Source organism: Halomonas sp. AOP22-C1-8, assembly GCF_052378905.1.
Classification (GTDB): domain Bacteria; phylum Pseudomonadota; class Gammaproteobacteria; order Pseudomonadales; family Halomonadaceae; genus Vreelandella; species Vreelandella citrativorans.
Map to the genome: position 1 here is coordinate 1 of NZ_JBQSYD010000015.1, position 56,664 is coordinate 56,664.

At 56.5% G+C, this 56,664-nt stretch carries 53 protein-coding genes and 1 pseudogene (1 of these 54 only partly in view); 16 read left to right on the forward strand and 38 right to left on the reverse strand.

Features of this window, described 5'->3' with window-relative positions:
* The first annotated feature begins 264 nt into the window (after positions 1-264).
* The 3 genes from ACT3TY_RS09755 to ACT3TY_RS09765 all read left to right on the forward strand — a co-directional run bounded on the left by ACT3TY_RS09755 (position 265) and on the right by ACT3TY_RS09765 (position 4,362).
* A complete protein-coding gene (locus tag ACT3TY_RS09755; RefSeq protein ID WP_441678937.1) occupies positions 265-1,080 on the forward strand; it encodes a hypothetical protein in 816 nt (271 codons plus the stop codon).
* Positions 1,081-1,355: 275 nt separating this feature from the next.
* Positions 1,356-2,264, forward strand: coding sequence for an MBL fold metallo-hydrolase (locus tag ACT3TY_RS09760; RefSeq protein ID WP_441678939.1), 909 nt, complete (start codon positions 1,356-1,358; stop codon positions 2,262-2,264).
* 97 nt (positions 2,265-2,361) lie between these two features.
* Positions 2,362-4,362: a RecQ family ATP-dependent DNA helicase gene (locus ACT3TY_RS09765; RefSeq protein ID WP_441678941.1), complete on the forward strand. Its 2,001-nt coding sequence runs from the start codon at positions 2,362-2,364 to the stop codon at positions 4,360-4,362.
* Here the strand turns inward: ACT3TY_RS09765 and ACT3TY_RS09770 are convergent.
* Entirely contained in the window at positions 4,343-5,458 is a 1,116-nt protein-coding gene (locus ACT3TY_RS09770) for a metallophosphoesterase (RefSeq protein WP_441678943.1), read from the reverse strand. The genes ACT3TY_RS09765 and ACT3TY_RS09770 overlap by 20 nt on opposite strands.
* Positions 5,459-5,605: 147 nt before the next feature.
* Positions 5,606-6,556 (reverse strand): LysR substrate-binding domain-containing protein, encoded by a 951-nt coding sequence (locus ACT3TY_RS09775; protein ID WP_441678945.1) that lies wholly within the window; start codon positions 6,554-6,556, stop codon positions 5,606-5,608.
* Between the two features lie 185 nt (positions 6,557-6,741).
* Here ACT3TY_RS09775 and ACT3TY_RS09780 point away from each other — a divergent pair, with 185 nt between their 5' ends.
* Positions 6,742-7,800, forward strand: a complete 1,059-nt coding sequence (locus tag ACT3TY_RS09780; RefSeq protein WP_441678947.1) for an SDR family oxidoreductase — start codon at positions 6,742-6,744, stop codon at positions 7,798-7,800.
* A gap of 264 nt (positions 7,801-8,064) precedes the next feature.
* Here the strand turns inward: ACT3TY_RS09780 and ACT3TY_RS09785 are convergent, their stop codons facing one another.
* Complete coding sequence (locus ACT3TY_RS09785) at positions 8,065-8,631, reverse strand: DUF2946 domain-containing protein (protein WP_441678949.1); 567 nt, start codon at positions 8,629-8,631, stop codon at positions 8,065-8,067.
* A gap of 256 nt (positions 8,632-8,887) precedes the next feature.
* Between ACT3TY_RS09785 and ACT3TY_RS09790 the strand changes: the two genes are divergently transcribed.
* Positions 8,888-10,282 carry a PepSY-associated TM helix domain-containing protein gene (locus ACT3TY_RS09790; protein ID WP_441678951.1) on the forward strand — a complete coding sequence of 465 codons (1,395 nt, stop codon included), beginning with the start codon at positions 8,888-8,890 and terminating at the stop codon, positions 10,280-10,282.
* A gap of 71 nt (positions 10,283-10,353) precedes the next feature.
* Here the strand turns inward: ACT3TY_RS09790 and zigA are convergent, their stop codons facing one another.
* Positions 10,354-11,580, reverse strand: coding sequence for a zinc metallochaperone GTPase ZigA (gene zigA, locus ACT3TY_RS09795; RefSeq protein ID WP_441678953.1), 1,227 nt, complete (start codon positions 11,578-11,580; stop codon positions 10,354-10,356).
* A gap of 274 nt (positions 11,581-11,854) precedes the next feature.
* Here zigA and ACT3TY_RS09800 point away from each other — a divergent pair.
* From ACT3TY_RS09800 to ACT3TY_RS09815, 4 genes and pseudogenes are all read left to right on the forward strand, one after another.
* Positions 11,855-13,269: pseudogene (locus ACT3TY_RS09800) on the forward strand (ethanolamine ammonia-lyase subunit EutB).
* On the forward strand, positions 13,259-14,125 hold the full coding sequence (gene eutC, locus ACT3TY_RS09805; protein WP_441678955.1) for an ethanolamine ammonia-lyase subunit EutC: 867 nt from the start codon (positions 13,259-13,261) through the stop codon (positions 14,123-14,125). The pseudogene ACT3TY_RS09800 and the gene eutC overlap by 11 nt, the downstream one beginning before the upstream one ends.
* Before the next feature lie 116 nt (positions 14,126-14,241).
* Entirely contained in the window at positions 14,242-15,996 is a 1,755-nt protein-coding gene (gene aceK, locus ACT3TY_RS09810; RefSeq protein WP_444628045.1) for a bifunctional isocitrate dehydrogenase kinase/phosphatase, read from the forward strand.
* Between the two features lie 24 nt (positions 15,997-16,020).
* Entirely contained in the window at positions 16,021-16,734 is a 714-nt protein-coding gene (locus ACT3TY_RS09815) for an SIR2 family NAD-dependent protein deacylase (RefSeq protein WP_441678959.1), read from the forward strand.
* 4 nt (positions 16,735-16,738) lie between these two features.
* On the opposite strand, the gene bioA is transcribed toward ACT3TY_RS09815, so the two are convergent.
* Genes bioA through bioB form a run of 6 tightly spaced genes read right to left on the reverse strand, consistent with a single transcriptional unit; the run spans position 16,739 to position 22,396 of the window.
* Complete coding sequence (bioA, locus tag ACT3TY_RS09820) at positions 16,739-18,028, reverse strand: adenosylmethionine--8-amino-7-oxononanoate transaminase (RefSeq protein ID WP_441678961.1); 1,290 nt, start codon at positions 18,026-18,028, stop codon at positions 16,739-16,741.
* Positions 18,025-18,714: a dethiobiotin synthase gene (gene bioD / locus ACT3TY_RS09825; protein ID WP_444628046.1), complete on the reverse strand. Its 690-nt coding sequence runs from the start codon at positions 18,712-18,714 to the stop codon at positions 18,025-18,027. The genes bioA and bioD overlap by 4 nt, the downstream gene beginning before the upstream one ends.
* Positions 18,711-19,502: a methyltransferase domain-containing protein gene (locus ACT3TY_RS09830; RefSeq protein ID WP_444628047.1), complete on the reverse strand. Its 792-nt coding sequence runs from the start codon at positions 19,500-19,502 to the stop codon at positions 18,711-18,713. The genes bioD and ACT3TY_RS09830 overlap by 4 nt, the downstream gene beginning before the upstream one ends.
* Positions 19,499-20,215 carry an alpha/beta fold hydrolase gene (locus ACT3TY_RS09835; protein WP_444628048.1) on the reverse strand — a complete coding sequence of 239 codons (717 nt, stop codon included), beginning with the start codon at positions 20,213-20,215 and terminating at the stop codon, positions 19,499-19,501. The genes ACT3TY_RS09830 and ACT3TY_RS09835 overlap by 4 nt, the downstream gene beginning before the upstream one ends.
* Positions 20,212-21,357 (reverse strand): 8-amino-7-oxononanoate synthase, encoded by a 1,146-nt coding sequence (bioF, locus tag ACT3TY_RS09840; protein WP_444628049.1) that lies wholly within the window; start codon positions 21,355-21,357, stop codon positions 20,212-20,214. The genes ACT3TY_RS09835 and bioF overlap by 4 nt, the downstream gene beginning before the upstream one ends.
* Entirely contained in the window at positions 21,344-22,396 is a 1,053-nt protein-coding gene (bioB, locus tag ACT3TY_RS09845) for a biotin synthase BioB (RefSeq protein ID WP_444628050.1), read from the reverse strand. The genes bioF and bioB overlap by 14 nt, the downstream gene beginning before the upstream one ends.
* A gap of 169 nt (positions 22,397-22,565) precedes the next feature.
* Here bioB and ACT3TY_RS09850 point away from each other — a divergent pair, with 169 nt between their 5' ends.
* Entirely contained in the window at positions 22,566-23,324 is a 759-nt protein-coding gene (locus ACT3TY_RS09850; RefSeq protein ID WP_444628051.1) for a tRNA-uridine aminocarboxypropyltransferase, read from the forward strand.
* Here ACT3TY_RS09850 and ACT3TY_RS09855 read toward each other — a convergent pair.
* The 8 genes from ACT3TY_RS09855 to def form a co-directional block, all read right to left on the reverse strand.
* Entirely contained in the window at positions 23,321-24,226 is a 906-nt protein-coding gene (locus tag ACT3TY_RS09855; RefSeq protein ID WP_087106509.1) for a DMT family transporter, read from the reverse strand. The genes ACT3TY_RS09850 and ACT3TY_RS09855 overlap by 4 nt on opposite strands.
* Positions 24,223-25,476 (reverse strand): TraB/GumN family protein, encoded by a 1,254-nt coding sequence (locus ACT3TY_RS09860; RefSeq protein ID WP_444628052.1) that lies wholly within the window; start codon positions 25,474-25,476, stop codon positions 24,223-24,225. Before ACT3TY_RS09860 ends, ACT3TY_RS09855 begins: the two co-directional genes overlap by 4 nt.
* Before the next feature lie 40 nt (positions 25,477-25,516).
* A complete protein-coding gene (locus ACT3TY_RS09865) occupies positions 25,517-26,965 on the reverse strand; it encodes a TrkH family potassium uptake protein (protein WP_087106513.1) in 1,449 nt (482 codons plus the stop codon).
* Positions 26,966-26,980: 15 nt separating this feature from the next.
* Positions 26,981-28,354: a Trk system potassium transporter TrkA gene (gene trkA / locus ACT3TY_RS09870; RefSeq protein ID WP_172118600.1), complete on the reverse strand. Its 1,374-nt coding sequence runs from the start codon at positions 28,352-28,354 to the stop codon at positions 26,981-26,983.
* 122 nt (positions 28,355-28,476) lie between these two features.
* Complete coding sequence (locus ACT3TY_RS09875; RefSeq protein ID WP_172118637.1) at positions 28,477-28,683, reverse strand: dodecin; 207 nt, start codon at positions 28,681-28,683, stop codon at positions 28,477-28,479.
* 50 nt (positions 28,684-28,733) lie between these two features.
* The gene (rsmB, locus tag ACT3TY_RS09880; RefSeq protein ID WP_444628053.1) at positions 28,734-30,083 is read right to left on the reverse strand and encodes a 16S rRNA (cytosine(967)-C(5))-methyltransferase RsmB; all 1,350 of its coding nucleotides are present in this window, start codon (positions 30,081-30,083) and stop codon (positions 28,734-28,736) included.
* Complete coding sequence (gene fmt, locus ACT3TY_RS09885; protein WP_444628054.1) at positions 30,080-31,066, reverse strand: methionyl-tRNA formyltransferase; 987 nt, start codon at positions 31,064-31,066, stop codon at positions 30,080-30,082. The genes rsmB and fmt overlap by 4 nt, the downstream gene beginning before the upstream one ends.
* 190 nt (positions 31,067-31,256) lie before the next feature.
* Positions 31,257-31,772 (reverse strand): peptide deformylase, encoded by a 516-nt coding sequence (def, locus tag ACT3TY_RS09890; protein ID WP_172118603.1) that lies wholly within the window; start codon positions 31,770-31,772, stop codon positions 31,257-31,259.
* A 129-nt stretch (positions 31,773-31,901) separates the two neighbouring features.
* On the opposite strand from def, the gene ACT3TY_RS09895 reads away from it, so the two are divergent.
* From ACT3TY_RS09895 to aroE, 5 genes are all read left to right on the forward strand, one after another.
* Positions 31,902-32,882, forward strand: coding sequence for a peptidoglycan-binding protein (locus ACT3TY_RS09895; RefSeq protein WP_444628055.1), 981 nt, complete (start codon positions 31,902-31,904; stop codon positions 32,880-32,882).
* 39 nt (positions 32,883-32,921) lie between these two features.
* Positions 32,922-34,037 carry a DNA-processing protein DprA gene (gene dprA / locus ACT3TY_RS09900; protein WP_444628056.1) on the forward strand — a complete coding sequence of 372 codons (1,116 nt, stop codon included), beginning with the start codon at positions 32,922-32,924 and terminating at the stop codon, positions 34,035-34,037.
* Positions 34,038-34,088: 51 nt separating this feature from the next.
* Positions 34,089-34,646, forward strand: coding sequence for an L-threonylcarbamoyladenylate synthase (locus ACT3TY_RS09905; RefSeq protein ID WP_444628057.1), 558 nt, complete (start codon positions 34,089-34,091; stop codon positions 34,644-34,646).
* Positions 34,647-34,734: 88 nt separating this feature from the next.
* Entirely contained in the window at positions 34,735-35,658 is a 924-nt protein-coding gene (gene hemF, locus ACT3TY_RS09910; protein WP_444628058.1) for an oxygen-dependent coproporphyrinogen oxidase, read from the forward strand.
* 46 nt (positions 35,659-35,704) lie between these two features.
* Positions 35,705-36,526, forward strand: a complete 822-nt coding sequence (gene aroE, locus ACT3TY_RS09915) for a shikimate dehydrogenase (RefSeq protein ID WP_441678985.1) — start codon at positions 35,705-35,707, stop codon at positions 36,524-36,526.
* 73 nt (positions 36,527-36,599) lie between these two features.
* Here aroE and ACT3TY_RS09920 read toward each other — a convergent pair whose 3' ends face one another.
* The 16 genes from ACT3TY_RS09920 to trmJ form a co-directional block, all read right to left on the reverse strand.
* Positions 36,600-37,403 (reverse strand): M48 family metallopeptidase, encoded by an 804-nt coding sequence (locus ACT3TY_RS09920; RefSeq protein WP_444628059.1) that lies wholly within the window; start codon positions 37,401-37,403, stop codon positions 36,600-36,602.
* 219 nt (positions 37,404-37,622) lie between these two features.
* Positions 37,623-38,237: a hypothetical protein gene (locus ACT3TY_RS09925; protein ID WP_441678989.1), complete on the reverse strand. Its 615-nt coding sequence runs from the start codon at positions 38,235-38,237 to the stop codon at positions 37,623-37,625.
* A 177-nt stretch (positions 38,238-38,414) separates the two neighbouring features.
* On the reverse strand, positions 38,415-39,818 hold the full coding sequence (der, locus tag ACT3TY_RS09930) for a ribosome biogenesis GTPase Der (RefSeq protein ID WP_087106539.1): 1,404 nt from the start codon (positions 39,816-39,818) through the stop codon (positions 38,415-38,417).
* Positions 39,815-40,984 carry an outer membrane protein assembly factor BamB gene (bamB, locus tag ACT3TY_RS09935; RefSeq protein ID WP_172118612.1) on the reverse strand — a complete coding sequence of 390 codons (1,170 nt, stop codon included), beginning with the start codon at positions 40,982-40,984 and terminating at the stop codon, positions 39,815-39,817. The genes der and bamB overlap by 4 nt, the downstream gene beginning before the upstream one ends.
* Positions 40,981-41,637 carry a YfgM family protein gene (locus ACT3TY_RS09940; RefSeq protein ID WP_444628060.1) on the reverse strand — a complete coding sequence of 219 codons (657 nt, stop codon included), beginning with the start codon at positions 41,635-41,637 and terminating at the stop codon, positions 40,981-40,983. The genes bamB and ACT3TY_RS09940 overlap by 4 nt, the downstream gene beginning before the upstream one ends.
* A gap of 81 nt (positions 41,638-41,718) precedes the next feature.
* Positions 41,719-43,014, reverse strand: coding sequence for a histidine--tRNA ligase (gene hisS, locus ACT3TY_RS09945; RefSeq protein ID WP_087106546.1), 1,296 nt, complete (start codon positions 43,012-43,014; stop codon positions 41,719-41,721).
* A gap of 45 nt (positions 43,015-43,059) precedes the next feature.
* Complete coding sequence (ispG, locus tag ACT3TY_RS09950; protein WP_444628061.1) at positions 43,060-44,175, reverse strand: flavodoxin-dependent (E)-4-hydroxy-3-methylbut-2-enyl-diphosphate synthase; 1,116 nt, start codon at positions 44,173-44,175, stop codon at positions 43,060-43,062.
* Between the two features lie 8 nt (positions 44,176-44,183).
* Positions 44,184-45,167: a RodZ domain-containing protein gene (locus ACT3TY_RS09955; protein ID WP_444628062.1), complete on the reverse strand. Its 984-nt coding sequence runs from the start codon at positions 45,165-45,167 to the stop codon at positions 44,184-44,186.
* A 35-nt stretch (positions 45,168-45,202) separates the two neighbouring features.
* Complete coding sequence (gene pilW / locus ACT3TY_RS09960; protein WP_172118617.1) at positions 45,203-45,940, reverse strand: type IV pilus biogenesis/stability protein PilW; 738 nt, start codon at positions 45,938-45,940, stop codon at positions 45,203-45,205.
* A 100-nt stretch (positions 45,941-46,040) separates the two neighbouring features.
* Positions 46,041-47,225 (reverse strand): 23S rRNA (adenine(2503)-C(2))-methyltransferase RlmN, encoded by a 1,185-nt coding sequence (gene rlmN / locus ACT3TY_RS09965; protein ID WP_193055282.1) that lies wholly within the window; start codon positions 47,223-47,225, stop codon positions 46,041-46,043.
* An 83-nt stretch (positions 47,226-47,308) separates the two neighbouring features.
* Positions 47,309-47,734, reverse strand: a complete 426-nt coding sequence (ndk, locus tag ACT3TY_RS09970) for a nucleoside-diphosphate kinase (RefSeq protein WP_087106555.1) — start codon at positions 47,732-47,734, stop codon at positions 47,309-47,311.
* A gap of 184 nt (positions 47,735-47,918) precedes the next feature.
* On the reverse strand, positions 47,919-48,245 hold the full coding sequence (locus ACT3TY_RS09975; protein ID WP_441678997.1) for a HesB/IscA family protein: 327 nt from the start codon (positions 48,243-48,245) through the stop codon (positions 47,919-47,921).
* A gap of 31 nt (positions 48,246-48,276) precedes the next feature.
* A complete protein-coding gene (locus ACT3TY_RS09980; RefSeq protein ID WP_444628063.1) occupies positions 48,277-49,452 on the reverse strand; it encodes an aminotransferase class V-fold PLP-dependent enzyme in 1,176 nt (391 codons plus the stop codon).
* A gap of 54 nt (positions 49,453-49,506) precedes the next feature.
* Positions 49,507-49,974, reverse strand: coding sequence for a Fe-S cluster assembly transcription factor (locus tag ACT3TY_RS09985; RefSeq protein WP_193055284.1), 468 nt, complete (start codon positions 49,972-49,974; stop codon positions 49,507-49,509).
* Between the two features lie 78 nt (positions 49,975-50,052).
* On the reverse strand, positions 50,053-50,892 hold the full coding sequence (gene cysE / locus ACT3TY_RS09990; protein ID WP_193055285.1) for a serine O-acetyltransferase: 840 nt from the start codon (positions 50,890-50,892) through the stop codon (positions 50,053-50,055).
* A 145-nt stretch (positions 50,893-51,037) separates the two neighbouring features.
* Entirely contained in the window at positions 51,038-51,775 is a 738-nt protein-coding gene (trmJ, locus tag ACT3TY_RS09995) for a tRNA (cytosine(32)/uridine(32)-2'-O)-methyltransferase TrmJ (protein WP_444628064.1), read from the reverse strand.
* Between the two features lie 197 nt (positions 51,776-51,972).
* Here trmJ and ACT3TY_RS10000 point away from each other — a divergent pair, with 197 nt between their 5' ends.
* Positions 51,973-52,767 carry an inositol monophosphatase family protein gene (locus ACT3TY_RS10000; RefSeq protein WP_441679005.1) on the forward strand — a complete coding sequence of 265 codons (795 nt, stop codon included), beginning with the start codon at positions 51,973-51,975 and terminating at the stop codon, positions 52,765-52,767.
* Positions 52,768-52,944: 177 nt separating this feature from the next.
* Here ACT3TY_RS10000 and secF read toward each other — a convergent pair whose 3' ends face one another.
* The 4 genes from secF to tgt form a co-directional block, all read right to left on the reverse strand.
* The gene (gene secF / locus ACT3TY_RS10005; RefSeq protein ID WP_441679007.1) at positions 52,945-53,871 is read right to left on the reverse strand and encodes a protein translocase subunit SecF; all 927 of its coding nucleotides are present in this window, start codon (positions 53,869-53,871) and stop codon (positions 52,945-52,947) included.
* Positions 53,872-53,935: 64 nt separating this feature from the next.
* Entirely contained in the window at positions 53,936-55,789 is a 1,854-nt protein-coding gene (gene secD / locus ACT3TY_RS10010) for a protein translocase subunit SecD (protein ID WP_087106568.1), read from the reverse strand.
* Positions 55,790-55,921: 132 nt separating this feature from the next.
* Positions 55,922-56,248 (reverse strand): preprotein translocase subunit YajC, encoded by a 327-nt coding sequence (gene yajC / locus ACT3TY_RS10015; protein WP_193055290.1) that lies wholly within the window; start codon positions 56,246-56,248, stop codon positions 55,922-55,924.
* A 112-nt stretch (positions 56,249-56,360) separates the two neighbouring features.
* On the reverse strand, positions 56,361-56,664 hold the 3' end of the coding sequence (gene tgt / locus ACT3TY_RS10020; protein ID WP_441679024.1) for a tRNA guanosine(34) transglycosylase Tgt. The gene runs 815 nt beyond the window's last position; the window shows 304 of its 1,119 coding nt (coding positions 816-1,119); the start codon falls outside the window, past its right edge — the gene reads right to left on this strand; the stop codon is at positions 56,361-56,363.

Here is a 56,664-nt window from a genome sequence, read left to right on the forward strand (position 1 = left end):
CTAGGTGTCTTGATGGGGAGTGTATTCGGTTTTGTGGGGCTGATGTTAGTACGGATGTCCTTGGTAAAAGGCTAAATAAAGTCAGCGGCAGCATTGCACAACCATAACGATAGCTCAACGGCCTTCAAAAAACACTTGGTCAGTTATGGTGATGATAATTATTCCAAGGCATAATTAGCTTTCAGGCGAATCAGATTGCGAAAAGAGTTTCCTCTGGAAAAGTAACGTTACTGTCCCTTTTTACTTAATTTGAAGGAGTTAGTTTTGAATATTTCACGCTGTATTGCTTTCTCGTCTGTTCTGTTGCTTGCTGCATGCGGTGATAGTGTTCCTGAGGCGACTGATGAGCAGCTAGTTTCATTGTTGGGTGAGCACGAAGAAGCCTATGGTCAGCCGATGCCACCCAGTATTTTGCGCAATACTGAAGAGTGTGTGCGCCTGCTTGCTGGGTTGGAAGATGAAATCGTACAAGATATTCCTGACGAGTATCTTGGAAGAATTAAAGCTGACTGTCGCACTGATCTGCGTGACAAGCTTCAGGAGAGCGAACTGAACCCTATAGGTATAGAGCTCTCACACTTTGAAAATAGAGAACTGGGAGAACGAGTCAGTGAACTTGCAGAGCCTTCACGCGTAGCCGCGCGACAGGCCCGAAATGAGGCAAGAGACGCCAAACAGAAAGCCGATGCCGAAGCGAGAGAAGCAGAGCAACAGGCCAAAATCGACGAGGCACGAGAAAGGATAGTAGTGCTTCAATCCGAGTTGGATGATCGACTGCAAAAATTTGCCCAATTATGTACAGAGTTTATTGAATCTCGACAGTTGGCCTTTGACCAAGATATCACGGTACCAGGTCACTTGAGATGGTCCACGCCTAGTGTCTGTAAAGATAACTTTGCTCAGCAGACAAGATCGCAAATTGGAAATGTGAGCGAACGTCTTGCAGCACTAGAACCTGGTGGCGGAATGTTCGGGCCGTCAATACCTTATCTGGGCGTGGCCGATGCTGAGTACCTGGATGCGCAGAAAGAAGATTTAGAAGGCAAGGTTCAGGAAGTGAACCAGCTGCTCAGTGAGTGATTGCTACTATGCAAAGGCTATAAGCTTGCCCAATAAAGTGAGTCTGAGCTAACAGCCGATCAAATACTCTGCACTGAATTTGGCGCCCAAAGTGGGTGCCGTTTTTGTGCGGCCAGAAAATCAACCGTTAAAAAGTTTAAAGCTGTGTATTTCCAGCACTTATACCGATGGTGAGTAGTAATATCTCTTATTCTATATGCGGCTATGATTATAACCTTTAAGGGAGGGTGGTAGGCTGTTAAAAACCATTCATCATTAGGTAAAAGAGAGACAGCATGAAGACGTTTGCACGTTCAGCGAGTACGGGGCAGGGCATGCCGGAGGTGGCAGGCTTTTTTGATCCGCGTACGTTCAGCGTCCAATACATCGTCAGCGACCCAGCCACAGATAAGTGCGTGATTATCGACCCGGTGCTGGATTTTGACGAAAAGTCCGGCGCAACTGCCACCCACCATGCCGACGAGCTGCTTGCCTATGTGTCGCAGCACGGCCTGAGTGTGGAGTGGATTCTGGATACCCACCCCCATGCGGACCACTTCTCCGCGGCGCAGTACCTAAAAGAGAAAACCGGCGCGCCGACCGCGATTGGCCAGCACATTACTAAAGTACAGGCGCTGTGGAAGGAGATATACCACTGGCCGGAAATGCCCGCTGATGGTCGCCAGTGGGATAAGCTGCTTGCGGCGGGCGATACCTTCAATATTGGCGAATTAAGCGCCCGTGTGCTGCATTCACCGGGGCATACGCTGGCCTCGATTAGCTATGTAATAGGCGATGCAGCGTTTGTACATGACACCCTGTTTCAGCCGGATTTTGGCACCGCTCGGGCTGATTTCCCCGGCGGCGATGCCCGGACACTCTGGCACTCTATTCAGCAAATTCTTGCGCTCCCCGACAGCACCCGCCTGTTTACCGGCCACGACTATATGCCGGATGGCCGCGAGCCGAAATGGGAAAGCAGCGTGGCTGAACAGCGCGACAACAATCCGCATTTGGTGGGAAAAAGTGCCGCGGATTACATTGCCCTGCGCGAACGGCGCGATAGCGAACTGCCCATGCCGAAGCTGATGCTTCACGCGCTGCAGGTCAATACTCAGGGCGGGCGCTTGCCGGAGCCCGAAGCCAACGGCAAGCGCTATCTGAAAATCCCCCTGAATGCCTTGAAAGGGGCGAAGTGGGACTAGCAATAGCGCCAGGGTATATCACGTCTTTCATTGGTGAAAACGTCCTGAAACCGGTAGCGTAATTAGCTCAGGACGTAACCCCTCTCTAGGAAGGCGCATGACTTCAATTTCTCCGCAACAAACGCTGAAAGACGTATTCGGTTTTGATGACTTTCGCGGTGGCCAGCAGGCCGTGGTCTCCCGGGTGTTAAAGGGCCACTCTACGGCGGCTATCTTCGCCACCGGTGCGGGGAAGTCACTGTGTTATCAGTTGCCTGCGCTGCATCTACCCCATTTAACGCTGGTGGTGTCGCCGCTTTTAGCGCTGATGCAGGACCAGCTGGCCTTTTTAACCCGGCATGGCGTGGCGGCGGCCACTATTGATTCTACCCAGGACCGCGACACCATGCGTGATGTGATGGAGCGTGCCAGAAGCGGCGAGTTGAAAATTCTCATGGTGTCGGTGGAGCGGCTCAAGAACGAGCGTTTCCGGAATTTTCTACGCCAGGTGAATATTTCGCTGTTAGTGGTCGATGAAGCCCACTGCTTGTCTGAATGGGGGCATAACTTTCGCCCCGACTATCTTAAGTTGCCCGAGTACCAGCGCGAGTTCGCAATCCCTCAAGTGCTGCTGCTGACCGCCACGGCCACGCCTGCGGTGATTGCCGATATGGGCGAGAAATTCTCCATTGATCCAAATAATGTGATTACCACAGGCTTCTATCGGCCCAATCTTGAATTACTGGTGCACCCAGTAGCGGGTAACCGTCAGCAACATTTGATCGATTGGCTAAAGCCTCAAATGCAGCCGGGCAATGAAGCGCCCAGCATCATTTATGTCACCTTGCAGCAAACTGCTGAACAAGTGGCCAGCGCCTTGGCTGCCCAGGGAATCAGCGCTCAGGCGTATCACGCGGGGCTGGATTCAGTGCGACGAGATGAGATTCAGCGCCAATTTATGAGTGGGGAGTCGCCGTGCATCGTGGCTACCATTGCATTTGGCATGGGCATCGATAAAGGCAATATTCGCAACGTCGTGCATTTTGACCTGCCCAAATCCATCGAGAACTATAGCCAGGAGATCGGGCGGGCAGGACGCGATGGCCTGCCTTCCACCTGCCTGACTATGGCAGGGCGTGATGGCTTGCGCGTGCTGGAAAACTTTGTGTACGGCGATACGCCGGAGTACGCGGGTATTGTGCGCTTGCTTGAGGAGGTCGCCGCCGCCGGTGCGACGCCCGAGCGCCAGTGGGAAGTGCTGCTCAATGTGTTGTCACGCGATACCAATATTCGCCTGCTGCCGCTGAAAACCCTGCTCGTACGGCTGGAAATGCACGGCATTATCGCACCGCGCTTCGCCTTTCTAGCGGAATACCGGTTGCGTTATCACACTGAACCAGAGGCGCTGGTTGCACGCTTTCAGGGTGAACGGGCGGCCTTTGTCCGCCTGCTGGTCGATAATATCCCCATCGCCCGCACCTGGGGGAGTGTGGATTTCGAGCGGCTGCAGTCGGCAGGGCAGGCGCAACAGGTCGATGCCTCCCGCGCTCGCGTGATTACCGCCCTTGAGTACTTTCAGGATAAAGGCTGGCTGACGCTGGAAGGCAAACGAATGACCGACGTGTATGACGTCCGTCAGCCGGAATTCAGCCTTGAGGGGCTGGCGAGCCAGCTATATGACGAGTGTTTAGCGCGCGAGCGGAGCGAGATCGAGCGGCTGCAGGCCATGCTGGCGCTCTTTGAGTCCGATACATGCCTGACCCGGCGTTTAACCGAGCACTTTGGCGACACAACGTTAAGCGCAAGCGACGATAGCCGTTGTGGGCACTGCTCGGTCTGCTATGGGCATAGCGTTCAGTTGCCCGCTGCGCCGTCTTTACCGGCACTGGCAGACGCCGATTTCAGCCGTTACGCCGCGCCCTTTATCGAGCGCCATACGGCGCAAACAGGCCAGCCTCCCAACCGCCAGCGGCTAGCCCATTTTTTGTGCGGCCTGAGTATGCCGGTGTTTACGCCGCTCAAGGCGCGCAGCCTTGATGGCTTTGGCGTATTCGAACAGCGCGCCTACCCTGAGGTGAGGCAGTGGGCAGAGTGGTGTCTTAACCCTGGCGCAGCGTAATGCGGGTGAGTTCTGAAGGCTTGCCTAAGCGCAGCGCAAAGCCAGGCCAGAGCCCGGTGCCGTTATTGACGTAAAGCGTCATTCCGTCAACATCGTAAAAGCCTGAGACAAAACCGTTATTGGCCAAGGCCACAATACGATCAAACCCCCAAATCATACCGCCGTGGGTGTGGCCGGAAAGCTGCAAATCAACCCCGGCGGCAGCTGCCCTAGCGGCATCAAACGGCTGGTGGTCAAGCAGGATAATCGGCGCGCTAGTGGGGGCGTCAGCGATTGCTTCGTCTACATCCGGCGCGGGCCAGCCGGTACGCGGTGCTCGTAAATCGGTGATGCCAGCAAGCACCAGGTGGGCACCGTCTCGTGTGATCACAGCATGTTGATTGGCCAGCGTCTGCATACCAAGTGATTGGTAATGCGCCATCCACTGCTCGTACCCAAAGTAATATTCGTGGTTGCCGGGGCTTGCATAAACGCCATCCGGCGCCGAAAGTGCTTGAAGCGGTGCTACATCCATCCGTCGGGTTTCGAGGTCGCCGTCGATCAGGTCGCCGGTAATCACGATTAAATCAGGTGCCAAGGCGTTGGTTTTGGTGACCACCGCGTTAACCCATGGCGCCTCAAATAACCGGCTGATATGCAGGTCGGTTAAATGAATTATTTGATACCCGTCAAACTGCGTGGGCAGCCCGGTAATGGTTACTTCAACCTCCTTCATGGGCGGTACGCGCACTGCCTGGTTGACCCCAAAGGCCGCGATGCCCAGAGCGATGATCCCAATCGCATAACGCAAAGAGGCGGGGATCTTGAGTCGCCGCCTTTTTGCTGCCATTAAGAGAAGCGTTACCGCATCAACGATGAGTTGTAACACCGCCAGAAAAAGGAGGGTGCCGAACAGCCAGTTGATCATTAGCACCATGCTTCTGGGTACCTCGGGGGAAAACATACTGCCAAAGGCCAAAAACGTCAGCAGGTGGTGCTGTGAAACGAGAAGCAGTAACGCGCTGAGGGCAATCTTGACCCATAACGGCCAACGCAGCGGTGCCAGGAAACGGGCAATAACCATCAGGCAGGGTATGGCAACGATGAAGTGAAACATCAAAGGGGACTCGTATAAGAGAGTGGGCGTAGTTATATAGATAAATGGCTAAATTAGCTATTCATCAAAAAGTGTAAAAATCGCTTGGTTCAACGGTACGTGCATTCGCAAAGTGCTTTCGCTACGTACATTCGCTAAGTGTTGCCACTAAGTACGTTCATCGGGCAGGCGGCTTTCACGCCAGTTATCCCACGCGGGAGCTGGACCCACCATTTCAAACAGATGATCCAAAAAGGCACTTACCTTTCGCGTATGCAGGCGACGCTGCGCGTACAGTACATGAATATCGCGCCTGCCGGGGGCGACCTCGCAGCGCCACTCTTCAAGTACGGGTAGCAGTTTTTTTGAAGCCAATTCATCGGCGATTAACCAGGTAGGAAACATGACGAAACCCTGACCCATGAGCGCTGCTTGCACCAGGCATCCGGCATCGTTGCTATAAAGAGGGCCATCGACTTTGCAGGTAATGGGCTGCGGCTGCTCGGGATGGTGGAAATACCAACGCTGGCGGCCCATTTCGCCCTGGTAAAGCAAGCAGTTGTGCTGGCTCAGGTCATCGGGCGTATTCGGCGTGCCTGCGTGTTGCAAGTAGCTCGGCGCGGCGGCCACCACGTAATTCATCGGGGCTAAACGGCGTGCCACCAGCGTGGTGTCGGCCAGTTCGCCAACGCGAAACGTGATATCGATGCCCTCGCGTACCGGGTCGGTTAATTGATCGGTCAACATTAACTCGACGTTGACCGCCGGGTAGCGCTGCTGAAAGCGATGCAGAATTGGCATGATTTGACGCTGACCAAAGGCGACCGGCGCGTTTAAGCGCAGCACACCGGAAGGCTCGGCATTTGGCGCTGTCAGCGCTTCGGTCGCCAGGTCGAGCTGTTCAAGGATGCCTCGCACGTCTTGGTAGTAGCGCTCACCGGCTTCGGTCAGCGTCACTGCCCGCGTGTGCCGGTAGAGCAGTTGCTGACCCAACGACTCCTCTAGAGACGCAATTTGGCGCGAGATAGACGACACAGCTCTATGAAAATGACGAGCCGTGGCGGTAAAGCTGCCGGTCGCGGCAACGCGCTCGAAAACGCGTAATGCATTGAGATCCATTAGGTTGCGCCTAAAGCAATAAATATTTGCGATTTTTCCAATTGTAGCAACTCTGGTTGCTGTCCAGAATAAGCCATAACCGATACGAACACAGCGTTCGTCGTTTTCAGAGTGTTTCTCAGAGCTAACTCTTTCAAAGCAATTTTGATGGCAACGAGTTACCTCGTTTGGATAAGGAGTCGATAATGCGTAAAGGCAATGCTCTTATAGTAGGTGCTACCGGTATTACTGGCGGCAACCTGGCAAGCTATCTCAATGCTAGTGGCTGGACCGTTTATGGTTTGTCACGCCGTCCCACTACCCAGACAGGCATTATCCCTGTTACTGCTGATCTACTGGATCGCGAGGCCACCGAGATAGCCTTGGCAGATTTACCCATCACGCACGTGTTTTACTGCACCTGGATCAAGCGCGATAGTGAAAAGGCCAACGTCGAGGCCAACGGCGCGATGATGCAGAACCTGCTGGATGCCTTGCAGGGCGCGAAAATTAAGCATGTCTCGCTGGTAACCGGCACCAAGCAGTACCTGGGCTCTTTTGAGAGCTACGGCAGCGGCAAGACTGAAACGCCATTTCGTGAATCCGCGCCGCGCGTACCCGGCGAAAACTTCTACTACGCCCTTGAAGACACCTTGTTCGCCGCCGCCGAACGTGACGGTTTCAACTGGAACGTGCACCGCCCGCATACCGTGATCGGCTATGCCCTGGGTAACGCCATGAACATGGGCGTGACGCTGGCGGTTTACGCCTCCATCTGTAAGGCAACCGGCAAGCCGTTTACCTTCCCAGGTTCGCAGGTGCAGTGGAATGCACTGACCGACCTAACCGATGCGCTGGTGCTGGCACGTCAGTTGGAGTGGGCGGCCACTACCCCGGGGGCGCACAACGAAGCGTTCAACACCGTTAACGGTGACGTTTTCCGCTGGCGCCGGATGTGGCGTGAAATAGGCGAGTTCTTCGAGCTGGAAGTTGCCGATTGCCCGGAAACGCCGCTGCCGCTGGAAACACAAATGGCCGATAGCGCGCCAATCTGGGCCGACATTGCTGAGAAGCATGACCTGATGGAAGCCGATGTGACCAAGCTGGCTTCCTGGTGGCACTCCGATGCCGACCTTGGGCGTGAGCTTGAGTGCGTCAACGATGTAACCAAGTCCCGGGATTTCGGCTTTGATCATTTCCGCGAAACCCGCGGCGCGTTCTTTGATCTGTTCACCCGCTTACGCGCAGAGCGCATCATTCCTTAAGTAATACCGCTTTCAGAAAAATCGCCACCGGGGTGCCTAATGGCACCCCGTTTTTGCGTTCCTGAGCACCTTCTTGGATGTACTGGCTCAAGTGTGATGATGATACAAATGAGTTAACCGGATGCTTATTAAAAAGAGTAGCAAAGCTATTAATAATTTTAACGTATAGCAGTAAGTGTCGAGCTGTCTTGTTGTTAAGGGATGAGCTTAAAAGATATTCGTCGTATTTTTTTAAATATTAAGGCGCACTAAAGCCGGGCCTTGTTATGCTTTTAAAAAGCCTAACAACCCTATTTCTTTTTTGCTTTTACGCGTTACTATTAACACGGTTCGCGTAGATGTTTTTAAATGCTCGAAGATAAAAGAAGGCGGCCCGCGAGTTAACGCATGCGGATAGTTGTACTGAATGAACGCACCGGTCTGGAACGTAAGAAATGCGCCGCTCAACGCAACGAAGGCTTCGTGGGCAAGGGCGGGTAACGCAATAGAGAGCGACGGGCTGTGTTGCCACAGCTCACAGTAGCCGCACTGGTTGTGCCAGTCTGACAACGTGCTGGAAAGCGCGCGGCCAGTAGCCGTATCGGGTGGGGAAGAGTGCGCTACAGGGTGCTCGGCGTGTTCATCCGTAGAGTGATGATGTTCAGCATCCGCATTGTGGTGATGACTGTTGCTGTGGTTATGGAGCTGGCTGTGAGCATGGTGGCCATGGTCGTGATGACCCGCCTGGAACTGAGAAATGAGCGGCCCCGCAAATAACAGGCACATGGCTACCCACGCCATCGCTAACGTAACGCGATAGTAGGGTAAGCGTGCTGAGCGAGACAGTGGCATCAAATTCAGCCCTCACGGGGTTAACAAGAAGCGTGATTGTACCAGCCCGGTACTGTGTAACCATAAAATTATCCGTTAACGGTAGATTCCTTAAATCGCTAAGCCTTATGCGTCCTATGGTCGCTCTCTTTATATGAATGATTTAAGAAGATGTTTGTAGTGTTTTAATCGTTAGCTTTTTAAAGATTAATAATCCTTTGCATATACGTCATGTCGATAAAGCACGTTGTTTAATATCTCTTGGGAAATGATAAGCATGTCCTCAAAAAAAAACGATCCAACGCTGCCCCGGCGAAATGGAAAAATTCTCTTTGCGCTAGTAATGCGAATACACTTTTATGTGGGGCTTTTGGTAGGTCCCTTTATCCTGGTGGCCGCCTTAAGCGGTATTGTCTACGTTTTAACACCTTCGGTGGAGTCGAGGCTTTACCGTGATGCTTTAACGGCAAGTACCCAGGATGCACCGCAGCCGCTGGCGCGGCAAATTGAAACGGCGCAGTGGGTGATAGGCCAGGACACGCTACCCGCCGCGGTTCGCCCCGCACCGGATGCGCACAGTACCACGCGTGTTATGTTTGCTGACCCAGCGCTTGGGCCTTCCGAGCATCGGGCTATTTTTATAGACCCGGCAATGCTTGACGTGAAAGGCGACATGACGGTGTATGGCACCAGCGGTATATTGCCGTTTCGCACGGCGCTTGATCAGTTTCACCGTAATTTGCTGTTAGGTGATGTAGGGCGCTTGTACAGCGAACTAGCGGCGTCATGGTTATGGATCATTGCGCTGCTGGGCCTGGTGCTTTGGTTAGCGCGACGTAAAGCGCTTAAAAGCCCAAGCCCGCGTATGGCGGCACGGCGCTTGCACGCAACCGTCGGTGTTTTTGCGCTCGTCGGGCTGCTGTTTTTCTCAGCCACGGGGCTTACCTGGTCACAATGGGCCGGTGGCAATATTGGCGAATTAAGACAGGCGTGGGGCTGGGGTACGCCGAGTGTATCGACCGTGCTTCCCGCGCCAGGGGATGCAGTGAGCCATGATTCCCATGCCCATCACGACATGCATGCCGACCATGGTGTGAGCAGCGCCCCCGAAGCCGGAGATTTTGTAAGCCCGGAAGGGTTCGACCAGGCGCTTGCGGCAGCCAGGAGCGCAGGATTACTGGCAGGTAGAATCCAGCTAGAACCGCCTGCCAGCGAAGGCCGAGCGTGGCGTGTGACTGAAATTGACCGCCGCTGGCCTACCCAGGTAGACCAGGTCGCACTGAACCCAAGCGATATGCGTATTCTTGAACAAACGGATTTTTCAACGTTTCCCTTGGCGGCAAAGCTAACGCGCTGGGGTATTGATTTACATATGGGCGTACTGTTTGGCCTGCTTAACCAGCTGGTGCTGGCGCTATTTGCAGCGGCCCTGGTGTTTCTTATTGTGTGGGGTTATCGGATGTGGTGGCAGCGCGTTAAAAACACCACGGTGAATAAGGCACAAACCATGACCGCGCTGTTTATCATGCTGGGCGTGCCTGCTCAGTTGGGCCTGCTCGCCATCCTAACGCTTTTAGGGTTCGCCTTACCGGTATTGGGCGGCAGCTTGATCATTATTGCGATTATTGATGCGCTGCGCTGGGCGGCTTCCAGAAAGCACCGAAGTGTCTAAAAACGCTGATAATAAGCGCAATAGAAAAGGCCTCAGGTATCTACCTGAGGCCTTGGTGCTTGCAAGCAGATTTATTCCCACGCGGGGAAGGGGTCAGGCAGCGTTTTCCACATCTCCATGCCTTCCAGTAGCTCGCCTTCGTTGAGTAAGCAGGCATCCAGCGCTTCACGCATGCGGGCTTTATCCAGCCCTTGGCCGATAAACACCAGCTCCTGGCGCATATCCCCAAACGGCTCTTCCCACTTCTCGGTGATGAATTGGCGGTACTCGGGGTCAGTTGGCCAGCGCTCTTCAGGAACCGCCTTCCAGAACATACCGGCCATGCCGTGATGGGCGATGCCGCCTGCCTGGCTCCACTGCCCGGCCCACTGAGGGCGAGTGGCCAGCCAGAAAAAACCTTTCGAGCGCAATAAACCCTCGCCAAACCACTCGGAATGCAGCAGGTCGTGAAATTTGGCCGGGTGAAATGGGCGGCGGGCGTGATAAGCAAAGCTTCCGATGCCGTACTCTTCGGTTTCGGGTACGTGCTCGCCACGCATCTCTTTTAACCAGCCCGGCGCCTGCTGAGCGCGTTCAAAGTCAAACCTGCCAGTATTTAGCACTTTATTAAGCGGCACGCCGCCTTGGCGAATAGGCACCAGCTCGGCATCGGGGTTGAGGGAGTGCAAAATGGCTTTTAGTGCCTCCAGCTCTTTTTCGCTAATTAAATCCGTTTTACTAATCAGCAATACATCGCAGAACTCGATCTGATCCACCAGCAGGTCGGCAACGTTACGTTCATCCTCTTCGCCGAGACTTTCTCCTGCTTCCGCCAGGCTTTGCGCTTCACGGTATTGGGCAAGAAAATTGGCACCATCAACGACCGTTACCAGCGTATCCAACCGGGCGATATGGGAAAGGCTTTGGCCGTCCTCATCCTCAAAGGTAAACGTTTCAGCCACTGGCAAGGGTTCGGAAATACCGGTCGACTCAATGACCAGATAATCGAATTTTCCTTCCTTTGCCAACTGGTTGACTTCGATAAGCAGGTCTTCGCGCAGCGTGCAGCAAATGCACCCATTGCTCATCTCGACAAGGCGTTCTTCTGAGCGATTAAGTGCGACTTCGCTCTCAAGCGTTGGCTCGCCTGGGCCACCGCGCACCAGCGCGGCGTCGATGTTCACCTCACTCATATCGTTCACAATCACCGCCACACGAAGGCCTTCACGGTTGGCGAGGATATGATTGAGCACGGTGGTTTTACCAGCACCCAGAAAGCCCGACAGCACGGTAACGGGCAGGGGAGAAAACGCAGTCATTACTAGCACGCCTCTAAATGGTTTATGTTATGTGATAATATAACAATATGAAGGCAATTAGAAAGCGCGCATTAATTCAGCCAGGAAAAATCTCAGCGCTTGTATTGAGTAGGCCAGTAGCTGCGCAGCCCATTTGGCGTTTAAGGCACGCTGTTTGGAGCAGTTAGTTATTACCTTGAAGGCGGAAGAAGGGGGGAGGGAAATGCATTGGGCGTAACGATCTCAAAAGCGCTATGGTGAATTCAGGATATCCAACGCGCGGCAGGTAAACACCATGGCCCAGACCTTTCAAACGACAGTAGGCAGCCGCCATTATCGCTTTAAAAGCCTTGCCGAACTGATGGCCAAAGCGACCCCGGCGCGCTCGGGCGATCGTTTAGCGGGTGTAATTGCCGAAAGCGCTGAGGAGCGCGTGGTGGCACAGATGGTGTTGGCGGAACTGCCGTTGACTACTTTCTTGAACGACGCTCTGATCCCCTACGAACACGATGAAATCACCCGGCTGATTATCGATGAGCATGACGCCGAGGCCTTTGCGCCCCTTCGGCATTTAACGGTAGGGGATTTTCGTAACTGGCTGCTCTCGGATCAGGCAACTTCAGAAGTGCTCACTGCCGTTCGCGCTGGTATTACGCCGGAAATGGCCGCGGCGGTCAGCAAACTGATGCGCAATCAGGATCTGATTCTGGTGGGCAGAAAGTGCCGAGTTACCACGGCTTTTCGTAATACCATCGCCTGCCCGGGCGGCTTTCTACCCGGCTACAGCCCAACCACCCGACGGACGATGTCACCGGCATTGCGGCGAGTATTCTGGACGGCCTGCTCTACGGCAGCGGCGACGCGGTCATTGGGATTAATCCGGCCACCGATAACGTGGCTCAAAGCGTTAAACTGATGCGCTTAATGGATGACGTGATTCAGAAGTACCAAATTCCCACCCAGTCCTGCGTGCTAACCCATGTGACCAATACGCTGGAAGCTATTGAGCAGGGCGCTCCGGTGGACTTGGTGTTTCAGTCGATAGGCGGTACCGAAGCCACCAACCGAAGCTTCGGGTTTGATTTAAGCACGCTTGCTGAAGCCGAAGCGGCTGCCCAGTCGCTTAATCGGGGCACGGTGGGGCGCAACGTCATGTACTTTGAAACCGGCCAGGGCAGTTCGCTCTCCGCGGATGCTCATCATGGGCTTGACCAGCAGACCTGCGAGGCGCGTGCCTATGCGGTGGCGCGCAAATTCAGCCCGCTGTTGGTCAATACGGTGGTGGGGTTTATCGGCCCCGAATACTTGTTCGATGGTAAAGAGATCACCCGGGCCGGGCTTGAGGACCATTTCTGCGGCAAGCTTTTGGGCGTGCCCATGGGCTGTGATGTTTGCTACACCAACCATGCTGAAGCCGACCAGAACGATATGGACAACCTGCTGACCCTGTTGAGCGTAGCGGGCTGCAGTTTCGTGATGGGCGTTCCGGGGTCTGACGACATTATGCTCAATTATCAGACCACCTCGTTTCACGACGCGCTCTACGCCCGCCGCGTGCTTGGGCTAAAAGCCGCGCCGGAGTTTGAGCGCTGGCTTGATGAGATGCAGATTTTCAACGATGTGAAAACACACACGCTAAACGACCAGGTGCCCGCCGCGTTCGCTAACAGCCTGCGCCACTTGCCTAGGGAGCCACGCCATGACATCTAACCCAACGCCTATTGTTGTAGAGAACCCTTGGGAATGGCTGCGTGCATTTACCGATGCGCGTATCGGCTTGGGCCGGGCGGGCATCAGCCTGCCTACCGGTAAGCTGCTGGAGTTTCAATTGGCCCACGCTCAGGCGCAGGATGCGGTGCATGCCCCGCTGGATGTCGAAGCGCTGGCTCAGCAGTTGCAAGAAGCCTTTGCGCTTGAACATGAGCCGCTTCGCTTGCACAGCCAAGTGGAGGACCGCGCCATGTATCTCCAGCGCCCCGATGTTGGCCGCCGGTTGAATGATGGTTCGCGGGAGCGCTTACACAATGCCCAAACGTCGCCATCACGTGTGGATCTGGCTGTGGTGATCGTCGATGGGCTTTCTGCTCTGGCGGTCCAGCAGAACAGCCAGCCATTTTTAAAAGCGCTGTATCAGCAGTTTGAGCAGGATAACGCTGAGTGGCAGTTAGCGCCGCTCGCTATCGTCGAGCAGGGCCGGGTGGCGATTGGTGATGAAATTGGCGCGCTGCTCAATGCCGATGCGGTACTGGTGATGATCGGTGAGCGACCCGGGCTTAGCTCGCCGGATAGCCTCGGACTTTACATGACTTGGGCGCCCGAGCCGGGGCTTAAGGATGACCGGCGCAACTGCATTTCCAACGTGCGCCCAGCGGGCTTGAACATGCAGAAGGCAGCCCGGCGGCTCTTTTTACTGCTTAAAGACGCCCGTAAGCTGAAAATATCGGGCGTTAAATTAAAAGATCGCAGTGAAGATGGCGTATTTGAAGACAGTGTACTTGAAGACAAGGTACTTGAAGGCGACGCAGCCGCTCCGGGCGCAACGAAAAACTTTTTGGTCGCTGATTAGCGCTTATGCCGCACGACGTGACGAGGCTACTCACTTATTCAATAAAGCGCCTTTGCTGAATGGCTTCATGGCGTTTCATCCTATAGGCTGATCAAAAAGCGACAAGAGTCCCGCTTGTGAACACCACGCCTGCCTATCGCTTGGCCGCGACCATTTTGCATGGCTTTGAAGCGTACCGTACCCGCTTTAAAGCGATCACCCTGGATGCACAACGCCGCTTTCAAGAAGGTGCCTGGCGGGAGAGCCAGCAAGCGTCCATTGCGCGGATTAATCTCTATCAGCAGCAGGTGGATGACGCGGTTGAGCGTCTCAAGCGTACGTTTTCAAATGGGTTATTAACCCATTGCGAGGTCTGGCGTGAAGCGCGTAGCCACTATGCCGAGCTAATTCGTCCGCGGCGGGATGTTGAACTGGCCGAAACCTTTTTTAACTCGCTCTTTTGCGCCATTTTCAAGCATCGCCATATTCGCAATGAGTGGATGTTTGTGATCAGCTCACGAAAGAAGGCCGCGCAGCGTTCAGGCATTGAATTGTGCCGACGCCGTTCCATTGATGGGGATTGGCAGGCGGCCCTGCGCTGGGCACTGGAAGGCGCTGCCTTGCACAACCCGTTTGCCGATATGGCACGAGATACTCGCTTGGGTGCCGCACTATTAAACAAAACGTTGCCAGACACTATATGGCAGGCCAGGGACGCCGCTATAGAGCTGCTCCACAGCGTTTTTTACCGCAATAAAGGGGCATACCTGGTGGGGCGAATCACCGGCGGCGGGGAACAAGTGCCACTGGTCTTGCCAGTACGCCACCAGGAGCATGCCGAGCAGAACACTGAGGGCGTCCCCCGGCTTCATCTGGATACCGTACTGATTACGCCTGACGATGTAGCCATTATCTTCTCGTTCAGCCGGGCGTATTTTCAGGTGGATGTCGCGGTGCCGAATGAGTGTGTGGGTTACCTGCAGCGCTTAATGCCCCATAAGCCAGCCGGTGAGCTTTACGCGGCCATTGGCTTTTTTAAACATGGTAAAACCGAGTTCTTTCGCGCGCTTAATCAGCAGGTCGCCAAGCGCGAGGATGTGTTTATTATCGCCCCCGGCGTGCGCGGGATGGTAATGGCCGTGTTTGTACTGCCAAGTGCGCGTACGGTATTCAAGATCATTAAAGACGAGTTCGACCCTGCCAAGGACGTGACACCTGATATCGTGCGCGAAAAGTATCATTTGGTGAAGCGCCACGACCGGGTAGGCCGCATGGCCGATACTCAGGAATTTTCTAACTTCACCGTGCATAACGACCATTTCGCCCCGGAATGCTTGGCTCACCTGTTGGAAGTTGCCCCCTCTACCGTGTCGCTGAAGGGCGAGAAAGTCGTCATCAAACACTGTTATACCGAGCGCATGATGACGCCGCTGAATATCTATCTGGAGCAGTGTGACGATGAGGCGCAGTTAGCGGTGCTCAAGGACTATGGCGATGCCATCAAGCAGATGGCCGCCGCCAATATTTTTCCAGGCGATATGCTGCTCAAAAACTTTGGCGTTACGCGCCAGGGGCGGGTGATTTTTTACGACTACGATGAGGTGTGTTACCTCACCGAGTGCCACTTTCGCGCTATCCCGGCCTCGAGTGGTGACGATTACCTGAGCGGTGGAAATGAAAGCTTCTCCATTGGCCCGAATGATATCTTTCCCGAGGAGTTTGGCCCGTTCATGTTTGCTAACCCGGAGCGGCTGCGGGTGTTTAAACAGCTTCACCCGGAGCTGTTTGAGGTTAGCTACTGGCAGGGCCTGCAGCAGGCCATTGTCGATGGCCGTATCATTGACGTGTACCCTTGTGGAAACGAGCAGCGCTTTGTAGACGCTGAACAGTAACCGCGGTAAAGCAGCGAGGTAATCATGACGACAGCGCGCCATCTGGTGGTATTTACCGGCTCGGGGATCAGCGCCGAAAGTGGTATCAAGACATTCCGCGCAAGCGATGGCTTATGGGAAGACCACCCGGTTGAAGAGGTGGCAACGCCGCAAGGCTGGCAGCGCGACCCCCAGCGCGTACTGACGTTTTATGATCAGCGCCGAGAGCAGATTCGCAGTGCCCAACCCAATGCCGCGCACAGGGCGCTGGCAAGCCTGGAGAAGGCGGGGTTCAAGGTCACCGTTATCACTCAAAATATTGATGACCTACATGAGCGGGCAGGTTCCAGCGATGTGATCCATTTGCATGGCGAAATTTTAAATGCCCGCTCCAGCGCGGATGAACGCATGCGCTATCCGCTCGTTAAAGGCGGTATTGCGTTGGGTGATCTGTGCGATAAGGGCAGCCAGCTGCGCCCTGACGTGGTCTGGTTTGGCGAGGCCGTGCCGCTGTTTGAAGAGGCCTGCGAACTAGCCAGCCAAGCGGATTTTTTGCTGGTCGTCGGAACCTCGCTTGCGGTGATGCCCGCCGCCTCGCTGCTCTCGTATATCGACTACGACACGCCCTGCGCACTGGTTGACCCGGATGCCGATGCCTTAAGCCCACCCGGTGTACTGGCGATTAATGCCTCTGCCGGGGAGGGCGTGCCCGCCCTGGTAGAGCGCTGGAAAAGAGAAGGTGCGCTAACACTGCCTTAACGCTTTAGCCTGACAAGCGGGGTGACGATTTCAGAAACCAGGCCTTCATGACATCAGTAATGTGGGTTAGCTGCTGCTCAGAGGTAATATAGGCGGGCATGGTATAGAGCCAGCGCCCAATCGGGCGTAGCCAAACACCCTGCTCGCGAGCAAATGTGGCAACGCCTGTTAACGCTGTTTCCGAGTGCGCTTCAATAACGGCCGTGGCACCCAGTACGCGTACATCGGCAACCTCTGGGTGCGCCATGAGCGCTTGATCCTCCAGTAAGGCGCGGCACAGTAACCGGTTTAAGAGCGCTATTTTTCCAGGATAGTTTTCCTCTTCAAATACCGCCAGGCTTTCCAGCGCTACCCGGCACGCCAAGGGGTTGCCCATAAACGTTGGGCCGTGCATAAAAGCATGCTGTGCGCTGTCACCGATAAAAGCGTCGTGAATGCGGTCGGTCGCAAGCGTGGCGGCGTGGCCCAAATAGCCGCCAGTTAGCCCTTTGGAAAGCACCATGATATCCGGGCTAACGTGGGCGTGATCGGCGGCAAATAATTTGCCGGTGCGGCCAAACCCCGTGGCAACCTCATCAAAGATCAGCACCACGTTAAATGCGTCACACAGGGCCCGGGCGCCGCGCAAATAATTCGGGGAGGTCATGTTCAGCCCACCTGCAGCCTGCAGCAGCGGCTCCATCAGCAGCGCAGCAATGTCCTGATGGTGACGTTCAAGCACCTCGCCTAGCGCATCTAAATCGGCGGCTACCTGCGCTTGCGTTGCGTTAAAAGGAGCGGTTGGCGCAGGCGCAAAATGGTGCTGAGGCAGCAGGCTTGAAAACAAACTGTGCATGCCTTCTTCTGGGTCGCACACGGCCATGCAGCCCGTGGTATCTCCGTGATAGGCCTTCATTAGCGAGAGCATTTTGCACTTTTTCGGTTGCCCGGTAAGCACGTGGTACTGCAGCGCCATTTTCATCGCCACCTCCATGCCTACCGAGCCGCTGTCAGAGTAGAAGACGTGATTAAGCCCGTCGGGCGTGACGCGCACCAGCTCACGCGCCAACTGGTCGGCAGGGTCATGGGTGAGCCCGCCGAGCATCACATGGCAGAGTGTTTCCGCCTGCTCGCGAATGGCCGCCACCAGGCGCGGATGGCCGTAACCGTGAATCATGCACCACCAGGAGCAGGTAGCATCCAGCAGGCGCTCGCCGCTTTCCAACTCAAAATAGGCGCCGCTACCGCCGACCACCCTGGGGGCGGGCGGTTGGGTTTTAAGGTGTGCGTAGGGGTGCCAGACTGGCGAGTTCATAATTCCTCCAACGAGAGATAGCGGTGGGCGGTGGCCGCATCGGGCGTTGTCAAATGCGGCACAATGCCCAGGCAGGGCGCTGCCAGCCTGGCGTTAAGGTGGGCCATGTTGGCTGTGAAACGGGCAGTATCCGCCGCAAAGGCGGGGTCAATCACACTGCCTGCCCAGCCCGCAAGCGTCAGACCGTCGGCGCGAATGGCATCGGCCGCTAAGCGGGCATGGTTCAGGCAGCCGAGCTTTAAACCAACCACCAGGATCACCGGCAGCCTCAGCGCGATGGCGATGTCGGCAAAATCCTCCTGTTCGTTGATCGGCACGCGCCAGCCGCCCGCACCCTCAATCAGAGTGAACGCCTTGGGCGTCTGGCCAAGGGTGTCGCGCAGGCAGTGGGCAACCTCAGACACGCTTAGCCTCTGGCCTGCCTCCTGTGCGGCCAGGTGAGGTGCTATCGCAGGCTCAAAGGCCATTGGGTTAACCGTGGCGTAGTCAACCGGCGGTTCACACTGCTGCTGCAGTGCCAGCGCATCGCCATTGCGCAGCCCTTTCGTCGTTAGCGAGCTGCCAGAGGCGATGGGCTTAAGCCCTAAGGTGCTCAACTGCTGGCATCGGGCGGCATAAAGAAGCGCGCTTCCGACCAGCGTTTTTCCCGCATCGGTGTCGGTGCCGGTAACAAAAAAGCGCTTCATCGGGGTTTCTCCAGCTGCAGGTTCAGGCAGTGATAGCTGACCGGAAGCCCTTGGCGCTTACGAAGCTGCTCAAAGCGCGTGGCAGCCGCTGCCAGGTCCGCCCGGGTGAGCATGGCGTTGGGCCTGGCCACTTGTGCGCCAACCCCCTTGATGGAAGCCATAACGGCCTTGATGTCAGGATAAAAGAAGGTTTCCACGCGGGTCGCTTGGTGAGTGCAGCGCAGGCCGCTTTCGTGAATAGCATCGTTAACCAGGCGGTAGGAGGGCGTCGTTAACAGCGCGCTTGAGCGCTGCCAGGCGAAAGCCACTTCGACCAACGTGCCGGGTAATAGCGTACTGATGTACGCCAGGCCACCTGGTGCCAGCACTCGATACAGCGACTGCATGACGGCCAGAGTGTCGCGGCACCATTGAATGGCCAGGTTGGAAAACACCAGGTCGAATAGGTAACAAGGGATGGGCAACGACTCGGCACTGCCTGGCTGCCAGGCAATGTGGTCGCCGTGGCGCGAGCGAGCGTGCTCCAGCATGCCCGGCGCAATGTCCAGCCCCGTGACGTGTCCATGGGGGTAGCGTTCGGCTAGCCGCTGCGACCAATAGCCAGTGCCGCAGCCCAGGTCGAGTATATGGCTAGCCTCAGAGGGCAAGTCGTTCCATAGCGTTTCACCGATATGGCGTTGGGCGCTGGCCAGTGCATCGTATTGCGGTGCTGCCCGGGAAAAAGCGTGCGCCACTCGGGCCTGCCAGTCGGCGCTGGGCCGCCGTAACTGAGGGGGGATCGAACTCATGCCATTTCCCTGGCAGATAGCGCAGCAGCTTGAGCGGCGAGCAGTGACGCCAAACGCGCTGGCTGCGAGAGCATTGGGCAGTGGCCGCCGCGTTCAAGTGTTAGCGTCCGCTGGCACTCAATAGCGCTGATCAGTGGGTCATGCTCGCCCACCAGATGAACCACCGGGCATGGCGATGTGTTAAGACGTCGACGATTATCCAGCGTGGCCAGCCAGTGAAGGCCTGCAGAAAGCGTGGTGCGGTCTGCCGGGGGCGTACTGCCAAGCAGGGCACGCAGCTGTGCGTGAACCTGATACGGTGCGGGCTCTCCTTGAGCCTGCCAGCGCAGAAAGTGACGCCACGCAGCATCGCCACGGTGCGCAAAGATGGCCTGGAAGTCGGCAAGCGCTGCTGACGTCGCGCTATCCGGCGTGCAGAACCTGGCACCTGCTCCCAGCAGTAGTAGCCCCTGGGGCGCAGGAAGATAATCAAGCAGCGCCGTCGCCAGCAGGCCGCCCAGCGACCATCCGACCCAAACCGCATCGCTGGGCAGACGGCTTGCCATGGCCGTGGCAAGCTCACTCAGGGAAGCGTTGGCAGGCAGTGCAGGAACCTCGCCGTAACCAGGCCAATCAACGGCGGCGACCTCGACGTTGGCGGGCCAGTAAGGGTGCAGCGGCCGCCAGATGCGCCGGTCAATTCCCCAGCCTGAAAGCAGTACCAGGCGCGTCATAATGCCTCCAAGTGGCAGGCCGCCAGCGTTTCGAGAAGTCGGTCGATATCACTACGCGAATGGCGAGCGCTGAGCGTAATTCGCAGGCGAGACTCAGCCCTGGGCACGGTGGGTGGACGAATTGCGCCAACGTCAATTCCCGCTTGATACAGCTGTTCGGCCCACTGCAGCACGCGCGACTCGCCTCCCAGATACAGCGGTTGAATGGGCGTGCGCGATTCACCCAGCGGCAGGTTCAGCCGTAGAGCCTCTTCACGAAAGTAGTCTATATGACGCGCAAGGCGCAGGCGGTGCTCGGGCTCGCGCTGGACAATCGCAAGCGCTTCCAGCGTCGCGGCGCTAACGCCGGGCGGCTGTGCGGTGGTATAGATATAGCTTCTGGCGAACTGGGTCAGATGGTCGATCAACTGTGCATCGCCTGCAACAAACGCACCGGCCGTGCCCAGCGCTTTGCCCAGTGTACCGACCAGAATCGGCACCTGGTCACTTCCCCAGCGTGTGCCCACACAGCCGCTGCCGTTATTACCTATAAGGCCAAGGCCGTGGGCATCATCAATCATTAGCCAGGCAGCATGCTGTTGGCTTACCCGCACCAGCGCTTCAATGTCGGCCACATCGCCATCCATGCTGAAGACACCGTCGCTAACCACTAGCTTGTGGGTACAGCGGCTGCGCGCCAGCAGGCGGCTCAAGTCGTCACTATCGTTATGGTGGTAGCGCCGTGAGCGGGCGCCGCTCAGCGCGCTTCCATCCAGCAAGGAGGCGTGATTGAGCCGGTCGTGAAAAATGGCCGTGTGGGTATCGGCCAGCGCCTGTAGCACGCCCAGGTTTGCCATATAGCCGGTGGAGAACAGCACGGCTCGCTCGCGGCCTGTCCAGGCTGCCAGGGCGTCTTCCAGGGCATCGTGAATCGCGTGGTGGCCGTTCACCAGATGCGATGCGCCAGCCCCGGCGCCAAATCGGCGAGCGCCTTCGGCTTGGGCAGCCTGAACGCGAGGGTCGGTTGCCAGGCCAAGATAGTCATTGTCTGCGAAGTTCACCAGGTGTGGCTGTCGGGTACGCCGAGTGCGCCACTGCTGGGCGTGCTGACGAACCGCTCGCGCATTGGCCAGACGTTGATGCCACGCCTCAGACACTGGCATCCACCGCAAGCTCAGCGACGCGCTGGTTAAGCTGCTGCTGAGCCAAGCGCTCACTTTGCGCGGCCTCGCTTTCACAGGTTTCGCGCGTTTCTGGATGCAGGCCTAGCTTGGCAAACAGGGCGCGGTCGCGGTCGGCTTGGGGGTTGCTGGTCGTTAGCAGCTTGTCGCCGTAGAAGATGGAGTTGGCACCGGCCAGAAACGCCAGCGCTTGGGTGGATTCGCTCATCTGCTCGCGCCCGGCGGAAAGCCGTACATGGCTTTGGGGCATCATGATGCGCGCGACGGCAATGGCGCGGATAAACTCCAGCGGGTCGAGGTCTTCCACGTTCTCAAGTGGCGTGCCGGGCACTTTGACCAGCATGTTAATCGGCACCGATTCCGGGTGCGGGCTGAGTTTGGCCAGTTGTTGCAGCAGGGCGCTCCTATCCTGAGCACCTTCCCCCATGCCCAAAATGCCGCCGGAGCAGACCTTCATGCCCGCCTCACGAACAGTCGCCAGGGTTTCCAAGCGGTCACTGTAGGTGCGCGTGGTGATGATTTCGCCGTAGTAGTCGGGAGACGTGTCCAGGTTGTGGTTGTAGTAATCAAGCCCGGCGGTTGCCAAGCGGGTAGCCTGTTGGTCGTTGACCATGCCCAGCGTCATGCAGGTTTCAAGCCCCAGCGCCTTTACCTGGCGGACCATCTCTTCGACAACGAGCAGGTCCTTGTCCCGGGGGCTGCGCCAGGCTGCGCCCATGCAGAAACGGCTGGCGCCAGCTTGCTTAGCGGCCTGGGCCTGTTCCACCACCTTTTCGATTTCCAACAACTTCTCTTTTTCAAGCTGTGTGGTGTAGTGGCCCGATTGCGGGCAGTACTTACAGTCTTCGGGGCAGGCGCCGGTTTTAATCGACAGCAAGGTTGATACCTGGACCGCGTTAGGGTCGAAATGCGCTCGATGCACCTGCTGGGCCTGGAACAGCAAATCGTTAAATGGCAGGGCAAACAGGGCGTTGATTTCTTCAAGCGTCCAGTCATTGCGTGGGGCAGCAGTCGCGATCATTGGTAAACCATATTTATATAAAGAGTTGACAAGACTCTAGCGACGAAGCGTTTGTTGTGTCAACTATGAAAGTTAAAAAGGTTTACGGTGGTGATGGATTCGTCAACGATCAAGCACTGCTTTATACTCTGCGCCCTTTTTCATCCTGTTGACTACCTTTGGAGCGCGGATGCCTGCCTCAACTGAATGTGATTCTGTCACTGGTCATCCTCGCCCACCGCGTCGAGAGTTCAAAGCGCGGGGCAGTTTTGTCATACGCTGTGAGGGCTGCAATTTGCCCGCGCTAAACTGCCTTTGCCCGTACCAGGTGAAGGCCGAAAGCCACGCCCAGGTATGGCTGCTGACGCATCCGTTGGAGCACCATAAGCCAACCAATACGGGCCGATTGATAGGGGACGTGCTGGCGCAAACGCAGGTATTTACCTGGTACCGAACGGCGCCGGATGCTCAGTTAACCGAGCTTTTGGCAGACCCGCGCTACGTGCCCTTTGTCATCTTCCCGGATGACCAGCCCGATTATGCCGACCGTGTGGTGGGAATGGACGCCGTACACAGCGCCATACAGGCGTCGCGTATTCCTGTGTTTATCATTCTGGATGGTACATGGCGGCAGGCACGGCGCATGTTTCGCAAGAGTGCGTACCTGGATGCGTTGCCGGTATTGCCGTTACATACCGAACGCGAAACCCGCTACCGGCTGCGTAAGCCCGCCTCGAAAGCGCATTTATGTACGGCAGAAGTGGCCATTGAGCTGTTGCGCCAAGGGGGCGACAACAACGCGGCGGCCGTGCTGGATGACTACTTCGATGTGTTTAACGATAGCTACGCCGCCAGCCGGTTCTACAAGAAAATTGCAGAACCCACTGAGGCAATGACACGCCTGTTAGCACGAAAGGAAGAGTTTGAAGAGTTGGAAGAGAGTCGCTAGCGGGCAGCGCCGGGTAGCCAACGCAGGAGTATCTTGCGCACCCAGTACCAGCGGTTAATCAGCAGGGCGGTAAAAATTAGCCCGCAGCCGAGTAGCTGTAGCGGCGCCATAACTTCGCCAAACCACCAAGCGGCAAATAATGCGGTCCATACCGCTTCCAGCATCAATACCACCGAGGCGTGGCTTGGCGTGGTCATTCCCTGGGCGGTAATTTGCAGGAAAAACCGCAGGGCGCTTGCCAATAGAACACTGGCCATAAACCAGCCCAGAATAGACGTGTTAAGCGCCACGGGCTGGCGCTCAAACATAAAGGACACCAGGGTTAATACGGTGCCCACGGATAACAGCTGAAGTGTGGTGAGCGGTAGGGCGGCTACGTTTCGCACGACGCGGGTATTAATATTGATGAGTAACGCAAAGCAGAGTGCTGCGCAGACCATCAAAAGCTGGCTGGTTTCTACCTTGAAACCAGCATTAAGGGAGAGTAATGCGAAGCCCAGCAGGGCAACGGGCAGGGCGATCCAGGTGGTGCGTGGTGGTCTGTCGCCAAACAGCAGCTTGGCAACGATAGGCACCAGCAATATCCCCAGGCTATTGATAAACGCACTTTCGCCCAGGTGATTTGACGTCGCAAGCCCCATGATCCAGAAGCCAATGGCGCCGCTAAACAGAAAGCCCACAAAAATACCGCGCCGAATACGCCGTGCTGGCATAGCGCTTAAGGCGGGCCAGGCAAAGCCCAGCAGGATGAGCCCAGCCAGCAAAAAGCGTGTGCCGATAAACAGCAGCGGCGGCATACCGGCTAGCGCTTCCTTGGAGAAAATCCATCCGCCCGCCGCTAGTATGGTTACCAGCAACAGCAGGGCATCTGCCTGCCAGGGCGAACGCTTAAGCGTACTCACGCCGCACCACTACCAAACAAGGCACCTGCAATTCGAAAGCCTGCGACCCAAGTGCCCACGGCTGAGCCGAGCGTGGCGAGGATAAATACCAGCAGCGTGCGCGACACCCGGTTTTTCCACCACCCTTTGAGGTGGGTGACATCCTGACGTAGCGAGGCGAAGTCGCGCACCTTGGGCTTGCGCATGTAAAGCTCCACCCCGGCGGCGACAAAACCGGCCCCAATCGTTGGATTAAGCGAGGTAAGCGGGGCGGCAAAGAAAGTGGTAATAACGGTGACCGGGTGGGCAAGCGCAATAATGGTCGCCCCGCCGGACAGAATCCCGTTGATCAAGAACCACTCCAGCACCAACTGCCAACCCAAGTCGGTATTGCGTGAGAAGCCAATACCAAAGCCGGTAATGACCAGCGCGGTAATCAGCCACGGCAAGGCTTTCCAGAGTTTGGAGGGCGGCGGTGAAGCTTCCAACGCTTCGCGCTCTACCGTTGGGTTCTCGGGTAATGGTGCTTCCAGGTGCTCAACGGTGCCTTTCAGGTGGCCAGCGCCCAGCACCACTAACACGTTCTTGAAGCGCCCAGGTGGCGCCTGTTCGGCAAGACGTAGCACCATGTAGCGGTCGCGCTCGCGAATCAGTGGGGTGTAAAGGGCTTCAGATTCAGCGGCAAACTCGCTAAACGTGGCTTCCAGCATATCGCCTTCTTTTAGCTTTTCGATCTCTTCCTTGGATACGTCCTGGCGCGATAGTACGCTGCCAATCAGGCCTGAAAAGAGTGAAAAGCGTTGCCACCAGGGCACGTTGCGGTAGATGCGCTTAAGCGTTATCCCGACATCGCGGTCAACCAGTAAAAGCGGCAAGTTACGGTTACGGCACTCTTCAAGCGCGGCGCGCATCTCGGCACCTGGCTCAATGCCGGACTGCTCAGCGATGCGTTGTTGAAAAGCGCCCAGTGCCAGGCTTGCCGCGACCATGCCCGCTTTGCCCTGCTTGAATACCTGGAAAAGGTCCTGCTCACCCATGGCATCCGGGTTCGTCATGCTGTGATGGCGAGCGTCGCACAGCTCAATCGCTACGGCGTCATAAAGCCCGCTGTCAGCCAGCATTCTTACATCGTCAGCACTTTGTGCCGACACGTGCGCCGTACCCAGCAAGGTGTAGGTAGTGCCGCCCACGGTAACCGTTTTCAGCGGCCCGCTAGTGGCGGGTAGTGCGTCAGGCGCCGTGGCTAGCGGGGTGGTGTCGTCTTGGGTCATTAAAGTGTCTCAATTAAAATAGTAAACGGCATCATCCGAATTAGCGCCGCCAAAAAGCGGGCGTAAATAACACTAACACGGTAAAAATTTCCAGGCGGCCCAGTAGCATGGCAAGCACCAGTATCCATTTGGCAAGATCAGGTAGCTCGCCGTAGTTCCCGCTGGCTTCTCCGAGCGCCGGGCCAAGGTTATTAAGCGCTGACCCCACAGTCGACCAAGCGGTGACCTGATCCACGCCGGTCGCCATAACGCCCATCAGCATTAAAAAGAACAGCATGACGTAGGCGGAGAAGAACCCCCAAACAGCCTGGGCGATGCTGTCGGGTACACTCACTTTGCCGACTTTAACCGCGATAACCGCATTGGGATGGATCAAGCGCATAACCTCGCGCATGCCCTGTTTGAGAATCAGGATGATCCGGATGACCTTCATCCCCCCCGCCGTTGAGCCTGAGCAGCCGCCCACAAAGGCGGCAATAAACAGTAAAAAAGGGATGGCGCCAGGCCAGGCCGAGAAGTCAGCGACGGAAAAGCCTGCTGTGGTCGCGATGGATACCACCTCGAAAAGCGCGTATCGCAAGCCGCTTAGCGTATCGTAGGTGTGTGTCAGCCACAGGGTAATCGCGGTAATCGTGACAAGCCCTGCCAGAAACAGCATTAAAAAGCGCGCTTCCGGGTCTTGAAAGTAGTGCAGCAGACGTTTTTCACGCCACGCGATAAAGTGCAGGCTAAAACTAAACGCAGAAATGAGTATAAAGGCTGCGCAAATCAGCTCAATCGCGGGGCTATTGAAGTAGCCGATGCTGGCATCGTGAGTAGAAAAGCCACCAATCGCCACGGTAGAGAAACTGTGCCCCAAGGCATCAAACCAATCCATGCCGGCCAGCATATAGGCCACCATGCAGGCCATGGTGAGAGTGGCGTAGATGTACCAAAGCGCTTTAGCCGTTTCGGTAATTCGTGGTGTTAGTTTGGAGTCTTTCAGCGGCCCTGGAATTTCGGTGCGGTAGAGTGCCATGCCGCCGACCCCAAGCGTAGGCAGAATCGCGACGGCCAGCACCACAATCCCCATCCCGCCAAGCCACTGCAACTGTTGGCGATAGTAGAGAATCGACTTGGGCAAAAAGTCGATCCCCGTAATCACCGTGGCGCCTGTCGTGGTCAGGCCTGAAAACGATTCAAACACCGCATCGGTAATGCTCAGCGAGGCATCGCCAAACAGCATCAGCGGTAGCGAACCAAACAGCGCCAGGACCGTCCAGAACATCGCCGCGATTAAAAAACCATCACGGATGCGTAGCTCTTTGTGGGCACGGCGATTGGGTAGGTACAAGGTTAAGCCGGTGATCACCGTAATGGCGATACCGATCATAAATGCGTACCAGACCCCATCGCGAAACCACAGGGAAATCAAAATGGGGGGGAGCATCGTCAGGCTGAACAGCATCAGCAACAGCCCTAAAATGCGTAAAATGACCCGCAGACTCATGGTAGGTGCATGCTCCTAAAAGAACGTCAAACCGACCTGGAACATACGCTCGACATCGCGGATGCGGCGCTTATCGATCACAAACAGAATCACGTGATCGCCGCTCTCCACCGTGACATCCCCATGAGCGATAATGACGTCCTTGCCGCGCACAATCGCCCCGATCGTGGTGCCCTCGGGCAGGCCGATCTCGCGAACGGTACGACCGACAACTTTCGAAGAGTGTTTGTCGCCATGAGCAATGGCTTCAATGGCTTCTGCCGCTCCACGGCGCAGTGAATGCACATTGACGATATCGCCTCGGCGTACGTGGGTTAACAGGCTGCCAATCGTGGCCTGCTGGGGCGAAATCGCGATATCGATCTCGCCACCTTGAACGAGGTCTACGTAAGCGGCGTTGTTGATCAGCGTAAGCACCTTCTTGGCCCCCAGCCGTTTGGCCAGCAGCGACGACATGATATTGACTTCGTCGTCATTGGTCAGCGCGCAGAAAATGTCGCAGTCTTCAATGTTCTCTTCTTCCAGAAGCCGCTTGCTGGTCGCGCTGCCGTGAAGCACGACGGTGCGGTCAAGCCGTTCGGAGAGCGTGGTACAGCGCTCAAGGCTATGCTCGATAATCTTGACCTGATGGCTATGTTCCAGATGCTCGGCCAAGCGTTCGCCAATGTTGCCGCCGCCCGCAATGACGACGCGGCGAAAGCCTCGTTCGATTCGCCGAAGCTCGCTCATGACCGCGCGAATGTCTCTCCTGGCAGCAAGGAAAAACACCTCATCGTCGGCTTCAATGACCGTGTCGCCGCGGGGGATGAGGGGCCGGTTACGCCGATAAATAGCCGCGACGCGAGTATCCACGTTGGGCATATGACTGCGCAAAAAGGCCAGGTCCTGACCCACCAGTGGCCCGCCATACACCGCTTTGACCGCCACTAGCTGCACCAGACCATCCGCAAAGTCCAGCACCTGCAACGCACCGGGGTGCTCAATCAAGCGGCGGACGTGATCGGTGACCACCTGTTCGGGGCTGATCAATACATCAATGGGGATCGCTTCGTGGGCAAAAAGCCCCTTGCGAGTCAGATAGGGCGTGGCGCGCACTCGGGCAATTTTAGTAGGCGTGCGGAACAGCGTATGCGCGACCTGACAGGCGATCATGTTGACTTCGTCGCTGTTGGTCACCGCAATTAACATGTCAGCATCTTCGCAGCCAGCCTGCCGCAGAACGATAGGGTAGGAACCCGCGCCGGTGACAGTGCGAATATCGAGCTTGGTGTGCAGCTCGCGCAGCTTATTGGCGTCGGTATCGACAACGGTGATGTCATTTTCCTCGCGAGCGAGGTGCTCCGCCAGGGTGCCGCCGACCTGGCCGGCGCCGAGAATGATGATTTTCATTACTGAGCATCGGTTCCATTGAAAGCGCCAGCGCAATAGGTAGCGTTGTATATCTAACGTAATGCGCTGCAATAAAGACGGCGGCCAGTGTAAACCAGCCGCCGTCGAAATGCAGGTAAGGATTATTCCAGCGTGAAACCGACTTTAACGGTGACCTGCCAGTGGGCCACGCGGCCGTCTTCAATATGGCCACGTGTATCGGTCACTTCTAGCCAGCGCATGTGCTGGATAGACTCGGATGCCTTGGCGATTGCATTCTGCACGGCTTCCTCGATGCCTTTCTCGGAAGAGCCGGTGATTTCTATGTGCTTGTAGGTGTGGTGAGTCATGGTATCTCCATCCTTAGTCATGAGTTCACTGCCTTGGCACCAGAACGCGCCTAGGCAGACTGCTTCTCAAGCCTGGCATAAAAAAAGCCGTCATGACGTCCTTGCTCTGGAAATAGCTGGCGGCCCTGACCGCTTTGGATACCCCAGGCCACATCGCTGGGCGTGGTCACTTTGGCATCAGGTGTGCGCGCCAGGAAGGCCTCGATCTGTTGGGCATTCTCCTCAGGCAGTACCGAGCAGGTGGCGTATAACAGCGTGCCGCCTTCGCGCAGCATGGGCCATAAATTGTCCAGTAGCTGCTGCTGTAGCTTGGCCAGCTTGCGGATGTCCTCTTTGCGTCGCAGTGTTTTGATATCCGGATGGCGCCGTATAACGCCGGTGCCCGAGCAAGGAGCGTCAAGCAGAATAGCCTCAAACGGTGTGCCGTTCCACCAGTCGCGCTGAGTGGCATCTACATTCTGAAGCGTGGCGGATAGACCCAATCGCTCTAGCGTGCTTTCTACTCGCGAAAGGCGTTGGTTATCGCTATCCAGGGCGGTCAGCGCAATATCAAACTGTTCAAGCAAGTGGGCCGTTTTGCCGCCAGGCGCGCTACAGGCATCCAATACCTGCGCACCGGGGCGAGGTGCCAGGGCTGGGCCAAGTAGCGCAGCACACAACTGGGCTGCCTCATCCTGTACGCTAACGTGGCCCTCGGAAAATCCGGGTAGCAGGGTGACATCGCAGGGCGTGTTAAGGGTAATGCCATCTGGCGAGTGGGCGCAGAGTTCACCGCTTAAGCCTTGTTCGGTCAGCCGTTCTATATAGGCTTCACGGTCATTGTGATGCTGATTTACGCGCAGCGTCATGGGGCCAGGCTGATTATTTGCCTCAACAATTGCCCGCCACTGCTCCGGCCAAGCGTTGCGTAGTGCGTCCAGCAGCCAGCGGGGGTGGGCCAGCGCAATACTCTCATCCTTATCAACGGCGGCCTGGAGTTCTTCAGACTCGCGCTGTAGGCGGCGCAGGCAGCCATTCAGTACGCGGGTCGCCCACTCTTTACCCAACAAGCGCGCGGCACCGGCGGTTTCGCCGACGGCCGCGTGGGCGGGAATACGCATATACAGCAACTGATAAATACCCAGCAGCAGCAGCGCGTGAATATCACTGTCACGCTTTTTAAAGGGCTGCTTTAGCAGGCTGTTAGCCAGCGCTTCCAAGCGTGGAAGCTGGCGACAGGTGCCAAAGCAGAGCTCTTTTAAAAGGCCCCGGTCACGGGCAACGACGCTGTTCTCATCCAACGCGGCCAGTGAGCCTTGCTGAGAAATAACCGGCGCTAACGCACGGGCGGCGGCGGCGCGCACGTCCTGGCCGCTATTGCCTGATGCGCGTTTACCGTGTTGTGAGCGTTGCTGGCTCATAAAGCGTCTCCTTGCTGGGATTCAGGCTGACCAAGGCGGTTACCGGGCGTCAATCGGGCATGGCGGGCATTGAGTAAGTCGCGCACAGCCATGGCCTTGCCGCCAGGAAGTTGGGCGCTGCTGATACATAAAACCTCGCGGCCTTCCGGGCCACAGGCAATACGCAGATGGTCTTCACCGTTTTCAAGCAGCGTGCCGGGCGGCGTTGCGCCCTGTTCACCGGCTGCAACGCTTGCCATGAGTAAGCGTAAGCGGTCATCACCCATCTGACACCACGCCACCGGCCAGGGGTTAAAGGCGCGGATTTTACGCGCAAGGCGTTCAGCAGGCTGAGTGAAGTCCAGCTCGGCCTCTGCTTTGCTGAGCTTGGTGGCGTAGGTAACGCCTTCTTCCGGCTGGGGTGTCGCACTGGCGTTACCGTTGGCCAGTTTATCCAGCGCGCTGGTGAGCGCAGTGGCGCCTTGAAGCGCCAGGCGGTCATGCAGGTCGCCACCGGTGGTTTGCTCGGTGATCGGGGTGCGTACTTCGTGCAGCATGGCGCCGGTATCAAGCCCTGCATCCATTTGCATGATGGTAACGCCCGAGGCGTTATCACCGGCTTCAATCGCGCGCTGAATCGGGGCGGCACCGCGCCAGCGGGGTAGCAGTGAGGCGTGGACATTAATGCACCCCAGGCGCGGTGTGTCCAATACTGCCTGGGGCAGCAATAAACCGTACGCCACGACCACCATAATATCGGCGTTTAAAGCGGCAAGCTCCGCTTGAGCGGCCGGGTCTTTTAGCGTTTGTGGCTGGTAGACCGGAAGCGCATGCTCAAGAGCAAGCTTTTTAACGGGGCTTGGCGTGAGTTTGCGACCACGACCTGCCGGGCGGTCGGGTTGGGTATAAACCGCCACTACCTTATGTTTGCTAGCCAGTAGGGCCGCAAGGCTTGAGGCAGCGAAATCAGGCGTGCCAGCAAAAACAACGCGCAACTGTGACATGACAACAGGTACCTGGTAACAGGAGAAATGAGAAAGCCTGGGGCAACAATAAAGGCCGAGAAGCAGGGTATACAACGGCTGTTGTACCGTTGTATGGAGTACCAGGCTTCTCGGCCTTAAGCGTTATAAATACGCTCACTTACAAAACTTCTACAAAAACCGAAGTAAACTGTGCTAAAACGGGTGGCTGTTAAGCGTCGTCTTTCATCAGCTTATGACGTTTCTGCATTTTTTTCATGATGCGGTCGCGCTTTAGCGGCGAAAGATAATCAACAAACAGTACACCTTCAAGGTGGTCGTACTCGTGTTGAATGCAGTGCGCCAGCAGGCCGTCGGCCTCAAGCTCATACGCCTCGCCGTTACGGTCAAGCGCGTTGAGTTTTACCGTAAGGTAGCGCGGCACTTCCGCGTAGTGCTCGGGAATCGACAAGCAGCCTTCAGAAAGCGGCTCTTGGTCTTCGCCGACCGGCGTATAGCGAGGGTTGATCAGCACCAGCGGCTGCGAGTTATCTTCGCTTACGTCCATGACGACGATACGACGATGGACATCAATTTGGGTGGCTGCAAGGCCAATGCCACGCGCGTCGTACATGGTCTCTAACATATCGTCGACAAGCTGGCGGACCTCGTCGTCAACGGTTTCCACCGGTACCGCCTTGGTGCGCAGGCGCTCATCGGGGAATTCGAGAATAGGAAGTTTGGCCATGGGGATTACCGTCATCGTTAAGCTAAATCTTGGATAATCAGGCCGAATAGCGGCGGCCTGGTACTTTGCTAATCGCCACTATATCACGCTGGCAGCGCTCCTGGGCATCAGCACATGCGGTGAAGCGCCATGAAAATGATCGAAACATCCTCCACGGAGTACGGGATAGTGCTAGCCAACTTTATGCGCCGCGCGGCAAGACAAAACGCGCTTTGTGACGTGCTCAAGAGGGTAGTAAGCCTGCTGCCTGGGCTGTTAATAAGTCTTCACGCCGTTGGCGCTGAAACGCTGCCGGTGGTGACGCTTTCTCCCCAAATACGCACTTTGCCAATGCCCGATGGAGCGCTAGACGCGAGGGTAAGTGAGCTCGGCACACTCTCGCTTGAAAGCCTTAACGCTTTTTGGCGTGAACACCGAGTAATAGAAGCCGGAGTGCGCCAGCCTGAGATGGCCTATGTGTTGGCCGGCGAGCATCAGCGATTGATCAACGGTGCAGGTGACCGGATTTACGCCCGTGGCGCTATGCCGAGCCACGCACTGGAAAGCGTACCGAGCAACGTAACGAATAGAGCAACGACGGGCCTTGCCACCTTCGGTATTTATCGTCAGACACAGACCTATACCGCTGACGACGGCTCGGTGTTGGGGCAGGCGTTAAGTCACATCGGCGAAGCTCGCCTTGTACGCAGTGAGGGGGATATTGCCCTGCTGGAAGTGCTTAGCGCTCATCAAGAGGTGCGTAGTAACGATCTTATTCTTGCCCTGGAACCCGATGCGCCTCGAACGGCGCTTCAACCCCGCTTGCCGAGCAGTGCAATAAACGGTCGTATTCTCGCCGTGCCCGGCGGCGTACGTTTTATAGGTGCCTTGCACATCATTGCTTTGGATGTAGGCGCGCAAGACGGGCTGGAGCCAGGGCATCTGCTTCAAGTGAACTCGCCCAGCGAAACTGTTTTCGACGCGCGTCGCCAGGTAGTAACGCCGTTGCCAACGACCCCAGCGGGCTGGGCAATGGTAGTGAAGCCTTACCAGCAGGTGAGTTATGCGCTGGTGATGCAAGCGTCCAGCATGCTGGAAGTGGGTGATCGTGTGGTGACTCCGGAATTATAACGCAATGGGGATATTCAGCATGCACGTTGAGGAGCGTCGATGAATACCAGTGAGTGGTTAGTGGTCAACGCCTTGCCGGGCATGGGCGCACTGCGCATTACCCAGATGGTGGCACGCCAGCCGCGCTGGCCGGAAGGCTGGCTGGCAACACTGCCCGCTAACGCCGCCAGTGCCTTACGGCTGTGGCTTGAACACCCCGAGCGCAGCCCGCTTCAGCGATGCGTAGACGACGCGCGGGCATGGCAGCAGAGCGGACCAGCGCGACATATTCTGCATCGTCACCACCCGGCCTGGCCTGAACTGCTCAACGAGCTACCGGACCCGCCCACCATTCTTTGGGCCCAAGGGGATTTACAGGCGCTTGAAGGGCCAAGGATTGCCATGGTGGGAACCCGCAAACCCACCTCGGAAGGTAATGCCAATGCCCAGGGCTTTGCGCGGGAACTGGCTCGCCGAGGCTGGTGCGTGGTCAGCGGTATGGCGCTGGGCATTGATGGCATCGCTCAGCGCGCCGCGCTGAGTGCCGGTGGAAGCAGTATTGCGGTGTTAGGCTGTGGCGTGGACGTTATTTACCCGGCTCGACATCGCGACCTGCATGAGCAACTGAGCTGCGCGCCTGGCGGGCTATTGTTGTCAGAGCATCCGCCGGGCACCAAGGCGCGCCCTGCGTTCTTCCCGCGCCGCAACCGGATTGTGACCGGGCTTTCATTGGGTACGTTAGTGATCGAAGCCACCGAGAAAAGCGGCTCATTGGTGAGTGCTCGCTTGGCCCTGGAGCAGAACAAGGAGCTTTTTGCCCTGCCTGGGTCTTTGCACAATATTCAGGCTCAAGGCTGCCTGCACTTGTTGCGGAATGGCGCAACGCTGGTGCGCCATGTCGACGATATGCTTGAAGAGTTGCAGCAGTGGGCGGGTAGCTTTTTACCCGCGTCCGTGAAGGCTTCGTCTCCCCCTTCAGGGTCAATGGCGCCATCAAGCGAACCACTGCCTGATGAGCTGCTTAACGTTTTATCGGCAACGCCGGTGCCGCTTGATTCACTGGTTCAGCATACCGGGGAGTCTGTCAGCAGCTGCCAGCAGCGGTTATTGATGCTGGAGCTTGATGGATGGGTCGCTCAGCAGGTGGGTGGTTGGGTACGCTTACCCAGGCCATGATAGGATGTGAGCATTCTCTTATCGCTAATTGCTTGTAGAGCAGGAGAGCCAATGAAACCGGCTGTCGACCTCGAAGTTGCCATTCATGCACTGCATGCTGGCGGTGTTATTGCGTGCCCCACCGAAGCTGTGTGGGGGCTTAGCTGTGACCCGGATAATGATGAAGCGCTTACCCGGTTAATGCGCATGAAAGAGCGCGACCCTTCCAAAGGCATTATTTTGGTGGCGGCCAGTATCCAGCAGTTTCAGCCCTGGCTAAACCAATTGCCGCTTGAACTGCATGCTCCACTTGCGGCCAGTTGGCCTGGCCCTAACACCTGGCTGGTGCCGGATAATGGCCGCAGCCATGCGCTGGTTCGCGGTGCTCATCAGCGCGTGGCCTTACGCGTGACCGACCACCCCTTAATGAAAGCGTTATGCGAAGCGTTTGGCGGGCCACTGGTATCGACATCGGCCAATCGTGCGGGTGAGGCGCCTGCCATGAACGATGAAGAAGTCGCCACTATTTTTGGGCAGGAGGTCGCCGCGATAGTAGCGGGCGAGCTGGGCGGGAATCCACGACCCAGCACCATCCGTGATTTAGCCAGTGGCCAGGTAATGCGCGCTTAAATAGATAAGTAAACGGCTTAAGTACCAAGTGCTTAAACGCGCTATGGTGAAGATTACTGTGTAGTAAGAATTTTGAACGGGAGTCATCGTGGCGCACGAGCATTTAGACGACGTTAAGCAGTACCTGCTCGGCCTTCAAGACCGGCTGTGTGAGGGGCTGGCCGCGGCTGACGGTAAAGCTGCGTTTAAGGAGGACAGTTGGCAGCGTGAAGAGGGCGGTGGCGGACGCTCACGCGTGATTGAGCAGGGCGGTGTCTTTGAAAAAGGCGGCGTCAACTTTTCCCATGTGTATGGTGCTCAACTGCCGCCCTCGGCAACGGCAGCCCGGCCGGAGCTTGCCGGTCGCAGCTTTCATGCGGTTGGAGTTTCCTGGGTGCTGCATCCTGAAAACCCGCATGTCCCTACCAGCCACGGCAACGTACGCTTTTTTATTGCTGAAAAAGAGGGCGAAACGCCCGTCTGGTGGTTTGGTGGAGGCTTTGACTTAACGCCCTATTACCCGGTGCTTGAGGACGTGGTGCACTGGCACCAGGTGGCCAAAGCCGCCTGTGACCCTTTTGGCGATGATGTTTATGACCGCTATAAAGCGTGGTGCGATGAGTATTTTTATTTAAAGCACCGTGATGAGACCCGTGGGGTGGGCGGGCTGTTTTTCGATGATTTGAATGCTGGCAGTTTCGAGGAGTGTTTCGCCTTTCAACGCGCCGTGGGCGATAGCTTTTTAGAGGCTTACGTGCCGATTGTTAAGCGCCGCCAACAGGATGGTTGGGGCGAGCGTGAGCGAGCGTTTCAGCTTTACCGTCGCGGCCGCTATGTAGAATTTAACCTCGTATGGGACCGAGGAACGCTGTTTGGCTTACAAAGCGGCGGGCGCACCGAGTCAATTTTAATGTCGATGCCACCACTGGCGCGCTGGGAGTATGCTTATACACCTGCCCCTGGGAGTGCTGAAGCCACGCTTAATGATTACCTGGTGCCAAGAGACTGGCTCAACGTGTCGGATAGGGCTTAAACATCGTGATCCACAGAAATATAAAACAGAGCACAGGAACGAGTTGATGAGTGACCTTTACTGCGTATTGGGTAATCCCATTGAGCACTCAAAATCACCCCTCATTCATAACGAATTTGCCCTGCAAACACAGCAAAAAATTGAATACACAGCACAACTGGCGCCGTTGGATGGCTTTACCGATGCCTGGCGCACATTCGTTGATAAAGGCGGGCGGGGGGCCAATGTTACCGTACCCTTTAAGGAGGAGGCGTTTGCGCTCTGCGATACCCTGAGCAGGCGTGCCCAGCGGGCTGGTGCGGTGAATACGCTGATAGTCGGAGGTAATGGCCTTACTTACGGCGATAATACCGATGGCGTTGGCTTGTTACGCGACCTTGCATATAACCGTGTAGCACTTGCCGATAAGCGCATCCTGGTGGTGGGCGCTGGTGGGGCCGTGCGGGGAATTTTAGAGCCGTTACTCGCAGAAAAGCCTGGCGAGGTGGTGGTCGTTAACCGAACGGCTGAAAAAGCTCAACAGTTGGCCGACGATTTTGCTGATTTGGGCGAGATCCATGGCGGAGGGTTTAAGGCAGCTAAAGGCCCTTTTAGTGTCGTGATCAACGGAACCAGTGCCAGCCTAACGGGCGATTTACCCCCTCTGCCGAGTAACCTATTTGCAAACGATGCCTGGGCCTACGACATGATGTATGGCGCTACGCAAACGGTCTTCTTGAAGTGGGCAGGAACGCATGGTGCCCAGCGGTTGGATGGCCTGGGAATGCTGGTAGAGCAGGCCGCCGAAGCATTTTATCTATGGCGAAATGTACGCCCCGAGACGACCCAGGTACGCCAGATGCTGCGCAGAATGCTCAACGCGGGTTAGCCGCTTGCATGTGTTGATCAAAAAAAGGGCCGAGATGGCTCGGCCCTTTATCGTTACAAATTAAAGCAAAGGGTTACGGGCGCTGGCAGTTAGGCGTGTGCCCGCTGTTGCGCGCCTGCTCGTAGGTGGCAAGCGCTGTGTCCATATTGGCTTGTAGGCCCTCGATACGCTGCCCCTGGCTTGGGTGCGTCGACATCCAGGCCGGTGGCGCGCCACCGCCCGAGGCGGCCTGCATGTTTTCCCAGAGCGTAACGCTTTGACGCGGGTCAAAGCCTGCCTGTGCCATCAGGTCCAGGCCAATCACATCCGCTTCGCTTTCATGGCTACGTGAGAACGGCAAGGCAATGCCGTATTGCGCGCCCATGCCCAGCACGCCCATCAGCTGTTGTCCGCCAGGGGTTTGCATACCCGATGCGCTGGAAATAACCGAAAGCCCTAGCGACGTGGCGTTTTCGGTCGATGCCCGCTCATTGGCGTGGCGGGCAAGTACGTGACCAATTTCATGGCCTACCACGGAGGCCAGTTGATCCTGGTTGGTGGCAACATTCAGCATGCCGGTGTTGACCCCCATATAACCGCCAGGCAGTGCGAAGGCGTTGGGCTGTTCGGCTTCAAATACCCGGATTTGCCAGTCAAGGTTACGCTGTTCAGCCGGTAATACATCCACTATGGCGCTGGTGATGCACTGCACATAGCGGTGGCTTGCCTGGCCTGCGGTAGGAATATCCTGCTGGTACTGGGCGAATGCCTGCTGGCCCATCTCGTTAAGCTGGTCATCAGAAAGCAGCAATAATTGCGAGCGTCCGGTAGGGGACGTTGAGCAGGCCGCTAAAGAAGCGCATAGCGCAGTAACAGCAAAGGGACGAAGCCAACGCATGAGGTGATTTCCTTAAAGATGATTGAATTCCATGCACACAAGATAACCACTGTGCAGGGTAAATCAATCCCCTTGTTGTCACTTAATGCACTTGAGGACAGGGATTAAGGACAGGGATTGAGGCTAGGGATAAACGCTGAACTGAGCCGACATTTAACCAGATGACTTGACCACATGGAGCATTGGCTAGCCTCTGTTGCCATGCCTGGCAGAAACAGCTTAACGCTGAGGGATTAGCTGACCATCTTCACCCACATTAAGGCGAATGGTCGGTGTGAGCAGTCCCGCCGGTAGCGTCATGCCTAGGCCGCGTAAATCGCCCGGCGTGATCGCAAGCTCACTGCCTGCGGGTAGTTCGCCTTGAGAGGCGAGCTGCTGGACCAGGTTCAGCATTGGCGCCATTTTTTGGGCATCGGTGCCCAGGATATCAAATGCCACCGGCAGGCGTAGATTGGCGCCGTCGCCCGAGGTTAATGAAACATCCTGGGTATACTCCCCTTCCACGGGGTCAACACCTGGCATGTCCAGCGTCCAGTTAAAGCCTGACATGGCTACTGCCGGCATTCCCGCAGGTAGCCCAAGGCCCATCGCAAGCGTCGCCTGAACCGGCAGGCTACCCATGCCCAGGCTTGAAGCCAGCAGGCTGGTCAAATCGCTGGTGTCCAGGCCTGCGTCAACGGAGTAGGGGCCAATACGCACATCCTCCACGCCGAGTGAGGTAATGGCCAAGCGAAAGGCAAATAGCCCCGTTTGGGGGAGTGCAAGGCAGCCGGTAAGCAGGCTTGCCAAACTCAGCATCACAAGCCAGCGCCAGTGACGAACGGCATATAACATAAGGTTCCCTCCTGAGAAGGATGGTGGCGGCAAGCGCCGGGGAGCATGAGCGAGAAGCGCGGCTATTTGAGGGGCCGCGCTGGTTTCTGTCAAGAAAATTTGCACATGTTAGCTTAAAACAAAAAACGCCTGCTTAAACAAGCAGGCGTTATTACTGCGGGATAGCGCATAGAGCGTTTAGCGACGGCTTTTCCGCGCATCTTTGGTGCGGGTAAGCTCGCGCTTTTTGGCTTTCTCTTTATCACTGGCCCCGGCCATAGAGTCAAACGGGTTATCGCCTGAGCGGAACTCAAACCGCATGGGCGTGCCGCGCACCTTCAACACCTTACGGAAAGTATTGATCAGATAGCGGCGATACGCTTCAGGAACCGACGCGGTCTGATTACCGTGCACAACGATAATCGGCGGATTACTGCCGCCCTGGTGGGCCATACGCAGCTTAATACGCCGCCCGTTAACCATCGGGGGCTGGTGCTGGCTGACCGCATCCTGTAACAGGGTCGTCAACCGGTTGGTCGACCAGTGTGCGTTGGCCGCATTAAATGCCCGCTCAATGGAGGGGTATAAATCACCCACTGCGGTACCGTGCAGAGCTGAAATAAAGTGCATTTCAGCGTAGTCGGCAAAGCCCAGGCGGCGCTTGATATCGGCACGCATCTTGTCTTTTGCTTCGCTCTCCAGGCCATCCCACTTGTTGATCGCCAGTACCAGCGCACGCCCCGTTGTCAGCACGTAATCCAACAGGTGAAGATCCTGCTCAACTAGGCCGCTGCGGGCATCCAGTACCATCACCGCCACATGACACTCTTTAATCGCGTCAAGGGTTTTGATAATGGAAAACTTCTCGGCAATCTCGCTAACGTTCTTGCGGCGGCGAATACCGGCGGTGTCGATCAACACATACGGCTTGCCGCGGCGCTCGAAAGGAATCTCGATAGCATCACGCGTGGTACCGGCTTCATCGAACACCACGACACGATCTTCACCCAATAGGCGGTTGACCAGCGTGGATTTGCCCACGTTGGGGCGACCAATGACCCCAATGCGGATGCCTTTGGAACCGGTATCCGCTGGAATGCTGGGGTCGCGCTCGGGAAACGGCTCAAGCACGGTATCAATCAGCGTTGAAACGTTACGTCCGTGCGCGGCAGCAATGGCCCAAGGGTCGCCAAGGCCCAACTTCCAGAAGTCGGCCATGGCCGAGTGCTCTTCCAGACCATCGGTCTTGTTCACCACCAACCAGGTTTTTTTCTGGTTAACGCGTAGGTGGTTGGCAATCGCTTCATCCGCTACGTTAAGCCCGGCACGGGCATCGACCAGGAACAGGACAATATCGGCTTCATCAATCGCGGCAAGCGACTGTTCTGCCATCGCCGCATCAATGCCTTCCTCATCACCACTGATACCACCGGTATCAATCACCGTATAGGCTTTGCCGCCCAGCATGCCGTTGCCATACTTGCGGTCGCGGGTGAGGCCGGGAAAGTCGGCCACGAGTGCATCACGCGAACGCGTTAGGCGGTTAAACAGTGTCGATTTGCCCACATTGGGGCGACCGACCAAAGCAATGACGGGTGTCATGGAGTGACTTCCAGGGTTTCCAGACGACCATTGTCGGCCTGGACATGAATGGTGCTGCCATCAGTAATGGGGGACACGCTAATGCCGGATTTATGCACCCGGGTGCGGCCCACGATGTTACCTTCACGCGCGTCGATCAAATGGACATAACCTTCAAAATCGCCAACCACGATACGGCCATCAGCAAAGGCTGGGGCGGTAAGCCAGCGATCTTCAAGTTCATTGTTACGCCATATTTCTTGGCCATTTTCGGCATCAAGCGCGACGAGGTGGCTGTCGTCGGTAACCACATAAAGATAGTTACCCACCATCAGCGGTGAATGGCGGCTAGAGAGATTACTTTCCCAGAGTACGCTGCCGCGTGTGGCTTCCAGTGCCACCACGCGACCGTTGTAACTGGTGACAAACAGGCGGCCGTCAGGCGTAATCAGCGGCTGGCCGGCAATATCGACCAGTCGCTCAACTTCGCTACGGCCACTGGGGGTGGCGATTTGCATATCCCACAGCGGCTGGCCGCTACGGTTATCAAGCGTGGCCAGGCGTCCGTTTGCGAGGCCGACGAAAGTGACCGGGTCAATGACCATCGGCGTCCCGGTACCGCGAAGGGTAAGGGCAGGCTGAGAACTGGTATAAACCCAGCGCTCCTGGCCGTTGGTGCGGTCTAGCGCCGTTATCTGACCATCAACGCTTTGTACGACCAGCAATTGCTGGTTGGCTTGAGGCGCGGCCAGCACTTCGCTGGATACTCTGGAGCGCCAGCTGACGCTGCCATCGCGTTGATCCAGTGCAATTACTTCACCGTTGCGAGTGCCCAGGTAGACCTGGCCTGCAATCGCGGTCAGCGCGCTGGAGATCGGTGTATCAAGCTCTACGCGCCACTCACGATTACCGGTATTAGCGTTTAACGCCATGACCAGGCCTTGTGCATCGGCGGCAAAGATCGTGCTGCCTTCACGGGAAGGGGCGATAGGGTAACGCGCACGGCCCAGGCCGCTGCCAATATTCTGGCGCCACTGGGTGGTCAGATTTGATGTTTCATCAAAGCTACGCAGCTCTTTGGGCGTATACGCGGGTTCGCCTTTATTGGCACAACCTGCCAGTAGAGCAATGGCTACCGCACCTAGCGTCACGCGCATGATCTGTTTGGAAAGACGCAGATTCATCATTGTGTCGCCTCCTCGGCGCCAAGATCGTCAAGCTTGAATGGTACGCCGTAAAGCGTTTGGTCGAGGCTCTCCGCAAGTTCCAGCGCGTTTTGCCAAGCGCTCCGCGCCTGATCGGTTTGCCCCAAGGCTGCGTAGGCGTCACCGCGGACGTTGGCTTGCTGCGCCGCCAGGGCTTCGCTGATCGGCTCATCCAGTAAAGCAAGTGCCGCTTCAGGATTACCGTTGGCGACCTCAATGCGTGCCAGACGCAGCCAGGCCAAGCTTTGCACATAGCGACGCGATGAGTTATCGGCTACCTGTTCAAGAGAGATTTTTGCCGCATCGATATCGCCCTGCTGTACAGCTAACCGAGCGTCCATAAGCAGCGCCAATTCAGCATAGAGCGTTTTGCCGTAATCGTCGGTAAGCTCGCTAATGAGCTCGCGGGCGCTGGCCGTTTGCTGCTCATCCAGCTCGTTGGCCGTGGCAACGTTGACCAATTGCTGGTAGCGCACCGAGGCGGCTTCCGACTGGCCTTGCTGATAGTTTTGCCATGCATTCCAGCCAAAGACGCCCGCAGCAGCAAGAGCGGCACCTGCAATCAGAGAGGTTCCATTCTCTTTCCACCAGCGCTTAACGATGTCCAGCTGCTCTTCTTCGCTTCGATCCGCCACGGGCGGCCTCCTATTGCATAAAATCGCCGCAGCACAGCGGCGATTAGTTATTTGTAAGCGCACAGCGCCTGTTCGGTTGGCTTAGTGGGCCAGCAGGTCGCCTAGCGTGGCAGAAAGTGCCGCTTGGCTCACGCGCTGCTGTTCGCGGTCATCGCGCAAGAACTTAAGCGTGGCGGCGTGTTCGGCCAGTTCGTCCTCGCCCAGCAGGATGGCGATGGGCGCAGCGCTTTTGTCGGCCTTTTTCATGCGGCTCTTAAAGCTACCGCCGCCGCAGTGCAGTTGAAGGCGCAAGTCGGGAAGCTCACTACGCAGCTGTTCAGCAAGCGTGAGCGCGGCAATCGTTGCGTTATCGTCCATAGGCAGGAGATAGACATCGCAGCCGCCCAGGGCTTCGTCCGGCACCAGGTTTAGCGTCTCCAGCAACAGGATTAACCGCTCAATACCCATGGCGAACCCAACCGCTGGGGTTGGCTTGCCGCCCAGCTGTTCCACCATGCCATCGTAACGACCGCCAGCACATACCGTGCCTTGGCTACCCAGCGCACTGGTGGTCCATTCGAACACCGTACGGCAGTAGTAGTCGAGCCCGCGCACCAGGCGAGGATTGATCACAAAGGGGATGCCCGCCGCATCCAGCATGGCTTTCAACTGCTCGAAGTGTTCGCGCGACGCATCATCAAGATGATCCATGAGCTGCGGGGCGCCGTTAAGCATGTCCGCCATGGCCGGATTTTTAGAGTCCAGAATGCGCAGCGGGTTACTGATCAAGCGGCGCTGAGAGTCTTCATCAAGCACTTCGCGATGCTGTTCGAAATAAGCCACCAGCTTTTCACGGTAGGCCACCCGCGCCTCGGCAGACCCCAGCGAGTTAAGCTCAAGCGTGACATGCTCAAACAGCCCTAGCTCTTTCCACAGGCGTGCCGAGAGCAGAATCACTTCGGCATCGATATCCGGCCCTTCAAAGCCGTATGTCTCAACACCTACCTGATGAAACTGGCGATAGCGGCCTTTTTGAGGGCGCTCGTGACGAAACATCGGACCCTGGTACCAAAGCCGTTGGGTCTGGTTGTAGAGTAGGCCGTGCTCCATCGCTGCGCGCACGCAGCTGGCGGTGCCTTCAGGACGCAGTGTCAGGCTATCGCCGTTGCGGTCGTCGAAGGTGTACATCTCTTTTTCGACGATATCGGTCACTTCACCAATCGAGCGGGCGAACAGCGCTGTTTGCTCGACAATCGGCGTGCGAATTTCATCGAAGCCGTAGCGATGCATTAACTGACGTACTTTGGTCTCAAAAAATTGCCAGCGAGGACTATCGCTGGGCAACAGGTCGTTCATACCACGGATGGCTTGAATCTTTTTAACAGCGGACTTGCTCAATGAAAACTCCTCGTTCTGCATCCTGGCTGATGCATGACCCCGGCATTAAACGCTGCGGGCGATCATGTCATCTTCTTGCTGCTGTTTTTGGCGCACTTTTTCGCGGATCATCCGCTCAAGATCATCCACCAGGTGATCGTTACGCAGTTTGCTGGCCGGTTTGCCGTCGATATACACCAGGTTGGCGGGGCTGCCGCCGGTCAGGCCAATATCGGTCTCTTTTGCTTCACCCGGGCCGTTAACGACGCAGCCAATCACTGAAACATCCAGTGGCGTCATGATGTCTTCCAGACGCTCTTCAAGCTGATTCATGGTGCTGATAACGTCAAAGTTTTGGCGTGAGCAGCTGGGGCAGGCAATAAAGTTGATGCCCTTGGCGCGCAGGCGCAGGCTTTTGAGCATATCAAAGCCGACTTTAATCTCTTCTATCGGGTCGGCGGCAAGTGACACACGAATCGTGTCGCCGATACCATCCATCAGTAGCATGCCTAGGCCAATAGACGACTTAACGGTGCCCGAGCGCAGCCCGCCTGCTTCGGTAATACCCAAGTGAAGCGGCTGCTCAATGCGCGTGGCAAGATCACGGTAAGCCGCGACGGCCATAAACACATAAGAGGCTTTTACGCTGACCTTGTACTCTTGAAAATCGAGCCGATCCAGGTGGTCGATATGGCGCATGGCGGATTCCACCAGCGCGGCAGGCGTAGGCTCGCCATACTTTTTCTGAAGGTCTTTTTCCAACGAACCGGCGTTAACGCCAATGCGGATAGGAATACCGTTATCGCGTGCGGCACTCACCACCGCGCGTACGCGATCTTCACGGCCAATATTGCCGGGGTTGATGCGCAGGCAGTCAACGCCTAGCTCCGCGACGCGCAGGGCGATCTTGTAATCAAAGTGAATGTCGGCCACCAACGGCACATCCACCAACTGCTTGATTTTGCCAAAGGCTTCGGCGGCGTCCATGTCCGGTACGGAAACGCGTACGATGTCAGCACCGGCTTTTTCCAACTGCTGAATCTGCCCAACGGTAGCCGCCACGTCCAGCGTGTTGGTGTTGGTCATGCTCTGTACGGAAATAGGCGCATTTCCGCCTACCGCCACATTACCGACGTGAATCTGGCGGGACTGGCGGCGTTTTATCGGAGAAGGGGCGTGCATAAGACGGGTCACTCTCCCAGGGTAAATCGGGCGACATTGTTGGCGCCTGCGCGTTCTGCAAGGTTGATCTGCTCACCTTGGTAACGCAGTACGACGCCAGTGGCGTTTCCTACGGTTAAACGAAACGGCGGCACACCTTCAACGGTTACATTGGTGCCGGGCGTTTGTAAGCCAACAAATACACGTTGATTGTTGGCATCGAAGATTTCAGTCCAGGACTGCTCGTTAAACGTGAGCTCCATCTGGCCAGGGCTGCCCGCCGGGGCCGTTGCCGCTTCCTCGGTGGCACCTTCATCAGCCTCTGTTACATCAGCGTCAGCCGCATCCGTGTCTGCCGCAATATCAAGTGCGGCAGTATTGTTGACTGTCGCGGTCTGCTCCGCGTTATCAGTAGGTAGCGTTTCACTATTACCAGCGGTATCACCCGTGGCCGTATCGTTTTCCGGCTGGGCGGGCGAGGTGATGGCGGGCTGCTGAGGCGGCGGGGGCTCAGCACCGGTACCCGATGCCGACGGTACTTCGCTGCCTTCTTCAACGCCGGACGTCTCATTAAAGCCAGGCGGCTCGCTGCCGCCACGGCTCTGCCACCACATGACGGTTACGCCGATCAGGCCAGCAATCACCAGCAAGGTCACCAGCTTAAATAGCCAGGCGCCCAGCTTTGAGGGGGGCCGACTAACCGCCACTGGAATAACTTTTCGTTCGGTATCCGCGGCGCCATAGCGCTCCTGGTAAGCGTCCAGGATCACATGCTCGCTCAGACCCAGGTACTTGGCGTAGGAGCGCAGGTAGCCACGACGGTAAGCAATAACCGGAATTTCGTCATAATGATCATGCTCAAGGCCATCAACGACGGCAGGGCGTAAATTAAGCGCGCGCGCCGCCTCTCCAATGGGCACGCCAAGCTCTTCTCGTTGGCGCAAGAGCATCTCGCCGGGAGAGGAGGTGGTACGGGAGGAAGTAACGCTATCTTGTAACTGTGTGTCGCTCATGGCTGAGCATCCTTAAAAATTAAGTGGTCAGGGCGTCAGTTCATAAGGCCAAGCTGGCGCTGGTAATCGGCTGCCGTGGCATGGTCGCCTTGGGCATGAGCGATATCAATTGCCATTTCCAGCGCTGCCCGGTCTGGCCCGGCCAACTGCAAATAGGTGTGCAACGGTGACCAGGCCTCATGGTAATTGCCCTGTGAAACTTCCAGTTCGGCTAACGTCAAGTACCCCCGCGACTGCCGCGGGTCGATACGCTGCGCGCGGGCTAAACGCCCACGCGCTTTATCAAATTCTTCCAGCGCCAAATAACATTGGCCCAGGTTGGTAAAAAGCTGGGCACGGTTGGCGTACTGGGCATCGTTAGATGCGTTTTCCAACTGATCGCAAGCGGCAGCAATATGCCCCTGCTGATACAAAAATGCCGCGTAATTATTGCGGGCACGGGTAAATGTCGGGTCGGCGTCGATCGCTTGTTTAAAATATTGGTCGGCAAGTTCGATGTCGCCCTGCTGTTGATAGACCATGGCTAAGGCCTGCAATGCTTTGGCATGGTGCGGGTCGATCTCCAGCGCGTGACCCAGGGCGGCGCGCGCCCGTGGGAGATTGTTGCGCTCCAGGTAGGCAACGCCGAGCTGCGTATACGCATCCTTGGCGTCATTGCTTGCCTGAGAGGGTAACGTGTTTGATGTGGCACAACCGGCGAGCCATACGCTGCTCAACAGTACAGCGAACATGGGCACCCTAAACGGGTTAAAACGCCTGTAGTGACAGATCATGTTGATCCTCATGGTGTAAATAGCTAACTAACCGCCGGCACAACGAATAAACCGTGTCCATCAAAGCGCTGTGCTCGTCGGAAGTCAAGATAAGCACCGTTTAGTCAGCGTCAATCTGTACCGATTGGATATAGCGAGCGCTGCGCTTTGTCCGGTCTTTCACGCGTCCCACTAACTGACCGCAGGCTGCGTCGATATCCTCACCCCGAGTCATACGAACCGTCGCGTTATACTCCAAATCATACAGCCACTGTTGAAAGCGCATGACCTGGTTGCGTGATGGTTTTTCATATCCTGAGTTAGGAAACGGGTTAAACGGTATCAAATTAATCTTACAGGGCAACTCTTTAAGCAGCGCGGCGAGCTGTTCAGCATGCTCTTGCTGGTCGTTAACATCCTTGATCAGCGTGTATTCAATAGTGACCTGGCGATTGTCCGGGCACTTGGACAGGTAGCGATGGCACGCATCCAGCAACATTTGGATGTTGTATTTGCGGTTGATCGGCACCAGTTCATTGCGCAGCTCGTCTGTCGAGGCATGCAGCGAAATAGCCAGGCTTACGTCCATCTCGTCGCCGAGCTTGTCGATCATCGGCACAACGCCTGAGGTCGACAGCGTAACGCGGCGCTTGGAGAGCCCGTAGCCGTTGTCATCCAGCATTAACTTCATGGCCGGCACTACGTTATCAAAGTTGAGCAGTGGTTCGCCCATGCCCATCATGACCACGTTGGTAACCGGGCGGTTAGCGGTGTCACGGCGCGGCCCGACGCTGCGCTGTGCAACCCATACCTGGCCAATGATTTCGGCGGCGGTAAGGTTACGCTGAAAGCCCTGTTTGCCGGTGGAGCAGAAACTACAGTCCAGCGAGCAGCCCACTTGAGAAGAGACGCACAGCGTACGCCGCTTGCCGTTTTCAGCGGGAATCAGCACGGTTTCAACGTAGCTGCCATCCTCTACTTCTAATACCCACTTACGGGTACCGTCGGCTGAGGTGCCTTCGTAAATAACGCTGGGACCACGAATTTCGGCCACTTTTGCCAGCTTTTCGCGCAACGGTTTGGACAGGTTGGTCATCGCGGTGAAGTCATCGCTACCTTCCTGGTGGATCCACTTCATCAACTGAGCGGCGCGGAATTTCTTCTCGCCAATCGACAAAAAGAACGCTTCCATCTGTTCGCGCGACATGCCAAGCAGGTTCTGGCGCTCAGGCGCTTTTGCCGCTGGCGTTTCACTGTCAGGCGCAGATTGGGGAGCGGGCGTATGTTGGGCTACGGTGGTGGTCATGGTGGTCAGCGTTCTAGAAAGGGCGGGGGCCAAGCCCCCGCGAAAATGGCCGGCAACGAATGTTGAAACGGCGCCGCTAAAAATTAGCGCGGGCAGATTTCGTCATTACCGAAGAAGTAGCTAATTTCGCGCGCAGCGCTTTCTGCAGAATCGGAACCATGGACAGCGTTAGCGTCGATTGTTTCCGCGAAGTCAGCACGAATAGTGCCCGGGGCCGCTTCTTTAGGGTTGGTAGCACCCATCAGATCACGGTTTTTGGCAATCGCGCCTTCACCTTCAAGTACTTGAACAACCACCGGGCCGGACGTCATGAAGCCCACCAGGTCTTTAAAGAACGGACGCTCTTTGTGCTCGGCGTAGAAACCGCCCGCTTTCTCTTCAGAAAGGTGGGTCATTTTAGCAGCAACAACCTGCAGGCCGGCTTTTTCAAAGCGAGCGATGATGTCGCCAATGGCGTTTTTGGCAACGGCATCGGGCTTGATGATAGACAGAGTGCGTTCAGTAGCCATGTAAATATCTCCTTGAGGCCTTTAGAGAAAGGGATAAAGCAGAAATTGCCGCCTCGGCAAACCGGGGCGGCGAAGGAAAATCGTTTCGGCAAAATGACGGTAGTGTCCACCGATTACCGAGTGGGCGCGATTATAGCGCCTCAAGCGGGGGTTGAATACCGATGATGACATTGGCGCCTACGGTTTACACCGTAAAGCTTTCACCGCAGCCGCATTCATCTTTAACATTTGGGTTGTTGAACTTGAAAAAGCGGTTCAGCCCTTCGCTGACATAGTCCACTTCGCTACCATCCAGCATCTCAAGTGCATCAGGTGCTACATAAACGCTGGCGCCGTGATCTTCAAAGAGAACTTCGTCACTGCCGACTTCATCGGCAAAGTCCAGCACATAGCTGTAGCCTGAGCAGCCGCTGGGCTTGACCGACACACGTAGGCCTAGGCCTTGGCCGCGTTCATCAAGCACATGGCGGATCTGTTGTGCGGCAGCTGGGGTAATGTTGAGTGTTGACATAAGGCGTGCTCCTTGTAAAAGCGCTAGCCGCTTAGCGTGGCAGTGTTCGTAAACCGCTCACCGCATGGCGAATGAGGGTTAGCGCGTGATCAATATCGTCTTGCGTGGTGAAGCGTCCAAAACTAAAGCGTAGCGATGAAAGTGCTAGCGTGCGCGGAACGCCTACCCCGAGTAAGACGTAAGAGGGGTCAACGCTTGCCGAGTTGCAAGCGGAGCCGGTAGAAACGGCCACATCGCGCAGGGCCATCAACAGCGACTCACCGTCGATGCCTTCAAACGCGAGGTTCAAGATATTGGGTACTGCGCGGTCAAGCGGAGTATTGGCCACCACGCCATCCAGCGTTTCAAGCCCCTTTAAAAAGCGCTGCTGTAGATGCGTGATATGTGCCTGATCGTTAGCATGCTCTTTTTGCATTAACAAAAATGCTTCACCCATCCCGGCAATTTGATGCGTTGGGAGGGTGCCGGAGCGCATGCCGCGCTCATGCCCGCCACCGTGAATCAATGCCTCAAGGCGGATGTCCGGGTGGCGTTTTACATACAACGCGCCCACGCCTTTGGGGCCATAGGTTTTATGCCCGGAAAGGGACATTAAATCGATCTTCTGCGCCACCACGTCCAGCGGGATTCGACCAACGGCCTGAGCTGCATCGGTATGGAAAACCGCGCCAAATTCATGAGCGACCTCGGCGAGTGCGGCAATATCGTTAATACTGCCTAGCTCGTTGTTGACCGCCATTAACGAAACCAGTGCGGTGTCATCACGCATGGCAGCACGTAGCATCTCCGGCGAAATAGTGCCGTTGTGCGCGGGTGTAAGCCAGGTAACGTCAAAGCCTTCGCGCTCAAGCGCAACCGCTGTATCAATGATTGCCTTATGCTCAATAGTAGAGGTAACCAGGTGCATGCCGCGTTCACGGTTGGCACGCAGGTAGCCAATCAGCGCCAGGTTGTCAGCTTCCGTGGCACCGCTGGTCCAGACAATCTCACGCGGGTCGGCGCCAATGGTATCGGCTACCTGGCGACGCGCCTGCTCCACCACCTGTTCAGCCTGCCAGCCCAGCATATGGCTGCGCGAGGCAGGGTTGGCAAATAGCTGGTCAGCGGTCAGGTAGCGCTGCATAACCTCGGCCACGCGGGTATCCACCGGCGTAGTGGCGGCGTAATCCAGATAAATAGGCAGTGAAGGTGTGGTTGTCGTCGTCATGAAGACCCGCTTAATTCAATAGCGCCAGGGCAGCGGTAATAACGCCCTTGGCCATTACGGTGATGAGGCGAGAATACCCGCTTCAACGCGATTTTTTTGCCGTGAGGCAATACGTAGAACATCGGGGCGCTGCATCAATTGGGCAAGGGTGATGTCATCAAGAAAATGCCGAATCTGGCCGGATAGTTCGCACCACAAGTGGTGAGTCAAGCAAGTGTTTCCCTGCTGGCAGTCGGATAACCCTTGGCAGCGGGTAGCATCTACCGTTTCATCAACGGCATCAATGACTGCTGAAACGCTAATATCGGCCGCCGGTTTGGCCAGCAAATAGCCGCCGCCCGGACCGCGAACGCTGCGGACAAGCCCAGAACGGCGCAGGCGCGCAAACAGCTGCTCAAGGTAGGAGAGGGAAATCCCCTGACGCTGCGAAATATCCCCCAGACTGGTCGGGCTGAGTTCGCCGTTCAACGCCAGGTCGAGCATGGCGGTAACGGCGTAACGGCCTTTGGTAGTTAAACGCATGACAGGCACCTCGACACTGAACGTTCAGCGTGCTCCCGGCAAATGTGCTGCCATTATGGGAAAGCCTGAGTAGTTTGGTCAACCTTTAGCCGGAGGCGGCGTGTTGTCATCCGAGCTTTTGGGGGCGCAACCGGTATCGTTTTCATCCAGGATATCGGCGAAGTCTTCATCACGCAGCGCGGGCAGGCTTCCTTCATGGTAACTGCCATCAAGCTTACGCAGCGTTGAGCACATGCGTTCAATGCGCTCATCCACCGCGTGCATGTGATCCAGCATTGCCTGCATGGAGCGGGCCACCGGGTCGGGCATGTCCTGGCTGACACCGTAGGCGTCAAAACCAAATTTTTGGCAGATGGCCTCGCGACGAACCGGGTCTACCTCTAGCGCTTCTTCAACATCGGGGTCGGTGCGTTTAACAATCTTGCCGGGAATGCCCACCACCGTTGCGCCAGGCGGTACTTCCTTGGTGACCACCGCGTTCGAGCCAACCTTTGCACCCGCACCCACGGTAAAGGGGCCGAGAATCTTGGCTCCCGCGCCGACAATGACGCCATCCCCTAGCGTGGGATGGCGCTTGCCCTTGTTCCAACTGGTGCCGCCGAGTGTGACGCCCTGATACAGCGTTACGTTGTCACCAACCTGCGCGGTTTCTCCAATCACGACCCCCATGCCGTGATCAATAAAAAAGCGCCTACCGATAGTGGCCCCAGGGTGAATTTCGATGCCGGTCAGCCAGCGGGAAAACGTCGACAGCGTACGGGCCAGCCATTTCAGGTTTTTTTTCCATAGCCAGTGGCCGCAACGATGAATTAACAGCGCGTGAAGGCCGGGGTAGTTGGTCAGTACCTCTAAAAAGTTGCGGGCCGCCGGGTCGCGGTCAAATACGCTGTTAATGTCTTCACGTAGGCGTTGGAACATGAGTGATCCTTGGTCAGGGCTGGCACGCGGTCATTTAAGGCATCGCGGATGACGTAACGCATCGTTCATCGTTAGCAGGATAGCGAGGTTGGGGCGCGGGTGCGTAACTTCAAGTTATGCCTCACCCCAGGTTTGCGGATGCCGGTTATTGTTTGTCTGCTGATTTTTCCGTTGCGGTTAAAATGCCGCGTAAAATGTTCATCTCCATTTTTTCGGGGCGGGCGCGCAAATAGAGCCTACGTAGCCGCGCCATCAGCTGACGAGGTTGGGCCGGGTCATGAAACTCAATGGTAATCAGTGTGCGCTCCAAGTGCTCGAAATAACGCTCCAACTCCTCGTGGGGCACTAGCTCATCATCAGCATCTGGTGTGGGCGCTGCGTCCTGCTGGCTTAACCAGGCCATGCGGCTCTCGTAGGCAAGCACCTGTACGGCGGCGGCCAAATTTAGCGAGCTAAAGTCAGCATTGGTGGGGATATGGACATGGGCATGGCAACGCTGCAGCTCGGCGTTGGTCAGGCCGCTATCCTCCCGGCCAAACACCAGTGCGACGCGTGATGTTGGTGCCTGACATTCGCCGGGTAGGCGGTCTGCCAGTTCGCGCGGTGACAGCATGGGCCAGGGCAGGGTGCGTGAGCGCGCACTCGCGCCAACGGCCAGCGTGCAGTCGGCAACGGCCTCTTCAAGCGTTGCATGTACGCTGGCCTGATGGAGTAGATGATCCGCGCCGGAAGCGCGCGAAATGCTGTCCTGAGTAATGATCTCGCAGCGTGGAGCTACCAGCGCTAAATCGGCCAGACCCATGTTGTGCATGGCGCGAGCAACGCCGCCGATGTTGCCTGGATGGCTGGTGCCGATTAAAACGATACGAATGCGCTCAAGCATAATGATAGGGCTCGATAAATGTGAACAGGGCTTGATGAAGAACAGGGCTTGATACTGAACATAGCGAACAAACGCGGAAAACGAGCAGTTTAGCACGAGTCGATAGCGTGCCCGAGAGGGGTCTGCTAGAATTGCGCGCCATAGGCAATTATTCCTTCGCCTAACGTTCTTTAACATCACTGTGACAAGGCCCGATCATGAATCCGATGGTCCAATTTACGTTGCGCGCAGCGCGCAGCGCAGTTGAACAGTTTCAACGTGTTCGTGAGCGTATCGAAAACGCTCATGAAGAATCCAATCTTGACCGTCTGCTTGAAGACGCGGCGCGCAAGGCCGAGGCGACCATTATCCACCAGTTGGAGCGTGGCTACCCCCAGCATGGCTATGTGGGTCGTTACACCTCGCATAAAGCGGGTGAAGGCGAAGGTAGTGAGACCGTTTGGAAGATCGAACCCATTCATGGCTACTCTAATTTAGCGGTAGCGGGTAAAGGCTTTGCTCTCTCAGTGGTGTGTCTGGTTAAAGGGCGCCCGGAACACGCGGTGGTGATCTCACCGTTTGGCGATGATGAATATATCGCTAGCCGTGGTCGTGGCGCTCAACACAATGGCAAGCGTATGCGGGTTAGTAAACCCACCGCGATTACCGGTACGCGTTTGGCCATGAGCCTGCCCGAAGCGTGGCTGCGCCCTGGCAACTTGCCGGCATTTCTTACCGTTACCCAGCAGCTTGCACCTCAGGTAGAAACCCTTGTCGCGACGGGCTGTGGCCTGCTGGACATGTGTGAGCTGGCAAGCGGCCGAGTGGACAGCGCCTTTGTGCTGGGTATGGAAGAGCAGGATATGCAGGTGGGCTCACTGTTTTTGAAAGAAGCCGGCGCGCTAATGGGCACACCCGATGGCCAGCCGAGCGTTAAGGTAGAAGGCCAACTGATGGCCGCAGGCCCACGTCTTTACAAGGCGTTGATCAAACAGCTGGCGCCGCATTTTTGATGGGCTGGCAGTAAAAAAATGAATGGTTGGAAACGGACCGTTAGAAGTGAATGGTGGGTAGTGAGCAGCACGCTGTGAATGTTGAGTGGTAGGCGTTCCAGGTTGCCAGCCACTTACTAAAAAGGCTCTGTCGGGTTAATCCGGCAGAGCCTTTTTGCGTTATACCAGAACGGCTTGTTACGGCAGCTCTTCTTCCTCTTCATCAAGCTCTTTTTTGGTGGGGATTAAGTCCTCACGCGAAAGCTTGAGCGGTATAAGCAGCGCGCCCGAGATGTAAATAGAGGAGAACGTGCCGACGCCAATGCCGATCAGCAAGGCGATAGCGAAGTTCTCGATCATATCGCCACCGAGGATTAACAGTGCAATCAGTACCAGTATGGTCGTGCCGGAGGTTGCCAGCGTGCGCGATAGCGTGGCGTTGATGGCTTCGTTGATGATCTGCGCCATATCGTCGATACGTGACGTGCGGATGTTCTCACGAATACGGTCATAGACGACGATCGTGTCGTTCAACGAGTAGCCGATAACCGCCAGAATCGCCGCCAGCACGGTCAGGTCGAACTCAAGATGAAAGAGTGCGAACACGCCCACAACGATAATCACATCGTGAAGCAGCGCCAACAGTGCGCCGATGGCAAACTTGTACTGGAAGCGAAAAGCGACATACAGCATGACCACGCCGAGCGCGACCAGTAGGCCAAGGCCACTTTGATCGCGCAGTTGGTCGCCCACCTGGGCGCCAACAAACTCAGCGCGCACCAGAGTAACGCTGTCGCCACTGGCACTCAGCAGGTTGACAACGTCGCTGCCCACGTCAGGATCAAAGGCCTGTTGCAGGCGAATAAGCACCTCGGTTGATGCGCCAAACGTTTGCACCGAAACGTCCTGGAAGCCGCTTTCCACCAGCAGAAGGCGAATGGCATCCAGCGAGGGTGCGGCACCGTAACGAACTTCCACCAGCGTGCCGCCAGTGAAGTCGAGCCCCAGGTTGAGCTGTTGGAAGAGCAGGGCGCCAATCGACACGATGAGCATCACTGCCGAGGCGATAAACGCAATGTTGCGCCGCCCCATAAAGTCGATTTGCAGTTGTGATAGGGGTTTCATTGCCACCTCTTACATTCGGGGCTGAGCACGGGGTTCAGGTCCATGTTCTTCAGATCCATGTTTTTCAGATCCATAGCTTTTTGACGGGTCGGCTGCCATAGGTCAGGTTGACCAGGGCACGCGTCACCATTAGCGCGGTGAACATGGACGTCAAGATGCCGATAGACAGCGTGACCGCAAAGCCTTTGACGGGGCCGGTACCAATCGAGAACAGAATGATCGCCACTAACAGCGTGGTAATATTGGCATCGACAATCGAGGTAAAGGCACGCTCATAGCCTGCATGAATGGCCTGCTGAATCGACAGCCCGTTACGCAACTCTTCACGTATTCGCTCAAAGATCAGGACGTTGGCATCCACCGCCATGCCCAGCGTTAGCACGATGCCCGCGATGCCAGGCAGGGTGAGCGTGGCGCCCAGCATCGACATGACCGCGACCAGAATCGTCAGGTTAAGGGCGAGCGCAATGTTGGCAAAAATGCCAAACACTTTATAGCGCGCCAGCATAAACAGCACGAGCAGCAGTAGGCCCACCTGAACAGAGAGCAGGCCGCGCTGAATGTTTTCCGCACCCAGGCTTGGGCCGATAGTGCGCTCCTGTACAAAGTAGATCGGCGCCGCCAGCGCACCTGAACGTAGCAGCAGCGACAGTTCGGCAGCTTCAGTGGGAGAGTCGAGCCCGGTGATTCGGAAGCTGTTGCCCAGCGCGCTTTGAATGGTGGCGAGGCTTATCAGGCCGCGCTCTACATAAGGCTCACGCTCAATCGTCTCTTCGCCGGTCTCAGGGTCAATGACGACCGTATCTTCGCTCTTGTGCTCGATAAATAGCACCGCCATATTGCGACCAATATTGGTGCGCGTGGCGCGGTTCATCAGCGTGCCGCCAGTGCCATCCAGGTTGATATTTACCTGCGGACGACCGTTTTCATCAAAACTGTTACTGGCGCTGGAAACGCTGTCGCCGGTAATGATCACATCGCGCATTAGCTCGGCAGAGCGTGATGCATCATTACGGAATACGTGAGTTTCCGTTTCCATGCTCGGCGTGTCGTTACGAGCTTCCAAGCGGAACTCAAGGTTGGCGGTCGCGCCCACGATCCGTTTGGCGGCCACTGTGTCCTGTACGCCGGGGAGTTCAACCACGATCTGGTTAGGACCTTGACGCTGCACCATCGGCTCGGCAACACCCAACTCGTTCACCCGGTTACGCAGGGTGGTCAAGTTTTGGTTGATGGCGTAGTCCTGAATTTCGTTAATGGTCTGATCGCTCAGCGCCATCACCAGCCTGGAGGAGCGGCCGCTGCCTTCATTGGTATAGTCAAAGTTGGGGAAGTCACGGCTGATCAAACGGCGTGCATTGTCGCGGTCTTCAGTGCTTGCAAAGTCGATGGAGAGGGAGCGGCCTTCAACATCGGTATTGCGGTAACGAATACGCTCGCTACGCAACAGCTCGCGCATGGCGCTGGCATTCACTTCCAGGCGCTGGGTGAGTGCCGCTTCCATATCCACTTCCAAAAGGAAGTGAACGCCACCGCGCAGGTCAAGCCCCAGTGTCATGGGGGAGGCGGAAAATGCTTGCAGCCAGGCCGGCGTGGCTTCTGCCAGGTTTAGCGCGACCGTTGCGTCATTGCCTAAAAGGTCGGCGGCAATATCGCGAGCATTGAGCTGGTCGTTGTCGTTACGCAGGCGAATTAGCCACAGGCCGTTAACTTCTTCGACGCCTTTAACAGCGATGCCGTTTTCGCCGAGTGCGTTCTCAACGCGTTCAATTTGGCGCTCATTCAGCGTTTCGCCTTGGGCGCTACTGAGCTGAATAGCGGGATCTTCGGGGAATAAGTTGGGAAGCGAATAGATAAGGCCAACCACCAGGACGACCAGTATCAGCAGATACTTCCACAGGGGGTAACGGTTGAGCATGCAAGCCCTGCCTTCAATTACAAACGGAATTGCTGTGCGGGGAGCCCCACGCACAGCAAAATTTACCATCGTATCTACCATGGCACCCCTGCCGGGGTGGCTGGCACTGAATCGGCAGGGGTGTTTTAAGCGTTAGATGGACTTAATGGTGCCCTTCGGCAGCACGGCAGCAACGGCGTTTTTCTGTACGTTGACTTCGGTGCCTTCAGATACTTCCAGGGTCAGGAACTCATCACTGACTTTGGTGACGCGGCCAACCAGGCCACCACCGATCACGACTTCATCGCCTTTGTCCAAGCTGGTGACCAGCTGTTTGTGCTGCTTGGCACGTTTAGCTTGGGGGCGCCACAGCAGGAAATAGAAAATCAGCACAAAGCCGACCAACATAACGATTTGTGCGATGCCACCGCCAGCTGCCCCTTCCTGGGCATGGGCTGATGAGATGAAGAAATCCAGCATTGCAGAGAACTCCTGGGTTAAGACCCTTAATGGGTGAAAGGGTTAGAGGGGGCGCTAATTAACAATTATGTTGATAAGCGGCCCTTGATTCACCCGTCAGAGCGGGTGATGACTATTCGGCCAGGGGAGGCACCGGCAGGCCGCGCCGAGCATAAAAGCCTTCCACAAAGGTCGTCAATGTACCCGCTTCGATTGCCGCGCGCAAATCAGCCATTACACGCTGGTAGTAGCGTAAGTTATGGATGGTATTGAGCATCGAACCCAGCATTTCATTGCAGCGGTCCAGGTGGTGCAAATAGCCGCGCGAGAAATTCTTGCAGGTATAGCAGTCACAACCCTCTTCAAGGGGGCTGGTGTCATGGCGATGCTTGGCATTACGAATCTTGACTGTACCGTCAGCGGTAAACAGGTGGCCA

What these genes read in the sequence shown, in the direction of transcription:
- ACT3TY_RS09760 (WP_441678939.1), top strand. Translation starts at nt 1,356, where the DNA reads ATGAAGACGTTTGCACGTTCAGCGAGTACGGGGCAGGGCATGCCGGAG.
- ACT3TY_RS09765 (WP_441678941.1), top strand. Translation starts at nt 2,362, where the DNA reads ATGACTTCAATTTCTCCGCAACAAACGCTGAAAGACGTATTCGGTTTT.
- ACT3TY_RS09770 (WP_441678943.1), bottom strand. Translation starts at nt 5,458, where the DNA reads ATGTTTCACTTCATCGTTGCCATACCCTGCCTGATGGTTATTGCCCGT.
- ACT3TY_RS09775 (WP_441678945.1), bottom strand. Translation starts at nt 6,556, where the DNA reads ATGGATCTCAATGCATTACGCGTTTTCGAGCGCGTTGCCGCGACCGGC.
- ACT3TY_RS09780 (WP_441678947.1), top strand. Translation starts at nt 6,742, where the DNA reads ATGCGTAAAGGCAATGCTCTTATAGTAGGTGCTACCGGTATTACTGGC.
- ACT3TY_RS09785 (WP_441678949.1), bottom strand. Translation starts at nt 8,631, where the DNA reads ATGCCACTGTCTCGCTCAGCACGCTTACCCTACTATCGCGTTACGTTA.
- ACT3TY_RS09790 (WP_441678951.1), top strand. Translation starts at nt 8,888, where the DNA reads ATGTCCTCAAAAAAAAACGATCCAACGCTGCCCCGGCGAAATGGAAAA.
- zigA (WP_441678953.1), bottom strand. Translation starts at nt 11,580, where the DNA reads ATGACTGCGTTTTCTCCCCTGCCCGTTACCGTGCTGTCGGGCTTTCTG.
- eutC (WP_441678955.1), top strand. Translation starts at nt 13,259, where the DNA reads ATGACATCTAACCCAACGCCTATTGTTGTAGAGAACCCTTGGGAATGG.
- ACT3TY_RS09815 (WP_441678959.1), top strand. Translation starts at nt 16,021, where the DNA reads ATGACGACAGCGCGCCATCTGGTGGTATTTACCGGCTCGGGGATCAGC.
- bioA (WP_441678961.1), bottom strand. Translation starts at nt 18,028, where the DNA reads ATGAACTCGCCAGTCTGGCACCCCTACGCACACCTTAAAACCCAACCG.
- bioD (WP_444628046.1), bottom strand. Translation starts at nt 18,714, where the DNA reads ATGAAGCGCTTTTTTGTTACCGGCACCGACACCGATGCGGGAAAAACG.
- ACT3TY_RS09830 (WP_444628047.1), bottom strand. Translation starts at nt 19,502, where the DNA reads ATGAGTTCGATCCCCCCTCAGTTACGGCGGCCCAGCGCCGACTGGCAG.
- ACT3TY_RS09835 (WP_444628048.1), bottom strand. Translation starts at nt 20,215, where the DNA reads ATGACGCGCCTGGTACTGCTTTCAGGCTGGGGAATTGACCGGCGCATC.
- bioF (WP_444628049.1), bottom strand. Translation starts at nt 21,357, where the DNA reads ATGCCAGTGTCTGAGGCGTGGCATCAACGTCTGGCCAATGCGCGAGCG.
- bioB (WP_444628050.1), bottom strand. Translation starts at nt 22,396, where the DNA reads ATGATCGCGACTGCTGCCCCACGCAATGACTGGACGCTTGAAGAAATC.
- ACT3TY_RS09850 (WP_444628051.1), top strand. Translation starts at nt 22,566, where the DNA reads ATGCCTGCCTCAACTGAATGTGATTCTGTCACTGGTCATCCTCGCCCA.
- ACT3TY_RS09860 (WP_444628052.1), bottom strand. Translation starts at nt 25,476, where the DNA reads ATGACCCAAGACGACACCACCCCGCTAGCCACGGCGCCTGACGCACTA.
- ACT3TY_RS09865 (WP_087106513.1), bottom strand. Translation starts at nt 26,965, where the DNA reads ATGAGTCTGCGGGTCATTTTACGCATTTTAGGGCTGTTGCTGATGCTG.
- trkA (WP_172118600.1), bottom strand. Translation starts at nt 28,354, where the DNA reads ATGAAAATCATCATTCTCGGCGCCGGCCAGGTCGGCGGCACCCTGGCG.
- ACT3TY_RS09875 (WP_172118637.1), bottom strand. Translation starts at nt 28,683, where the DNA reads ATGACTCACCACACCTACAAGCACATAGAAATCACCGGCTCTTCCGAG.
- rsmB (WP_444628053.1), bottom strand. Translation starts at nt 30,083, where the DNA reads ATGAGCCAGCAACGCTCACAACACGGTAAACGCGCATCAGGCAATAGC.
- fmt (WP_444628054.1), bottom strand. Translation starts at nt 31,066, where the DNA reads ATGTCACAGTTGCGCGTTGTTTTTGCTGGCACGCCTGATTTCGCTGCC.
- def (WP_172118603.1), bottom strand. Translation starts at nt 31,772, where the DNA reads ATGGCCAAACTTCCTATTCTCGAATTCCCCGATGAGCGCCTGCGCACC.
- ACT3TY_RS09895 (WP_444628055.1), top strand. Translation starts at nt 31,902, where the DNA reads ATGAAAATGATCGAAACATCCTCCACGGAGTACGGGATAGTGCTAGCC.
- dprA (WP_444628056.1), top strand. Translation starts at nt 32,922, where the DNA reads ATGAATACCAGTGAGTGGTTAGTGGTCAACGCCTTGCCGGGCATGGGC.
- ACT3TY_RS09905 (WP_444628057.1), top strand. Translation starts at nt 34,089, where the DNA reads ATGAAACCGGCTGTCGACCTCGAAGTTGCCATTCATGCACTGCATGCT.
- aroE (WP_441678985.1), top strand. Translation starts at nt 35,705, where the DNA reads ATGAGTGACCTTTACTGCGTATTGGGTAATCCCATTGAGCACTCAAAA.
- ACT3TY_RS09920 (WP_444628059.1), bottom strand. Translation starts at nt 37,403, where the DNA reads ATGCGTTGGCTTCGTCCCTTTGCTGTTACTGCGCTATGCGCTTCTTTA.
- ACT3TY_RS09925 (WP_441678989.1), bottom strand. Translation starts at nt 38,237, where the DNA reads ATGTTATATGCCGTTCGTCACTGGCGCTGGCTTGTGATGCTGAGTTTG.
- der (WP_087106539.1), bottom strand. Translation starts at nt 39,818, where the DNA reads ATGACACCCGTCATTGCTTTGGTCGGTCGCCCCAATGTGGGCAAATCG.
- bamB (WP_172118612.1), bottom strand. Translation starts at nt 40,984, where the DNA reads ATGATGAATCTGCGTCTTTCCAAACAGATCATGCGCGTGACGCTAGGT.
- ispG (WP_444628061.1), bottom strand. Translation starts at nt 44,175, where the DNA reads ATGCACGCCCCTTCTCCGATAAAACGCCGCCAGTCCCGCCAGATTCAC.
- ACT3TY_RS09955 (WP_444628062.1), bottom strand. Translation starts at nt 45,167, where the DNA reads ATGAGCGACACACAGTTACAAGATAGCGTTACTTCCTCCCGTACCACC.
- pilW (WP_172118617.1), bottom strand. Translation starts at nt 45,940, where the DNA reads ATGATCTGTCACTACAGGCGTTTTAACCCGTTTAGGGTGCCCATGTTC.
- rlmN (WP_193055282.1), bottom strand. Translation starts at nt 47,225, where the DNA reads ATGACCACCACCGTAGCCCAACATACGCCCGCTCCCCAATCTGCGCCT.
- ndk (WP_087106555.1), bottom strand. Translation starts at nt 47,734, where the DNA reads ATGGCTACTGAACGCACTCTGTCTATCATCAAGCCCGATGCCGTTGCC.
- ACT3TY_RS09975 (WP_441678997.1), bottom strand. Translation starts at nt 48,245, where the DNA reads ATGTCAACACTCAACATTACCCCAGCTGCCGCACAACAGATCCGCCAT.
- ACT3TY_RS09980 (WP_444628063.1), bottom strand. Translation starts at nt 49,452, where the DNA reads ATGACGACGACAACCACACCTTCACTGCCTATTTATCTGGATTACGCC.
- ACT3TY_RS09985 (WP_193055284.1), bottom strand. Translation starts at nt 49,974, where the DNA reads ATGCGTTTAACTACCAAAGGCCGTTACGCCGTTACCGCCATGCTCGAC.
- cysE (WP_193055285.1), bottom strand. Translation starts at nt 50,892, where the DNA reads ATGTTCCAACGCCTACGTGAAGACATTAACAGCGTATTTGACCGCGAC.
- trmJ (WP_444628064.1), bottom strand. Translation starts at nt 51,775, where the DNA reads ATGCTTGAGCGCATTCGTATCGTTTTAATCGGCACCAGCCATCCAGGC.
- ACT3TY_RS10000 (WP_441679005.1), top strand. Translation starts at nt 51,973, where the DNA reads ATGAATCCGATGGTCCAATTTACGTTGCGCGCAGCGCGCAGCGCAGTT.
- secF (WP_441679007.1), bottom strand. Translation starts at nt 53,871, where the DNA reads ATGAAACCCCTATCACAACTGCAAATCGACTTTATGGGGCGGCGCAAC.
- secD (WP_087106568.1), bottom strand. Translation starts at nt 55,789, where the DNA reads ATGCTCAACCGTTACCCCCTGTGGAAGTATCTGCTGATACTGGTCGTC.
- yajC (WP_193055290.1), bottom strand. Translation starts at nt 56,248, where the DNA reads ATGCTGGATTTCTTCATCTCATCAGCCCATGCCCAGGAAGGGGCAGCT.